This is a genomic window from Eubacterium sp. An11, assembly GCF_002161065.1.
In the GTDB taxonomy this organism is placed as follows: Bacteria; Bacillota; Clostridia; order Lachnospirales; family Lachnospiraceae; genus Anaerobutyricum; species Anaerobutyricum faecale.
In genome coordinates, this window is record NZ_NFLV01000003.1 from 115344 (window position 1) to 173014 (window position 57671).

Below are 57671 nucleotides of genomic sequence, written 5' to 3' on the forward strand. Positions count from 1 at the left end.
GACGAAAAAGACTTTGCTCCGTATTTTACTTCCTATAACAAAGTGGACAAGAGATTCCAGGAAGATGACTGATCTTTTATCGTCAAAATATCCGGAATCCTAGATCTGTTCCAGCGCGTAGAGAGCCGCTCCTACCGCCCCTACAATCTCCGGTTCCGGACAAATATAAAGTTTCCCGCCGATTTTTTCTTCCACGGCGCGGACGACACCCGGGTTTTTCGCCACTCCGCCGGTCATCATAAAGGCTGGCGTCAGACCTACCCGGCTTAAAAGACCATAGGCTTTGTTGGCAATGGCATGACAGACACCGTCCGCGATGTCTGCCTTTTCTTTATTATTGGCAATCAGAGAAATCACCTCCGATTCCGCGAACACGGAACACATGCTGGTGATTTCTATTTTTTCTGTGGACGTGAGAGCAATGGCTCCCAGATCATCAAGACTCACTTCCAGCGTGCGGGCGATCATCTCGAGAAATCGTCCCGTACCTGCCGCACATTTATCATTCATGACAAAATCCTGCACCTCTCCCTCCTGATTTAAGGAGATTGCTTTGCTGTCCTGCCCGCCGATATCCAGTATGGTGCGGATGTCCGGATTAAAATAATGGGCGCCCCGGCCGTGACAGCTGATTTCCGTCACGTTTTCGTCGGCAAAAGGAATACTCACCCGGCCATATCCTGTTGATACGATCCATGCGATCTCTTCTCTCTGAAGGGAAGCTTTTTCCAGCACATCTTTCAGTACTTTATCCGCACTCTCCCCGGATTTTGCGCCGGTGCGCACCACCGAAAACGCTCTGATCTTTTTATCACGGTCCATGATCACCGCATTGGTGGAAGTGGAACCGCTGTCAATACCCAGCACATACATATTTTCCTGTCCTCCCGTTCTTTCCTTTTTCCCGGGCTGTGACCGCAAAAGCTCTTTTCCGGCCTGCTGCGGCTGCAGAGATTCCAAAAAAGCCTCAATGCGGGTCAGCATCTGCCCGAAACTTTGTTTTGTATAGTCTGTTTCCAGTAAAAGCATCGGCCGCTGCAGCCATTCTTTCAGCCATGCATACTCATAGGCATAATTGTCACAAAACTGTACCGTATGGTAGATGATCCCGTCCGCGCTGTCACTGTAACGCCGGATCAGCTCATCCCGGTTGGACGCCTGTTCCATGCGCATACAGGGGAACTGCGCCAGCAGCCCCCGGGTATACGCCAGATACAGCTCGGATTCCTGATAAATGATCTTGCGGTCCAGGCCGGTGCAGGTGAGGTCAAAAGCCACGCCCGCTCCCCGCTCTTCCAGAATCTCCTTGATATTTTTATTGGCCCGGGCGCCCAGAATCCCGATATTGAGACGCTTCTTTTTAAAGGATAGTCTCTCCCTCTCCTGTTCCGTTTTGAGGATTTCCCGAAAACGATCCTCCCGGAACTGTCTGCCGGAATATGCCTCATAGGCCTGCATCATCGCCCGGATCCTCTTTTCATAGAGAACCGCTCCGGCTTCCTTGGTTATCCGCGGTATGTCCAGTATATAAATGAATTTCTCCGGAAATTCTTCTTTCAGCACATCATAGAGGCGGCGGATGCTGTCACAACAGGTGGTGAGGATGATTCCCTCATAATCCGCCTGCATCATCTCTTCCAGCACTCCTTTGGCAAAACTGCAGATATTGGGATGCATCTTCATATCCGCCTGATTGAAATTGGTCACATCCGGTTCCACCCGTTTCATCTCCACGCCCATGGAGACGAAAGCTTCCACCGGAGTATATTTACAGATATATCCTAACATGTCCTGTCCAGCCTCCTGTTCTGCGTACCTTCATCCAGCATCTCGAGAAACGCTTCCAGACGGGTTTTGATCTGTCCGTCATGACTGTTTCGCCTGTCAATGCCGTCTCCGTCAAGGATCAGCATGGGAATTCCCTTCTTCTGGAATGCCTCTTTCAAAATCAGACTGCCGCCGGAGGACTGTTTGCATCCCCAGTGGCAGAACTGAATCACCGCATCCGGAGACAGTTCGTCGGCGAGACGGCTGACCATCTGCGCTTTGTGATCATAGGAACCATTATAAAGATTATGGATGAGCTTCCTGGCCAGAGCGTGAAACGGCCGTCTCTCATCCAGCTCTTCCACGGAGTCCATCGCCATGTCGCTGGCAATGATCTGATACTCCGGATTTTCATTGAGATATCGCTGCAGGGTCTCCTGATAAAATGGCAGCAGATGCACCCACAGAATCTTCTTTCCCTCAAAAGGAGGATACGTTTTGATATCTTCCACCATGAACCGGACCAGATCCAGAAATTCCGGCGTGCCGATCAAAAGATGCATCCCCATCATCAGATACAGATGACTGATCAGCTCTCCCGGATAATATCTCTCGCTCTGCAGACGGAAAAAATGCATTAATTCTTTGCGGGTCTCATTCTCAATGCGAAGATTCTCTTTTAATCTTTCCTCCTCAAAGGGGATTCCGAAATGTTGTTCCAGCGCTCCGGCAAAGTCTTTCAGCTGTCCGGCCAGATAATCTACGGAATCCTCGTCATCCCCGTAAGGAACGTCCAGAAAAGAAAACGGAACTCCCTTTTTCTTCTCCAGATAGCGAAATGTGTTCAAATTGCCGTCACAGGACAAAGAGGTGGTCACCGCGTAACCAGGCACCGACACTGCGTCGCTGTCAATGGCTCCCACGAAAGTCTTATGATAAGAACACAGAGTCGGGGCGATTCCCAGATTCTGAGCATAGTCGATAAAATAATCTTCCAGATGATATCCGCTTAAATAGCAGGCCAGACATTCAATGGACAGAGTGCTCCGCCCAAAACATTGAACGATCTCGCAGGGCGAAAAAATATTTCCCCAGACATAACTGTCCGGCCGTCCCAGGGCGTCTGCCACGAAAGACATCATCATTTCCTCCAGCTTCTGGTATCCCCTGGAAAGCTTTTTATTGGGAAGAAGCTTCATCCGAAGCTTATTTGCCTTGAAGCCAAGCAGCATTTTCCCCCAGCTCTGCCCGGGATTATTTATGGTCTGTTCTTTTACGTAGTCAATGTATTTATCTGCAATCCACATGACAAATCCTTTCTTTCCAATTTATGTTTCTGGTTTTCTTTCTCTTTTATGTGTTTCTGGCTAACCGTTTATCTGCCGCGCATACTTTTTTACATAATGCAACAGCAGCGGTAAAACACAGCTTACCACATTTTGCGCCAAAAGGCACGGCTTTTCTTGACAAACTTTTTTCTTTTTCCGTATAATAAACGCATATCTGGAGGTGAACATATGGACGACAGACGCAAATTTTTGTCCGGAGAAGAAACGAAACAAACACCCGGGGGTGACTCTGTTCATGACCGTTTACAGGCACACTCCCACGGGCACACCCATACGGAGACCAGGGCGGTCATCAACCGGCTGTCCCGGGCCATCGGTCATCTGGAATCGGTAAAACGGATGGTGGAGAACGGACAGGACTGCTCGGATGTCTTAATTCAGCTTGCCGCCGTCCGCTCCGCCCTGACCAATACCGGAAAGATTATATTAAAAGACCACCTGGATCACTGCATTGTCGATGCCATTGAACACAATGATCCGGAATCACTGGAACAGTTCAAAAAAGCTATCGATCAGTTCATTAAATAAATAAGCTGTGAAAAAATGAAAAAGGTCATTTTTTCACAGCTTTTTTTGTACATTTCTATGGATGTCAGCAGATTTCTACTGATGATAATAACTGAAGAAGTCCGCCATCTTCTCCACAGACTCTTTCAGGACTTCAATCCGCGGCAGATATACCACCCGGAAATGATCCGGCTGCTGCCAGTTGAATCCGCCTCCATGGATGAGAAGAATTTTTTTATCCTTCAGAAGATCCAGTGCAAACTTTTCATCATCGGTGATATTGAACTTTTTCACATCGATCTTTGGAAAAATATAGAAGGCCGCCTTTGGTTTCACTGCACTGATGCCGGGGATATCCGTCAGTGCTTTATAAATATAATCTCTCTGCTCCCGGATTCTTCCGCCCGGAACCACATAGCTCTTCACGCTCTGGTGTCCGCCCAGGGCCGTCTGTACAATTGACTGCGCCGGTACATTAGAACAAAGGCGCATATTAGAGAGCATTTTAATACCTTCCACATAATCTTTCGCCATATTTTTATTACCGCTCAAAATCATCCACCCGATACGGAAGCCGGCGATCATATGTGATTTGGACAGACCGCTGTAGGTGACACAGAATAAATCCGGCGCCAGGGAAGCGATGGAAATATGTTCCTCTCCGTCCATGACCAGCCGGTCATAAATCTCATCGGAGAAAATGATCAGCTGATGTTCTCTTGCGATATCCACAATCTGCTGCAGCACTTCCCTTGGATAGAGAGCACCGGTAGGATTGTTTGGATTAATGATGACGATGGCCTTGGTCCGGTCTGTGATCTTCTTTTTGATATCATCCATATCCGGATACCAGTCCGATTGTTCATCACAGATATAATGAACGGCGGTTCCTCCCGCCAGTGTCGCGCAGGCTGTCCAAAGCGGATAATCCGGCGACGGGATCAATATCTCATCTCCGTCATCCAGAAGCGCCGACATGCAGATGTTGATCAGCTCACTGACGCCGTTACCTGTATAGATATCTTCCATGGATACATTGGGAATCTGTTTGAGCTGGGCGTACTGCATAATGGCCTTTCTCGCGGAAAACAGACCGTTGGCCGGCGAATAGCCCTCGCATTCCGTCAGCTGACGGCGCATATCATAGATCACCTCATCCGGCGTGCGGAACCCAAAAGGAGCCGGGTTACCGATGTTCAGTTTAAGGATCTGCGTGCCTGCTTCTTCCATTCTGGCCGCTTCATCTACCACCGGTCCTCTCACATCATATAGTACATTGTTCAATTTTGAAGATTTTTTGAACTCTCTCATGGGTCTGCCTCCTGTATGTTCTGTGTATTGTTTTTTTTCATCCGGATCCCGGCGGAAATCCTGTTGCTCCATCCGGGTCACAGTCTCTTCCGGTCTTCCGTCAAGGGCGTGATTTTCCCTTTTTACCTCCGCCCTTTCTTCTTCCTTTCTCTGTTCTGCCTTCTCTGCCCTGCGGCCGCTTCTCAGCCATTCTTCATCCACGTCAAGGATATCCGCCAGACAGTGGAGAATGTCTGCCCGCGGCACATTTTTGCCACTGACATACTGACTGATGTGGCTTTTGCCCAGCTTGACACCCCGCTCCGCGGCGGCGCGGATCATATCAATCTGCTTTTTTCCACGCTGCTCCATGGCCAGCTTTAATCGATCCGAAAAGGTCTCTCCTGTCATTGTTCTCCTCCTGCATTTTATTTTTACTGAAATACCCAAGTTCTTTGTTGAACTTGCGGACAAGAGTTCAATTTTAATCCATTGGGTTCAGTCTCAATTGCAGGCATTATAACACAGAATATATATGAGTTCAACATAAATCTTTGCTTTTTCTGAACTTTTTCTTGTTTTCCCGGCCGCTTATGATTATTTTGAACAATATATTGTTTTTTCATATCCGGCTCCCATTTATTTCACATCCAGTTCCGCTGTAATCTCATAATAATCACAGGGATGCGCCGTAAGCCCCGTCACTCCGGCTCTGGCTATCATATTCATGCGAAGATGCGCCACAAACACACAGGCGTTGTCGTCAAGAAGTGTCTGCTGCATTCTGACAGCCAGTTTTGCTCTTTTTTCTGTATCAAAAGTTCCTGACAGTTTCTGCGCCAGCGCTTCCAGACGATCACTGTGATATCCCCCGTCATTGTGGGCAGAACTGTCCAGACAGTGATAATTGAAAAAATATTCCGGATCCCCGGTGGGAGCTGTGACCATGGCGCTGACATAAATATCCCAGGCATTTTTATCTGCGCAGACACTGCTATGGTCCGGTGTATTATTAATCTCCACCCGAATTCCGATTTCTCCCAGGGTCGCCTGTGCGGATTCCGCCAGAAGAGGCAGTTCCTGGCGGCTCGGATAGGTAAGCCAGCGCAGCACCAGCGGCACTCCGTCTTTCTCCCGGACACCGTCTCCGTCCCGGTCCGTCCATCCCGCCTCTTCCAGAACCGCTTTTGCTTCTTCCGGATCATAGGTTTCCGTGTGGACCATTTTCCCTCCAAAAGAAAAGTTCTCCGGATACACGCCGGACGCCGCTTCCCCGTTGCCGTTCATCAGCGCCTTCACAAATCCTTCTTTATCAATTCCCATGGCAATGGCCTTTCGCACCGCCGGGTCAGAGGTAATGGGACTTTCAAAGTTCATGGCGCCGAAAAAGACCCGGCTTGTGGAACATCCGGTAAAAATATAGTTCTCATTTTCAAACAATGGATAACTGAGATAAGGAATTCCATAGGCGGCGTCAATCTCGCCGGACTGCAAAGCCGCTGTCAACGTATCGCCATCGGAAATATTGCGGATAATGATCGTATCGATATTCGGTTCCCCGTCCCAGTAGTTTTTGTTTTTTACAAGAACCAGACGCTGATCTGTTTCCAGGGAAACCGCTTCATAGGGCCCTGTACCGCAGACAATGCCGTCCTCATCCACCCCCTCTTCCATATCAATAATGCAGCTGTAAGGATCCGCCAGATAGGAAGGAAGAGCAGGCACCGGAATATCCGTCCGGATGGTCAGCGTCTGTTCCCCGGCCTCCATGGCTTTGATGTGCAGATCTCCCGCCGCCCGGGGATGTGCTTTCATCAACGCTTCCAGACATTCTTTCACGGCGGCGGCATCCACCTTCCGGCCGCTGGTGAACGTGATCCCCTCTTTTATCTCGATTTTCCAGGTAACATCATCTGTATGCTCCCAGTTTTCAGCCAGCCACGGTTCCATCTCCATGGAATCTGTGAATCGAAATAAAGTCTCTCCCACTCCATAACGGATACAGCCCCATCCGCCGCTGCTGTTGTGAGGATTGATATCCGCGATGCCATTTTCCGCGTTAAAGGTGGTGTCTCCGAAAATAAAAGTTTTCGTTCCGTCATGGCGACTATGAGACGGCGTCTGTCCGCCACAGGCGTTTAAAAACACCAGGGCGGACAGCAGTACAGCCAATAAAATGCATTTTCGTTTCCGATTCATATGTTCCTCACTTTCCTTTTTCTCCGGCAGTGCCTCTCATGACTGACAGCTATTTCGGTAATCCCGGAAAGCTTCCCCGAAAAGATTAAAAATCACCACTGTGATAAAAATCGCCGCTCCCGGGGCCAGTACTACCCAGGGATACAGCTGCAGCAGGCTCCTCCCGCCGCTCATCATGCTCCCCCACTCGGCTGTAGGCGGCTGTGCCCCCAGCCCCAGAAAGGAAAGCGCCGCAATTTCCATCATCATGGTTCCGATGTCCAGCATGGCCGTCACCAGAACAGGGCTTAAAATATTGGGAAGGATATGCCGAAAAAGAATTGCCAGTGTCTGACATCCCGCCAGGCGCGCGGCCGCGATATAATCCTCCTGCTTTACAGAGAGAGTCTGACTCCGGGCAATCCTGGCATATCTGGGCCAGTGCGCCACAGCCAGCGCCAGTACCACTGCAAACATTCCTCCATGAAGCACTGCCGCCACAGCCAGCGCAAATACCATACCCGGAAAAGCGAGACAGACATCAGAAATACGCATGATCACTGCATCAAAAACTCCGCCGGCGTATCCCGCCAAAAGGCCCGCCGCAGTTCCTGCCGCGGCAATAAACCCTGTCAATATCAAAGAAGAAAAAATACTCACTCTGGCGCCTATGAGAACCCTGGAGAGCATATCTCTCCCGAACCGGTCTGTTCCCAGCGGGTGCTGCCAACAGGGCGGCAGCAGCGCCTCCCCGTAGTTTTGCGCATAAGGATCATACGGACAGAACTTCTCCGCAGACACCGCAACAAAGAGCAGCAATAAAACAAGAGTTCCAAATAGTACCAGTTTTTGCCTTTTCTTTTGTATCGTTTCCGTCATGGACTCATCCTTTTCTTCTGAAATGCATTTTCTTTTTCATTGAGACGAATTCTCGGATCCAGCCGGCCGTAAGAGATATCTGCCGCCAGATTCAAAAGCATATAGATCAGAGCCATCCAGAGGACGTACGCCTGAATCATCGGATAGTCTCTCATAAAAATGGCGTCCACCGCCAGTTTCCCTACGCCGTCCCACATAAAAATCGATTCTACCACAGCCGTTCCCCCGAGCAGACTGCCGGCTGATAAAGTCAACATGGTAAGAAGCGCGGGCAGACAGGACGGCAGCACATTTTTAAAAAGAATCATCGAAAAGGACACCCCTCTTGCCTTAGCTCCAGTCACATAATCCCGGGTCATCTCCTCCAGGACTGCCGCCCGTACCTGCCTGACATACTTTGCTGACATGGCGGCAGCCAGCGTTACCGACGGCAGCACCACGCCGGATGCTCCCTCTGAAATCACCGGAAAAACCGACAGACGGATGGCAAATACATATAATAGAAGCAGCGCCACAAAAAAATTGGGCAGACTATTTCCCAAAAAGCTGCCGGCGCGTATCAGCCAGTCACTGATCCTGTTCTGGCGCACTGCCGCATAAATTCCCAGAGGAACGGAAATGAGAATAGTAAGAAACAGAGAAATTCCTGCCAGCAGAAGCGTAGCCGGAAGTTTTGACAAAAAGACAGAAAGAACATCATCCCCGGAAAGAAAACTGACACCGAAATCTCCTCTGAGGCAGCCCCGCAGCCAGTCTGCGTACTGCACCAGAAACGGCCGGTCAAGGCCCAGTGCCTCTCTCTGAGCCTCCATGGCTTCCCTGGAAAGCGCCACGCCGGTCACATCCATCTGCTGCAAAACCGCATCGCTTCCGGCCATATGTATGAGCGCAAACGACAAAAAAGTAATACCAAACAGCACAAATACAAAGTGCAGCAGCCGTCTCATTCTTTTACCGCCTTAATCCGGAATACCGGATATGGTGTGGAAAACTGATCTTCATGCAGAAACAGCCTCTTTCCGATCGTTTGATCGGCCTCCACTTTGGCACATCCCAGCTGTCTGAGACAGACCGTATCCCAGTCCGGCCGTTTCCAGCCACTGATAGGCAGCATACCATATATCTCCATGCACTCTTCCATCTGTCCCCGGGAAAGCATTTCATGGGCTTTTTCTCCTTCCAGACCGCGGCTGAAATGATATCTGGCATGTTCCGCGTCATAATTTAGCAGCAGACCGCCCGGTTTCAATATCCGGAGCCATTCCTCATAAGCCCGCGCCGGATGAGGCAGCGTCCACGTAAGATTCCGGCTCACAATCGCATCAAACGTCTCATCGGCAAAAAGAAGATTCTCTGCATCCATCTGTAAAAATGCGACCTCCATTCCGCGCTGAGCCGCCATCTGCCGTCCTTCCAGGATCATATTTTCTGTCAGATCAATGCCGGTCACCCTGTAGCCGTTTTCCGCCAGAAGCAGGGAGAAAAAACCGCATCCACATCCCACATCTAATATCTTCAAACTGTCTTTCCCTGTCAGATGGGATAACAATTCCTGCTCCCATATTTTGTGCTGACCGCTTTTTAGTTCTGCTTCCCGCTGCACGCGGAAACTGTCTGCTCTCTCATTCCAGTATTCTTTTACTTTTCCTTTTATGAGCGCCGGCTCTTCCCAACTGTTTCTCTCCGGACATACCGCCATCGTATCTTCACCTCTTATTTTTTATTTTTTCCCTGACATTCTGTTCCTGATGTAAGTACTGCTATTTTCCAAAAACATTTTTCCATTAGGCATGTCAGGTATCCTCTCCCTATCATAAAAAACCCCGGCTGTCTGCACAAGCCGGGGTGGGGGATATTTTTTATTATTTCAGGTATTCTTTAGAGAATGCTTCTTTATTATTTCAGATATTGTTTAAAAAACGCTTCCATTTTATCAAACGGAATGATATTCACCTGATTATACAGATCCGTATGCACAGCACCCGGAATGATCATCAGTTCTTTGTTGTCTCCCCGCAGTTTCTGGTACGCGTCTCTGCTGAAATAACAGGAATGTGCTTCCTCACCGTGAATCAGCAGTACCGCACTGCGGATTTCATCACTGTACTGCAGGATTGGCATGTTCAGGAAAGAAAGGGAAGATGTTACATTCCATCCGTCATTGGAATTCAAAGAACGAGGGTGATAGCCACGCTCTGTCTTATAATAAGCATGGTAATCTTTCACAAAGGATGGCACATCATCCGGCAGCGGATCCACCACTCCGCCTGCTCTCGCGTAACTGTTGTTTTTATAATCTATAGTTCTCTGAGCATTCAATGCCTCCCGCTTCTCATGACGGGCTTCCTCACTGTCCTCCGCATCAAAATATCCTTTGGCATTTACCCGGGTCATATCATACATGGTGGATGCCACCGTAGCCTTGATCCTCGTATCAATGGCCGCCGCATTCAGCGCCATGCCGCCCCATCCACAGATACCGATGATGCCGATCTTGTCCGGATCCACATTATCCTGAACAGACAGGAAGTCAACGGCAGCCTGAAAGTCTTCCGTGTTGATATCCGGGGATGCCACATAGCGGGGAGTCCCGCCGCTCTCACCGGTAAAGGACGGGTCAAAAGCTATCGTTAAAAACCCTCTCTCCGCCATGGTCTGCGCATAGAGACCGGACGCCTGTTCCTTGACAGCGCCAAACGGTCCGCATACGGCGATGGCCGGAAACTTTCCAGACGCATTTTTCGGCTCATATAAATCAGCCGCCAGGGTGATTCCATAGCGATTATGGAAAGTTATTTTACGGTGATTGACCGTATCACTTTTTGGAAATGTTTTATCCCACTCTGTTGTCAATGTTAATTTTTCTTCCATTTTATCTGCCTCCATTTCAAATGCACAATATAGATGTCCAGGCCAACCGTCATGTTGACGGCGTTTTCTTTTCGTGCTAAAATCATCTTAACACCTAAATCTGACTTTAGGTCAAGCATTTTTTTGATTTTTTAACAGGAGGTTTTTGTATGTATACCATTGGTCAGATATCCGAAATGTTTCACATTCCCATCTCCACCCTTCGATATTATGATAAGGAAGGCTTATTCCCCGGCATGGAACGTACTTCCGGCATCCGCCGCTTCGGCGAACAGCAGCTGGAGGCCCTCCAGGTCATCGACTGTCTGAAGCGTTCCGGCATGGAGATCAAAGATATCAAGCAGTTCATGGAATGGTGTGAAGAGGGCAGCAGCACCTATCCGCAGCGGAAAGCTCTTTTTGTCCGCCAGAAAGCCGCCGTGGAAAAAGAAATCGAAAAGCTGGAGAGAGTCCTCGATATGATACGCTTTAAATGCTGGTACTATGATGAGGCCATAAAAGACGGCAGCGAAGACCGTTTAACGGCCATGCTTCCCGATAAACTTCCGCCAAAGATCCAAAAAATGTACGACCATGCCCATGAATCATAAAATACGATTGATCCAATATTTTGTCACGGCATTGTCACACCGGTGGCCGCCACAGTTTAAAAGTCTCATATCTTTCCACAAAAATACTGCCGCACGGAAATCCCGCGCGGCAGTATCGCATATTGTTCAATATTTGTCATTGAAATAAAATCATTTTCAGAAAGAATCCTCTCATCTGCGGCTTATTATTTTGCTTCCTTTAACGCTACCGCAGACTTGATCAATTCCACAGTGCCATCAATGCCGAGGATACTGCTGTCGATAGTCATATCGTAACTCTTTAAATCGCCCCATTTTCTGGAAGTGTAGTAGTTATAATAGCTGGCCCGCTGCTTGTCAATCTTTACAGCCTCATCTTTTGCCTTCTCCAGCGGGATATTGTACTGCTCATTGATCCGGTGCTTCTTGAAAGACATCGGAGCATGGATGAACACATTCAGCTTATTATCATAATCCTTGAGGGCATAATCGGCACAGCGTCCCACGATAACACACGGACCCTTATCCGCTACTTTTTTGATGGCGTCAAAAGCTGCCAGAAATACTTTCTGATTGAGTGGCATATCAAAGGAAGCTGCATTATATCCCAATGCGTAAGGATCCATGACCAGAGAATAGAGGAAACTGGTGGTCGGCTTCTCATCATAATTCTCGAACATCTCCTCACAGATGCCGCTCTCTTTGGCAGCCACTTTCAAAAGCTCCTTATCATAGAAAGGAATGCCGTAATAGTCTGCCAGTTTCTGGCCGATTTCTCTTCCTCCGCTTCCATACTGTCTTCCAATTGTGATAATCGTATTCATAACATCACTCCTTTTTATGTCATCCGGTATTTCCGGAAATGCAGTTGATGATTTGAGAATAGTATACCACAATTTTGCTAATTTGGATAGATTTTTATCCGTTTTTTTGAGCATATTGAACAGCGGCGTTGACATCCTTTTCCATTTGTTTCCGCAATTCATCCAAAGAGCCAAACTGCATCTCCGGACGACGGTAATGGAGCAGTTCTACTTTGATCGTTTTTCCGTAAATGTCCCGGTCAAAATCCACGATGTTCGTCTCCACATCTTTGGCAGCGTGTTCTTCCACCGTTGGCTTCACGCCCACATTGGTGATGCCATAGTGATACTCTTCTTCCCCTTCGATAAAAATCCGGGAAATGTACACGCCATTTGGCGGCATCAGTTTGTTTACATTTGCCGTCTGATTCGCCGTAGGTATCTGTATGGTCCGTCCCAGAGCCTTTCCATGGACCACTTCACCGATGACTGCATAGGGTCTTCCAAGAAGCTTCGCCGCTTCCTCCATCTCCCCCTTTTCCAGATGGGCGCGGATTCTTGTACTGCTGACATCCTTATGTCCCATCTGAAGTTTCTCGATGACAATCAGCTCATAGCCATATTGAGGCGCCAGCTCTTTTAAGAGACTGACATCTCCGGAACGTTTCTTTCCAAACCGGAAGTCTCTGCCGACCACAATCTTTTTCGCTCCGGTTTTTTCCACCAAAACATTTTTTACAAACTCCTCCGGAGTCTGCGCGGCAAACTCTTTTGTGAACGGATGTTCAATGAGAATATCGATCTGCATTTCTTCCAGAATCAGCCGCCGCTCTTCTTTTGTGTAAATCTGCTGGTAAGATTTATCGCCGCTCAGCGCCGAGCGCGGCGGCATGTCAAAGGTAAAAACTACGCTTTTTAAACCCTCTGTCTTTTGTTTTTTTATTTCATCAAATAAAAGCTGGTGTCCCCGGTGCAGTCCCTCGAACTTTCCCAGCGCCACCGCCGTATTTTCCAACCGGAAATCCGGGTCCTTGATGTATTCCATGTCTCGTTCTCCTAATGATGTCTCCTGTCATGCGGCATGTATCTTTTCGGCCGTTCAAAAACAAATACAGCACTGTCTCAGGGCATGATCGGCTATTGCGGCATATCAAAAAACAGCTTATCCGGATGCAGTGTCTGCGAACCTGCGCGTTTTCTGTATATCCCAATAAAATATCCTTCTTTATCATATACCCGGTACAGCCCGGAATCATCTGTCCCGGCAGCCAGAGGTTCCGCTTCCGGATACGGCTGCGGCACACAGGACTCCCATGGAACCGGATTACCGTTATAAAGCTTCTTTTCTTCCTTTTCCAAAACCTGCACCGGCGGATACTCCGCAAAAACAGAATCAATGGGACGGATATGCGCAGAAAGGGTTCCCGCATCCCGCAGCTGTTCCACTTCCGCCAGAGTCACCGCATCCCGAATATCAAAAAATGCCACCTGTGTCCGGGTCAAAGCTTCCATACAGCCTCCGCAGCCTGCTTTTTCGCCGATATCCCGGCAAAGGCTCCGGATATACGTTCCCTTGGAACAGCGGACAGAAAAGATGACCCGGGGAAGGCAGATCTCCTGAATATCCAAATCAAAAATGGTGACGGAACAGGGCTTCCTTTCGATGACAATGCCCTCCCTTGCCAGCTCATAGAGCTTTTTTCCGCGGACCTTTTTGGCAGAATACATGGGAGGAACCTGTGCATAGTCTCCTAAGAATGTCTCCATGATCTTCCGCACATCTTCCTCGCTGACCGTGACCGGTCTTTCCTCCAGCACAGTCCCGGAAGTATCTTCCGTATCGGTGGTCCTTCCGAGAAGCAGGGTTGCCGTATAGGTCTTCTCCCAGTCACCGATCCTGTCACAGAGCCGGGTTGCTTTTCCCAGGCAGACCGGAAGCACACCCTCTGCGTCCGGGTCCAGGGTTCCGGTGTGACCGATCTTTTTCTGGCGGAGAATGCCCCGCAGCTTTGCCACCACATCATGGGAAGTAAATCCCTTTTCTTTTTTTATATTTAAAATGCCGTTGATCATACGCTCTTTTCCTGTTTCAGCTGCTGCTCAATAAACGGAGTGATGTTATTGACGATATCCCTTACATTTCCATCCACCGTACAGCCGGCTGCCCGTACATGACCGCCTCCGCCGAAGTTCTCGGCAATCTTTCTCACATCGACATTTCCGTTGGAACGAAGGCTGACCTTAAACTGTCCCTCCACCTTTTCATAAAGGAACAGAGCACACTCCACGCCTTCCGTCACCCGGAGCTGGTCGATGACTCCGTCCAGGTCTCCGCTTTCAATGCCGTAGAAATCCATATCTTTTTTCTTGATGGCGGAAAAAATAATCTTGCCATCCAGAAGAAGAATACTTTCCATCAGGGCCCGGCCGAGAATCTGGTTCTGGATATATGTTTTCTTATAAAATGTCTCATCAATGATGAAATCCGGGCGTACTCCTTTTTCGATGAGGACGCCTGCGATTTCCATCACTTTTCTGGTCGTGTTGCTGTGTTTGAACACACCGGTATCATGGACGATCCCCAGATAAAGGCACTGCGCTGTATCGAAAGAGATCTCCTTCTCCTCAAAAATATCGTATAAGATCTCACAGGTGGAAGAAGCCTCCGCATCGATGAACGTCAGGTCCCCAAATCCCTGATTACTGATATGGTGATCCACACAGATTTTAAACTCCGCTTTCTCAAATTCTTCCCGAAACGCTCCCAGACGCTCCGGATCAGAACAATCCAGTGAAAAATAAAGATCATAGGGTTCTTCGTCCGGTTTCTCCTGCAGAATCTTATCGGCATGTTTTAAAAAGCGGAACTTCTCACTGATCGGCTCCAGAAAAATATCCACTTTTTTTGCCGGATCCAGATCCAGAATATATGTGCAGAGTCCAAGGCAGGCTCCGACACAGTCGCCGTCCGGGTTTATATGCCCGGAGATGGCGATGCGATCCGCCTCTTTTATTTTGCGGAAAAACAGACTTACCGCCTGCCTGTTTATTTTTTTACTGGAAGTCACTGTCAGGCCTCCTCCCCATTTACATGCTCGTCAGATGCTTCTCCTTTTTCCTGAGCCGCTTTTTCCCTCTCATGAAGCTCCGCATTGATGATATCGATTTTTTTCGACATATTGACGCCGTAGGCGATGGACTGGTCCAGAATAAACCGGATATCCGGCGTATTGCGCAGATTAATGCTGTGGGCCAGCTCCCTCTTGATATAGCCGTGGGCATTTCTGAGGCCTTCCAGGGTATCTGCCTGTTCTTCCTCATCTCCCAGGACACTGATATACGCCTTACAGGTCTTTAAATCAGGAGCTACCTCCACGGCTACCACGGTCGTCATGGGGGAGATTCTCGGGTCTTTGATTTCTCTTGAAATAATACGGCTCAGTTCTCGCAATACCTCTGAATTGATCCGGGTATTTTTTACACTGTTTTTTCTCATATTTCAATATCTCCTGCAAATTCTGATACTATCTTGGCACCTCTTCCATTACGAATGCCTCGATCTGGTCGCCCTCTTTGACATCATTATATTTCTCAAAGACAAGGCCACATTCAAATCCGGCTTTCACTTCTTTCACGTCGTCTTTGAAACGTTTTAAGGAAGCCAGCGTTCCCTCGTAAATAACGATGCCGTCCCGGACAATTCGTGTCTGGGAAGTTCTTGAAATTTCTCCGTCTGTCACATAGCAGCCGGCGATGGTTCCCACGCCGGAAGCCTTGTAAATCTGGCGGACTTCCAGATGTCCGGTCACCTTCTCCTGATATACCGGATCCAGCATACCTTTCATGGCCGCTTCGATATCTTCGATAGCATTATAGATGACACGGTACAGACGCATGTCGACTTTTTCTCTCTCTGCCACAGATTTGGCCATGGCGTCCGGACGAACGTTAAATCCGATGATGATGGCGTTGGATGCGGAAGCCAGCGTTACGTCAGATTCATTGATGGCACCGACGCCGCCGTGGATGACCTTGATCATAACCTCATCATTGGAAAGCTTTGTAAGACTCTGTTTCACTGCCTCCACAGAACCCTGAACATCCGCTTTTACTACCAAATTCAGCTCTTTGACATTACCAGCCTGGATCTGATCAAAGAGGTCATCCAGAGACAGTTTGCTCTTGGTCTCCTCAAGCATCTTTTCTCTGCTGTAGGCCACGAACGCTTCCGCTGTGGTACGTGCTTCCTTCTCGTTGTCATGGGCCATCATGACTTCACCGGAAAACGGCACGTCATTCAAACCGAGGATCTCCACAGGCATGGATGGTCCCGCCGCTTTGACACGGTTACCCTTGTCGTCAAGCATGGCACGGACACGTCCGTAAGCGTGACCGATATTGATGCAGTCGCCCACATGAAGTGTACCCTTCTGAATAAGGATCGTCGCCACCGGTCCGCGGCCTTTGTCAAGCTTCGCCTCGATGACGAGACCTCTGGCCTTTCGGTTCGGATTAGCCTTAAGTTCCATCACTTCCGCTGTCAGGGAAATCATTTCCAGAAGCTCCTGAATACCTTCGCCGGTCTTTGCGGACACCGGAACAAAGACGGTGCTGCCGCCCCAGTCCTCAGCAATGAGACCGTACTCTGTCAGCTCCTGCTTTACTCTCTCCACATTGGCGCCTTCTTTATCAATCTTGTTGACCGCCACAATGACTTCAACATCTGCAGCCTTTGCATGGTTAATGGCCTCAACGGTCTGCGGCATCACGCCGTCATCGGCTGCAACCACCAGCACGGCGATATCTGTCGCCTGCGCACCACGAAGACGCATGGAAGTAAAGGCCTCATGTCCCGGAGTATCCAGGAAAGTGATCTTCTCATCATTGATGTTTACCACATAAGCACCGATATGCTGTGTGATTCCTCCGGCCTCTCCTTCCGTTACATGCGTGGAACGGATGGCATCCAGAAGAGAAGTTTTACCATGGTCAACGTGACCCATAACACAGACAACCGGCGGACGTCCCACCAGTGTGCTCTCGTCATCATCTTCTTCCTTCAGCAGCTCTTCGATCACATCTACCTTCACTTCTTCTTCAGCGATGCAGTTATACTCCAGGGCAATCTCCGCTGCCTCATCAAAGGTAAACTCTGTATTGATAGTCACCATCTGACCAGCCATGAACAGCTTTTTGATGATCACTGCCGGCGTTACTTTACATGCCTCTGCCAGTTCTTTCAGTGAAACCGGATTTGGCAGGGTAATATTGCGGATTACCTCTTCCTTCGGCTCCTCATGTTTGACCGGCTGCTGAATCACCGGCTGTTTACCTTTATTTTTATTGCGTTTCTGATTATTATTATTGTAATTATTATTGCGGTTATTATTCCGGCGATTATTCCGGCCGCCGCGGGAATCTCTGGAATCATCATTCCGGTTCTGATTTTCACGACTGTGTTCCCGGTTAATCTCATGGCGGTTTTCTTTTCCGTTTCTGCTCTCTTTTGCATTCATCGGTGTATCCGCACCCATCATGGACTTATTGCGGTTCCGTCTGTCGTTATTACGGTTATTGCGGTTATCGCCGCCTCTTCCGCCATCATTGCGGCGGTTTCCGTCATTCCGGTTCTGATTCCGGCTTCCGTCTCCATGATTTCTGTTTCCGTCACGGTTGTTCCGGCCACCATCATTGTTTCTTCCGCCGTCATTGCGATTAAAGTTCCGGCCGTCGTTATTGCGGTTATTGCCGCCTCTTCCGCCGTCATTGCGGCGGTTTCCGTCGTTCCGGTTCTGGCTGCGGCCGTCTCTGTTCTGATTCCGGTTTCCGTCGCCATGGTTTCTGTTTCCATCACGGCCGCCGTCGCGGCTGCCGCGATTGCCGTCACCGCCTTTTCCACCGTCGTTGCCGCGGCCGCCGCGGTTTGACTGCGGTTTCTCTCTGTTCTCTTCTTTTTTCTTTGGCTGCTCCGCCGGCTTCTCGGCTCTGTCCTGGGACGGAGCGGCCTGTGCCTTTTTCTCTCCGCCGGCCGGCTGGAATACTCCTTTTAATTTTGAAACATTTTCTTCTGTAACTGTGCTCATATGGCTCTGTACTTCTACTCCCTGCTGCTTTAACGCAGCAATGACTTCTTTACTGCTTTTATTATATAACTTTGCTACTTCATGTACTCTCATTTTTGGCATCCGCTACACCTCCATATTTAGATTAATTTTTTTCAGTACTGCCTTTGCAAAACCTTCATCTAAGATACAGATGGAAGCCCTGTATGCTTTCCCGATCCAATGCCCTAATTCCTCTTTTGTGCCAAAAACCACGAGGGGGACTTCGTAATATTTACACATATTGGTAAACATCTTTTTGGTATTGCCGGAGGCATCTTCCGCCACGATCACCAGCCGTCCACGGCCGGACTTTACAGCTTTCTCTGTTGAAAATTCGCCGCTCTCAATTTTGCCTGCTCTCGCGGCCATCCCCAGCATGGATAACACTCTGTCTCTCTGTGTCAAATTGCTTCAACTCCTCCTCTAAGCGATGATAAATCTCTTCCGGAATGGCAATTTTCAGGGAACGCTCCAGTCCTTTTGAACGTTTTGCCTTCTGAAGACACTCGGTGGAAAAACAAAGATAAGCCCCGCGGCCGTTTGTCTTTCCGTTCACATCGAGGAGAACTTCATTTTCCGGCGTTTTAATGACGCGTATCAATTCTTTTTTCGACTTCATTTCCCGGCAGCCTACACACTGTCTTAACGGTATCTTCTTTCCCATAGTCTGTCACCGTTCATCCATTATTCTTCAAAATTCTTCGAAGCAGATTCTTCATCATCACCGGACATTTCTGTCTCTGACTCCTCAGAAGGAACCACATCGGTCTCCGCTTCACCGGCATCTGCCGCATCAGCGTGATCGCTGTCAGACTCACCGGCGTGATCTTCTACGTCAGCATTCTCGTCGGCGTAAACCTCTCCGAGGTTATCTGCATTCCCGCCGGCGTAGTCATCTTCAAAAGAGTCATCCTCAAAGGAATCATCCATATCGAAGGAATCGTCAAAATCAAGCTCTTCCTGCAGCTCTGCCGCCTGACTCTCGCTCTTGATATCAATCTTGTATCCGGTTAATTTTGCCGCCAGACGAGCGTTCTGTCCTTCCTTGCCGATGGCCAGGGACAGCTGGTAATCCGGTACTACCACTCTCGCGCTCTTCTCTTCCGGATCCACGTCCACGGAGATGACGTTGGACGGACTTAAAGCGTTCTCGATGAGAACGGCCGGGTCGTCGCTCCAGGTGATGATATCGATCTTCTCGCCCTTTAAGTCATTGACAATGGCGTTGACACGGGCGCCGTTAATGCCGACGCAGGCGCCGACCGGATCCACGTTCGGATCGTTGGAAGCCACTGCGATCTTTGTACGGGAACCGGCTTCTCTGGCGATGCTCTTGATCTCCACGGTACCGTCGTAAACTTCCGCAACCTCTTTTTCGAATAGTCTCTTCACCAGTTCCGGATGGGTTCTGGATACAAGGATCTTCGGTCCCTTATTGGTATCTTTTACTTCTATAATATATAACTTGATCCGGTCTGTCGGATGGAAAACTTCGCCTTTTACCTGCTCCTTCTCGGTCAGGACCGCATCGGTCTTGTCATCCAGGCTGATACAGATATTCTTTCCATTATAACGCTGTACCACACCGGTCACGATATCTTTCTCCTTGTGGGAGAAATGTTCGTAGAGCACCCTGCGCTCTTCTTCTTTAATCTTCTGGACAATGACACTTCTTGCGTGCTGGGCGGCGATACGTCCGAAATTCTTCGGAGTCACTTCAATATTGACGACATCTCCCAGCTCGTAATGGATATCCCGCATCTTCGCGTCCTCAAGACTGATCTCTGTGGCGGAATCCTCCACTTCTTCCACTACTGTCTTCTCCACAAAAACGGAAATAGCTCCCGTCTCTCTGTCCATGTTCACTTTCACGATGGCATTTTTTCCGAAGTCTCTGTTACAGGCTGCCACCAGCGAATCTTCGATTGCCTGCATGATCACTTCTTTTTCGATATTTTTCTCTTTCTGTAACTGATTGAGAGCATCGATTAATTCACTCATTTTGTCGTATCCTCCTGCTATACGTATCGTCAGAAATCAATGGCCAGACGAATGGCCGCAATATCACTTCTGTTTATAACCACATCCCCGCTGTCGGCAGCAAGGGTCACTGTCTCTTCTGTGAAATCTTTTAAGATTCCCTCAAATTCTTTCTGTTTATCCACGGCTTTGTATAACTTGCACTCTACCTTTTCTCCAAGGCTGCGCTGAAAATCCTTGTCTTTTTTCAGCTGCCGTCCCAGTCCCGGGGAGCTTACTTCCAGGATGTAAGGATCCTTGATAAAGTCCTCCTCATCCAGCTTCTGCTCCAGCGCACGGCTGATGAGAACACAGTCATCAATGGTAATGCCGCCTTCTTTGTCTGCATAGACGCGCAGATACCAGTTGGCACCTTCTTTTACATATTCTACATCGACAAGCTCAAAATCATTCGCATCAATGATCGGCGCCGCCAGTTCTTCTGCCCTCGCAACAATCTCTGTTCTTTTCATGTTGATCTCACCTCTTTCCACACAAACAATAAGAGTGGGCTTACGCCCACTCCTATCATCTACCGTTATCTTCTATACTATAACACTGATATTTTAATTAAGCAAGTATTTTTTTCTATAATTTCCCTGCCTGTATCATTTCCTCCATAGACGGCACCTCACAGCTGCCGGTGCGGATTGCCTCCCGGATCACTTCCGGAGAGGCCGGTATCCTGTTGATACGGATGCCGATGGCATTGTAAATGGCATTCAAAATGGCCGGCGTCATGGGAACCGTCGCCACCTCAGAGATACCTTTGGCCCCGTACGGTCCCGTCGGTTCCGGATCTTCAATGAGAATCAGATCATAGACCGGCGTATCCTCCGCCTTCGGGAGCCCCAGTTCTCTGTAGGATCTTTTCGTCGGGCAGCCGTTTTTGCTTGGATAACTTTCCGTCAGCGCATACCCCTGTCCCATGGAGCAGGAACCGTGGATTTGGCCTTCAATGATATGCGGGTTGATGGCCCGTCCCACATCGTGGGCGGCGATCACCCGGAGAAGTTTTACTTCTCCTGTCTTCTTATCCACCTCCACAATGGCCGCCTGGGTGGTATAAGCGTAAGCCGGAAAGTTCCGGTATGGAACACCTTTTTTCTTTGCTCCCTCAAAATCACCGATGGCAAAGGTAGGCGGCGTCACATAATAATACTGTGCTTTCCGGATCTCTCCCGGTTTCCAGGGATTCTTCTCCAGTTCTTTTTTGAGATTCTCGCAGGCTTCATAAACCGCTCTGCCGCCGCACAGCGTCTGCCGCTCGCTGACCGACTGTCCCGTCGGAATGGTGATATCCGTATCTCCGATGATGATATCTATATTTTCAATATCCATATCGAGGGTTTCCGCCGCAATCTGTACCATGGCAGTGCGAAATCCCTGTCCCATATCTGTGCCGGAACAGATCATCTCCAGCCGTCCGTCTTCTTTCAGCGTCAGCCTGCAGGCGCCGTCGTCGGTAAAGATTCCCTTTCCGATGCCGACATTTTTAAAACCGCTGGCAACACCGTACCCAAGGACTTTATCACCGTCAGGATACTTTCCTTCATATTCTTCCAGAACTTCTTTTAATTTTCTCTCGCAGGCGTTGATGGTATCCACAAGCCCCACACTGTATTGGAGAAGCTCTCCGCCCACCGAATAGCTTCCAGCCCGGACAGCATTTTTCCGCCGGATCTCAAAAGGATCCATATGCAGCTTTTCCGCCATCATGTCCACCGCCGTCTCAATGGAAACCGCCGCCTGATTGATTCCATATCCCCGAAAGGCGCCGCCCAGCACATTGTTAGTCCGGATGGCGCTGCCTTCAATGCGGACGTTGTTCACCGTATACGGGCCGCCTGCCATCAGGCATCCGGTCATCAGTGTACCATAACTCTCTGTGGTGTATGGGCCGCCGTCAGAAAACATCCGGCTTTCCAGATACTCGAACGTTCCATCCTCCGTAAAACCGATCTCATAATCGGTGTGATATCCATGGCGTTTGGAGCTGGCAATCAGAGATTCCGCCCGGGTGAGCGTCACCTTGACCGGGCCGCCGCAGACATAGGCCGCCACTGCCGTCTGCGCCTCGATGACAGAATCACATTTACTGCCGAAACCGCCTCCCAGCGGAGTGGCCACCACCCGCACATCCTCTTCTTTCATGGCCAGATTGCTGGCCAGCATCCGTCGGATTTCAAAAGGAGACTGGGTGCAGGAACAGACAGTCATCTTTCCGTCCTTGTAATAGCCGATGGCGGATTCCGGTTCCATGCAGGCGTGTTCCTGCCGCTCCATCTCCTTAGAAACCCTCAGTTTGACGATGCCTTCTTTTTGCTTTGCGGCTTCCACATCGCCGGCTTCTCTTCCGGTATGGAGCAGAAAACTCTCCTTCGCATAGCCGTCGGCCATGGTATAGATACCTTCCATCTCTTCATAGTCCACCTGGACGAGGGCTGCCGCCGCCCGGGCGTGTTCTTCGGTGTCCGCCACGACCAGGGCCAGCACATCCCCCAGGAAATATACTTCCTCATCACAAAATACTTTCTGCTCCGGCGTCCAGGTACCCACCAGAGGACTGCCGGGAACGTCCGCCGCCGTCACGATCCGGACCACGCCTTTTGACGCCTCTGCCCGCTCTGTCTTCATGGAAAGAATCTTTGCCCGGGGCGCAGGCGCCCACACAAAGGCTCCGTGAAGCATCTGCTCCTCCCCGAATTCTTCCGCCTCATAATCATCGCAGAACTTCAGGCTGCCGGTCACCTTGGCCGGGCCGTCCACATCCCAGACCGGCTTTCCGAGAGCTTTTCCCTTCACCGGCGGAATCTCCTGATTCTCCCCGGCCGTGATCTCCGTGTGTTCCTTCTGCCGGACGTCCTGAAGGGTGCATTCATCTCCCCGCAGCCTGGCCGCTGCCAGTTTGACTGCCTCTATAATCTTCACATATCCCGTACAACGGCAGTAGTTATTTTTTAAGCCCTCACAGATTTCTTCCTCTGTTGGATTTAAGTTTCCGGACAGCAGCACCTTTGTGGCCATCACCATGCCCGGCGTACAGAAACCGCACTGTACCGCTCCCGCATCCAGAAATGACTTTTGAATTACGGAAAGTTCTCCGTTTTTCGCCACATTTTCTATGGTTTCCACTGTTCTTCCCTGCATATTTTGAAGCAGAGTCACACAGGAACGACACAGTTTTCCATCGATGATGACGCTGCAGGCGCCGCACTGTCCCATGCCGCAGGCCTCTTTTGTTCCTTTCAGGCACTCCACATTCCGCAAATATTTCAGCAGCGTTTCTCTGCCTGAATAGACAGCTGTCCGTTCCTCACCATTTAAGATAAAAGTTACGCTGCCCATAGCTACCTCTCCTCTCAACCATGCTCCTTCAGAATCTCCGCGCATTTTCCAAAGGAAAAATTCTATGCCTTGCTGCTTTCCTGTTTCTCAGACTCTGTTTTTTCTGCCGCTGGCTTTGCCATGGCATAAATCTTATCCATAATGATATTATAAATAATACAAAGTGTCATACCCGCGATCACAGAAATTCCACATTTCCATGTATTCTGCGTGCCTCCGGTGGCATAGATGCTGGCCACCGCCAGAAAACAGTAGGGAACCACATTGGCCCAGGTATTTTTCAGCAGATGCAGATGCACATACAACAGACCGGTGGTGCAGATGAATTCCCCCAGCATCAATGCGGGAATTTTCGGCATTCCGGCCGCCATGAACCATCCGCCCAGATTCCAGTAGAAAAATGCCCAGATGTATCCGGCGATAATGCTGCACAGATAATTCAGATATTTTTTCTTATTGCCGCCCAGCGCCACACACAACAAAAATCCCCCGTACACACACCACTGAAAACTGGTGACAGGCGGACACAGCTGATACACAAGCACCGTGAGGGCAAAGGCAATGCCGTTGACCACAGACCCCTTTGCCACATCGGCGTCAAACAATCGTTTCATTTTTTCTCCCCTTTTGCTGTCCGTTTCAAAATCTCCTGCTGTCCTTAATGTCTCTGGGCCAGCTCGTCTGTGATTTCTTTCCAGGTTACACCACGGTCTGCCATGAGCACCATCATGTGATAGAGGAAGTCACAGATCTCGTATTTCAATTCCTCCGCATCCGGATTCTTGGAAGCGATGACAATCTCCGTTGCCTCTTCCCCGACTTTCTTCAGAATCTTGTCAATGCCTTTGTCAAAAAGATAGTTGGTATAGGAACCTTCCTTCGGATGTTCCTTCCGGTCCAGGATAGTGGCAAACACATCCTCAAATACCGCCAGAGGATTTCTGTCATCGTATTCTTTCCTGACAAGTTCTTTAAAGAAACAGGTGCGGCTGCCGGTGTGGCAGGCGGCGCCGATCTGCGCTACCTTTGCCAGAATAGTGTCATTGTCACAGTCCAGCGTCAGGGATTTTACATACTGATAGTGGCCGGAGGTGTCGCCCTTGGTCCAGAGTTCCTGACGGCTTCGGCTGAAATATGTCATCTTTCCGGTGGCAATGGTCTTCTCAAAAGATTCTTTTGTCATATAGGCAAGCATCAACACTTCCCCGGTCTTGTAATCCTGGGTGATGACCGGAATCATGCCGTCGCTGTTTAATTTGAAATCCTCAAAGGAAATGGCGCTCTCAAAGGTGTTGACCGGCAGTTTCTGCGCTTTTAAATACTGTTTGACTGCCATAAAGTCTAATCTTTTTTCCGATGTGCAGGCAAAGATCATCCCCTCTGCCATGCTCATCTTCAACAGGTCGGCGGCTGCCGCCTCGTCGCCGGTTTCCGCTATGATAAAGACCGGCACATTCAGCTTCACTTTTAAGAAATCCGCCGTCTGGACATAGACATTCTCCATAAAGTCTCCGGCCAGCACGATCCCGCCAAAGCCTTCCTCCTCCACTGCCTTTCTGGCACGGAGCAGGCAGCGTTCCGGCAGACTCAACGTCCCGTTTCCCGGCTGCTCTGCCGGATCGGCGCCCGCTTCCGCAGCATTTTCTTTGGCAGAGGCGGCAGCGAGGGCATCCATCTCCAGATAGAGATAGATTCTGTCAGCTCCGAACCGCTCGGAAGCTTCTTTCACCGCATCCAGATTCTCCTGTCCCTCTGTCTTCACAAACACTCTTTTCGCTCCGGCGTAAATCATCTTTTTGATATCTTCAAACCGTTTCACCTTCGCACAGACATTAAACGGAATATCCGCACTGCGGCAAATCGTCTGCATGGTCTTAATATCCTCTTCTTTTCCTTCTTTAAAGGACTGCCCATCGTAATAATACAGCTCGTCAGCGCCGCTGTTGTCATAATACCGGGCGGTCTCCTGCACCTGTTCTTTATCGTCATCTGACGAAATCTGCGCGATCAACTTTATATAATCCATAATTTTCCTCCAAACCAGATAAAATTTACAGGGAGCCTTTTGTGGACAGCACATCAGTGATGCGGCTGTCATAGGACACCGCCTCGTCAAGGGCTTTGGCAAAGGCCTTGAACGCCGCCTCTATGATGTGATGATTGTTCACCCCGTGCATAAGTTTCAGATGCAGATTCATGGCCGCGCTGTAAGATACAGCGTAGAAAAATTCCCGCACCATCTCCGTGTCAAAGCCTCCGACCTTTTCCACCGTAAAAGGCAAGTCGCAGACCAGATACGGCCGTCCGGACAGATCCACCGCGGAAAGTACCAGCGTCTCATCCATGGGCAGGAGAAAATTACCGTAACGACGGATGCCTTTTTTATCTCCCGCCGCCCGGGCAATGGCCTGTCCCAGCACAATGCCGGTATCCTCAATGGTGTGATGACAGTCCACCTCCAGGTCGCCTTCCACCTGACATTTCAGATCAAAGAATCCATGGCGGGCAAAGCTGTTTAACATGTGGTCAAAAAAGCCGATACCGGTATGGATATCGGCCTGTCCGCTGCCATCGAGATCCAGATCCATGATAATCTTCGTCTCTTTCGTGATTCTCTCTATATGCGCCCGTCTCTCACTCATTGCCTTCTTCCCCCTCAAAACGGACTGCAATGGAATTGGCATGAGCCGTCAGGTGCTCTGCCTTCGCGAAGGCCTCGATATCTTTGTGGATCGGCGCCAGCGCCTCTTTGGAATAGTAGATGATGCTTGACTTTTTAATGAAATCATCCACACTCAGCGGAGAGAAGAACTTCGCTGTTCCGTTGGTCGGCAGCACATGGTTTGGTCCCGCAAAATAATCTCCCAGCGGCTCGGAGCTGTAAGAGCCCATGAAAATAGCGCCGGCATTCCGGATCTTTGTCATCACCTCAAATGGATTGGCGGTCACGATCTCCAGATGTTCGGAAGCGATATTATTTGTCACCTCAATAGCCTCTTCCAGCGTGTCTGCCAGCAGGATATAGCCGAAATTATCCAGGGACTTCCGAATAATCTCTGCCCTTGACAATGTCTTTAAAAATCCTTCGATCTCTTCCTCCACCTGCGAAGCCAAAGTCTTGCTGGTGGTCACCAGGATGGCGCTGGCCAGCTCGTCATGCTCTGCCTGAGACAGCAGATCCGCCGCCACAAACCTCGGGTTGGCCGTCTCGTCGGCCAGCACAAGAATCTCACTCGGCCCCGCGATGGAATCGATACTCACATGGCCATACACTGCCTTTTTGGCCAGTGCCACATAAATATTTCCCGGGCCTACGATCTTATCTACTTTAGCAATGGACGAAGTCCCGTAAGCCAGCGCGCCGATGGCCTGGGCGCCTCCCACTTTGTACACATGGGTGGCTCCTGCCTCATGGGCGGCCACCAGAGTAGCCGGCGTCACTTCTCCGTTTTTATCCGGCGGTGTCACCATGACGATCTTCTCCACGCCTGCCACCTGAGCCGGAACAATATTCATCAGCACGGAAGACGGATACGCCGCTTTTCCTCCCGGCACATAGACCCCCACGGAAGCCAGAGCCGTCACCTTCTGTCCAAGAATCGTTCCGTCCGGTTTGGAATCAAACCAGCTGTATTGTTTCTGTTTTTCATGATACTCCCGGATATTCTTTAAGGCCTTGCGGATGACCTCCACCAGATCCTGTCCCACTTTCTCGTAAGCGGCCGCAATTTCCTCTTCTGTTACCTGAACGGTCTCCGGCGTCAGCTTACATCCGTCGAACTTCTCCGTATAACCAAACAGCGCTTCATCCCCTTTTTCTTTTACTGCGTCAAGGATCTCCTGCACGCTGTCTGCATAGGAGTCATATTGATTTGGACTTCTTTTGAGCAGATCACTTAAAATATCTTTTGTTGTCTCTTTATCTATTTTTACAACTCGCATTGTTATCCTCCCATTTTTGTTGTTTTCCCGCTTTTTTCTAATGAACCACTGCAAGATCTGTATCTTATTCCCCGGCCCTGGCTGCCTTTAATGCCCGCAGATCCTGGATCAGTCTGCGAATCCGCTCCTGCTCCATCTTAAGGCTCACCTGATTGACCACCATCCGGGCTGACAGCGAACAGATCTCTTCCAGTACTTCAAGGCCGTTGGCTCTGAGAGTAGAACCGGTCTCCACGATATCCACGATCACCTCGGAAAGCCCCACGATCGGCGCCAGTTCCACGGAGCCGTTCAGTTTGATGATCTCCACAGTCTGAAACTTCTTATTATAGAAGTAATCTTTGGCGATATGCGGATATTTGGATGCCACGCGGATCAGCTCCCCGTGTTTGAGCTTCTCTCTGGCAGAGGCAGGCCCGCACACGCACATACGGCACTTTCCAAACCCCAGATCCATCACTTCATAAAGATTTCTTCCCTCTTCGAGAATCGTATCTTCTCCAACCACACCGATATCCGCTGCCCCGTATTCCACATAGGTCGGTACATCGGAAGCTTTTGCCAGGAAAAACTTAAGTTTCAGCTCCTCATTGACAAAAATCAGTTTTCTCGTATCTTTATCTTTCATGGCCTCACAGGTAATGCCCAGTTCTTCAAACATAGCCATGGTCGTTTTTGCCAGACGCCCCTTTGACAGGGCAAATGTTAAATACCGCATTCTAATACTCCCTCCTGAAATTTGTCAGACCGGTCTTGATCACTCTGCCGGCGGAAAAATCATGGATGATCAGCGCATCGCCCTCCAGCACGAATACCGAACGGGCACCCTGCCCTTTCGCAAAAGAAATATATTCTCCGGCCTTCTCACCGTCTTCCATACAGATGCACTCAATCTTATCTCCGCCGCTTCGAAGATCCATAGCCAGATGAATGGCCGCCGGCATATCTTTTCTGTTATAAAGAAGTACGGAATATTCGAATTCCCGGATGGATACCGGAATATTCTGTCTGTCCAGAGCGGAGAGCATGTCATCCACCAGGATAGTGAAACCGATGGCCGGCGCATTTTTCCCGAACTGCCTCAGAAGATTATCATACCGTCCGCCTTTTCCGATGGCATCTCCGGTTCCATAAGTATATCCCCGGAAAATGATACCGGTATAGTAATCGAAATGGTTCACCATACCCAGATCAAAACTGACGTATTTCTCGTATCCGTAATGGCAGATCACCTCATACACCTGCTCCAGACGCTCGATGGCCGCCTGACATCCCGGATTGATCGTCAGCTTCTTTGCCTGCTCCAGCATGGAGGCGTCGCCGTAAAGCTCATTATATTCCAGCAAAATGTTCCGGTAACAGTCCTTCATGGAGATATCCGACAAAAGCAGCTCCATACCCAGAGAATTCTTATTCTCTATGTACTCATGGATCTGTGCTTTCACTTCATCAGAAACATCCAGCGCTTCCATGATAGCCCTGTAAAACTCACTCTGACCGATATCGATGCGGAAATCACTTAAACCTGCCGCCAGGAAACAGTCAATCATCATGACAATGGCCTCTGCATCGGCCTCCGGCGAATCATCATTGATGTATTCGGCACCCAGTTCCGTCTTCTCCGCAAGCTTGCCCTGGTAACTTCTGTTGTTAAGAAATGTATTGCCCACATAAGAAAGCCGCAGCGGAAAATCACAGTCGCTGTAGTACTTCGCCACGCTTCGGGCGATGGACGGCGTCATATCCGGCCGCAGCACCAATGTGTTGTTATCTCTGTCAAAAAACTTAAACATCTCCCGGGAGCTCACCGTTCCCGTGTCGCTGTTAAATATATCAAAAAACTCGAAGGCCGGCGTCTCGATATCCTGATAACCGTAAAGGGCCAGCACCTGATGGAGCTTGCGTTCCAGTGCCGTCTTCTTTTTGCATTCAGAATTGTAAATATCTCTGACACCTTCCGGAGTATGCAGTAATTTTTCTTTCATAAATAAAACTCTCTCCCTGTTTTGTCATTTTCTCACGCGTACTCTGTCACTTCACCGCAACGCAGTAATAGTGTGCCGACGCAATGACGATTATACCTGTATGTCTGTTATTTGTCAATCATTTTCTTCCATATCATCCAGATGGACGGCAGCTCCGTACATATCACGGCCGACCACATGCTTCGCTTCTCTCTCTTTTTCAATAAGATTGCTGAGCATCCGTTTCACTTCCACCGAATGAGCGATATTCTCCAGATGTATCACCGGCGTGGACTGATCCTTTGTATTAAGTTCAATGGTTCCCGTACCGAAAATCCGCTGTGCAAGACTCCTCGTCAGACTGATATCCGTAATCCGGTACAGAAGGCACTCGTCTTCTCTGGAAGACAGCAGCCCGGAAGTCACATACAATCTTCCGTCACCCACCGAATACTTGGTAAAACTGATCGGGAACCACAGATGGTGCTTCCTGTCCTGCCAGATGCTGCTGCCTATCTCACGAATCTCTCCGTTTTCTATCTTGCCCATTGATTTTTGCTCCTTTCTGTCCGTGCATAACATTGTTTTATAGTACCACAGCCCAAAATCTATGTCAAAAAAATAGTGCCCGGTCGGGGCACTATTCCTTACTCCTGAAGAATCCCTGAATTTTTGATCCATCCCGCCATAATGTTCTCCGGCTGCTCTGACATGACGGTAAATATGTAACCATCCTTCTCAAAGAAGATGGAATTGCTTATTCCGTCGGAGATGGAGTAAGCCTCAACGCCGTTCAGATCAATTGTCTGCCTGTATCCTTCTTCTTCATTGCACGTGATCGTCACCGTATATACCGATGCGTCATGCTGCATGAAATGTAAATTATTTTCGTCCTTATCCTGATACCACACGGTATACATCCTGCCTTCCGGCTCCTCCGTCTCATTCACCACGTGGTATCCTTCCGGTATCTTCTCCCATTTATAAGCGTGAAACGGCGCCTTCTCCTCTGTCTGTCCGCCGGTGCCGGCCCCGGCGCCAGTCTGGCTGCTGTCTCCCTGCAGTATGCCGTTATCCGTTCCTCCGCTGTCGTTTCCCACACCAGCTGTTCCTCCGGCATCCTTTTTCCCTTCAATACTGACCCCGTTGGAACCAAATTCAATATTCAGCTTCCGGAGACCTTCCCGTACATCTTCACTGGCGAGGGCCGCCGCGGACGCCAGAGCCATCAAAAGCACCGCCGCCAGAGCATACCGGCCCCAGGACAATACATGTCCGCTCTTTTTCTTTGTCCTGTACCGACTGAGGGACTCCAAAAAAGAGTCATCCCCCTCCCCACGGCCTTTCAGGGAAGTTCCCTGCAGTACATTCTGCATCTTCTGTCGAAACTGCGGTGAAAAACTGTAATGACAGTCCTGCATGTCTCCGTCCAGTTCTCTCATCTCTCTGCGCACCGCCATACCGACCGCTTCTCTTAAAAGATCTTCATTCCATGTCTCTGTTTTCCTCATGATAAATACCCCATTTCCTCCATTTTCTTTTTCAGCTGCTTTTTTGCCCTCCGTGATACCTGCCTGACATGATCTGGTCTCAGTTTCAGCACATCGGCAATCTCCCTGCTTTTCATTTCATTGAAATACTGAAGATACAGCACTTCCTTATAAGGGTATCTCAGCTGACCGATCAGGGCAGCGAGGGCCTCTTTTTGTTCCTGTCCGATGCATTCTTCTTCCAGCCCCTTCTCTTCCACTGCCCAGATATCGTCCTCCCTGCAGTAAGAAACCATCCGATCCTGCTTCTTCATCCAGTTAAAACAATGATGTTTCAATGCCGTAAGTACATAATTCCACGTCTGACGGCTCCCCGCATCCGACAGTTTATCCAGATGTCCCATCAGAGATAAAAAAGTCTCATGCACCATATCTTCCGCGGCGGCACTATCGTCCACAATCCGAACGGCCGCCAGATACATTTTCTTCGCATACATTTCATACAGTGTCTGAAACGCCGTCTTCTCCTGCGGCGTATCCAGTAATTCCAGGTAAGCAATCATTGCTGTCATTCTCCTCTTTTTCTTGTAACTTTTTTCATATGAGTTTTTATCAAAACCATCTTTGTGGAAAACAGCGCTTCGCAGGCCTGCTTTTCTGACTGTTTTCATATATGAAACAAACCAGTGGCACGTTTTGTGACAAAAAAATAGTAAAACAGGGACAAAGTTCCTGAAACTTCGTCCCTGTTCAAAAATTTTTCTATTCTTTATGAGAAGTATTGTTTTCCTTCGCATATCTCCCCAGCCACGCATAGGAGAGCAGACCGCCAATCACATACAAGATCACGTCATCAATATCAACGCTTCGGTACAGATACCCAAGGCACAGACTCACCACGGCCTGCATTCCTTCCGCCATGACAGCAAAAATCAAAAGCCATATCACGTATGTGCGGAAACTATATAAGTGCATATACCACCCCAGTACACTCATAAAAAAGAAAAACAAAAGAACATTTCCCAAAATCTGAGAAAGCGCTGTTCCGACCATACCGTCTCTTACCGCCGAAATGATATAGCCTGCTATGGTCTTAAAAGGAATGATATTTACACTGGCAAATCCCGCCTCTTCCTGCGACAACGGCAGAGGAAAAAGCAATACAGTCAAAAAAATAATAAAGGTGACTGCTGCTGCCAGAAATTTTAAGATTTCCGCCACATCCCATTTAAAATGTCTGGTCAGCGCCATTGTCAGACATATTGTCAATATAGAAAAAAACAAAATACTAAAAACAAAATTTAACATGATTTTTTCTCCATAAAGTAAATACTTTCTTTTTATCTATGATTTATATGATTACCAGTTCCTTTTTTATGTGTTCAGTGTACCATATCTCTGTCTTATTGTACATACATGTTCCATACATATTAGAAACCTTTTTGAAGCACGTTCTGTGACAGCTGTTTGTTAGATCTGCAGATTTTTTATTCCGACATACATTTGCAGCGTTCTTCTTTGACACGCCGTCGTCCCCTGTGCTATAGTACACAGGGATTTTATGCCTTTTGGGGAAAAATCATGGAATGTCCGCACTGCGGTCTTTTTGAATCCGGCTGCATTGCAGCCAAATAGTCCGCTGCCCCTGTGCAGCTTTTACATTGCAGCCAAATAATCTGCTGCTTTTTTGCAGCTTTTGACAGGAGGAATATATATGGCTTTTGACGGAATTGTCATTTCCAATATTGTTTATGATATGAATCGTCTGCTCACCGGCGGACGTATCTATAAAATCTATCAGCCGGAGGCCGATGAATTGCTTCTGGTTGTGAAGAACCAGAAAGACACTTACCGGCTGCTGCTCTCTGCCAGCGCCAGCCTGCCGCTGGTCTATTTTGTGCCGGATAATAAATCAAATCCGCTGACCGCCCCGAATTTCTGTATGCTTCTCCGGAAACATATCAGCAACGGACGGATTACCGGCGTCAGCCAGCCGGGAATGGAGCGAATCATCGAGATTTCCATCGAGCACCTCAATGAGCTGGGCGATCTGTGTCAGAAGAAACTGGTCATTGAGATCATGGGAAAACACAGTAATATCATTTTCCTTGACGATGCGGGAATGATCATCGACAGCATCAAGCATATTTCCCACCAGATCAGCTCTGTGAGGGAGGTGCTGCCGGGGCGGAGCTATGTGGCACCACCGGTACATGATAAGGTATCTCTTGACGCTGTCACTCCGGAGTGGATGGAGGAAGTACTGCTGAAAAAGGCGTCCACTGTGCAGAAAGGCATTTACACCAGCCTTTCCGGCATCAGCCCGATGTTCGCCAACGAGCTGTGCTATCGGGCGGGCATTGACGGCAGCGCCGCCATGGCTTCTCTCTCACCGGAGGAGCAGACGGCCCTTTACGGCGAATTAATCCGCTTGCGGACACAGATTGAAGAGCATCAATATCAACCGAATATCGTCTATCAGGGCAAGACGCCGGTGGAGTTTGCCAGCCTGCCTTTGACCATGTATCCGGACATGGAAAGCCGGGATTTTGCTTCCATCTCCGAGGTGCTTCGCACTTTTTACGCCGAAAAGGAAGTGGTGACGCGTATCCGGCAGAAATCCACAGATCTGCGGAAGATCGTCTCCAACGCCATCGAACGGACCGCCAAAAAATATGACCTGCAGAGGAAGCAGCTGGCGGATACCGATAAAAAAGATAAATATAAGATTTACGGAGAACTGCTCCACACCTATGGGTATGAAGCCCAGCCGGGGCAAAAGGAACTGACCTGCGTCAATTATTATGACGGACAGGAAATCACGATCCCGCTGGACCCGCAGCTGGACGCCATGGAAAATGCAAAGAAATATTTTGACCGCTACGGCAAGCTGAAACGAACCTACGAAGCTCTGTCCACTCTCGTGGAGGAAACCCACGCGGAACTTCTTCATCTGGAATCCATCAGCAATGCTCTGGAAATCGCCCGGGATGAAAATGACCTGGCCATGATCAAAGAAGAGCTGATGGAATACAATTATGTGAAACGCCACGGCCAGAACCGGGGCAAAAAGAAAAACAAGGCAAAAAGCAAGCCGTTTCACTATATTTCTTCGGATGGATTCCACATGTATGTGGGAAAAAATAATTTCCAGAACGATGAACTGACCTTTAAGTTTGCCAATGGCAAGGACATGTGGTTCCACGCAAAAAAAATGGCTGGTTCCCATGTTATCGTCAAACTGGAGACCGCCGCGGAACTGCCGGACCGCACCTATGAGGAGGCCGCCCGCCTGGCCGCCTATTATTCCAAAGGCAAGGACGCTCCGAAGGTGGAGGTAGATTACACCGAACGCCGGAATCTCAAAAAACCGCCGCAGGCCAAGCCAGGATTTGTGATTTATCACACCAACTATTCCATGACCATCGAACCGGATATCAGCGGAATCCAGGAAATATCATAGAGAGGATTTTACAAAAAAGGCAGCAGAGGATTCCCCCGCTGCCTTTTTTTCAGGTTTTAATCAACAATAACTTTTTGAAGCGTTCCATCTTCGTCGATATATACTCTGTCATTCTCATTGATATTCCGCTCATAAAGCAGAGCATCTTCATGACGGAGGACAAGCTCTTTTTTCTCTTCATCTGCCAGAGTAACCACCGCCATGACCGGAGCTCCTTCCGGCCGTTCCTCACAACCGAAATCCAAATCCTCTTCTATCTTATTTACTATATAAAACATTTTCCCCTCCTGTCACAGCATCCGGTATCGTTCTGACTTATATTTTTGCTTCTTCTCCGCCTCTTCCACCTGGGCAAGCATAGCCGGAATATCCCCGTTCAAAGTACCTTTCAGCGCCAGATAGTTGGAAGCGTGGTTGGCCCGGAAAACCGTACCGTCGGAATCCACATGGGTAAGAAACAGCTTCATCTCCTCCATCACAGCATCCGGGGAAAGAAGGGTCAGCTGTCCGGCCTGAATTTCTTCCAGAATCGGGGCGCCCTTTTCCAGCATCAGCGTCAGAAATCCCAGATATTCCGGTTTCATGGCAGAAACCAGGCGGGCAGATTCCAACGCATGTTCTCGAAGCCGCTCCTTTCCTCCAAGGCCTGATATGAGAGTGAGAGAAAGCTGGATACCGCATTTTTTCAGTTTATCTGCCGCCTGTATCATTTCTTCCACTGTCACATCTTTCTTTACGTGGGCAAGAATCACCGGATCACCGGACTCCGCCCCCACATACACCATGGAAAGGCCCTCTTTTTTGAGTGCCTGCAGCTCTTCGTCCGTTTTACGCAGGATATCTCTGGCTGTTGCGTATGCGGTCACTCTCTCACAAAAAGGAAATTTCACCCTGATAAAGGAAAGAATATCCAATAAATCTCTGGTTTTTAACACGAGAGCATCTCCGTCAGCCAGAAAAATCCGCAGCGGAAGTTCCCCATATGCTGAAGACATCTCATCCAGATCCATAAAGATCTCTTCTTTACTTCTGATACGAAACTTTTTGTCTTTATACATGGTACAGAAGGTGCAGGTATTATGACTGCACCCGATGGTCACCTGAATGATCAGGCTGCGCGCCTCGCTGGGCGGACGGTAAACCGTTCCTTCATATCTCATTTTTGTACTCCTTATGTCTTCTTTATAATGTTTTCCTATAGTTTTTAAAAAATCCTTCCCGGCAGAATTGCTCCCGTCCGAACCGGATCGTTTCAGTCATATACAACTTTTTCTATTATATTTGACAAAGAAATTATTTTCAATATTAAAATCAGAATAAGAATATTATATAATACAAATATCAAAACTTTTTGTTAAAATTTCAACGAATATCGAGATTTTTTGTTTAAAATCCAAATAATTTCAGAAATATCTTCACCATTTTTAGTGAAAGTGTTATAATCATAACATAAATACCGTTCAAAAAGGGGGAAAAGTGAATGGACAATCAATTGGCTCTGTTAACATTATTTGGCTCTGTGATCGCTCTTATCTTTGCAGCGACGAGAGCAAAAAAGGTTCTGCGCTTCCCGCAGGGAAGTGACCGGATGAAAAAGATCTCCGCATCGATCCATCAGGGCGCCATGGCTTATCTGCGGCGCCAGTATAAGATTTTGATCGCTTTCTTTGCGGGAATGTTTGTCATCCTTTTTATTATGGCAGCATTCGGATTTCTGACCTGGTTCGTGCCGTTTGCCTTCCTGACCGGAGGATTTTTCTCCGGATTGTCCGGCTTCGTGGGCATGCAGATTGCCACCCGTGCCAACGCCAGGACGGCAGCTGCCTGCCAGGAGGGCTTGAACAAGGGATTAAATGTGGCTTTTTCCGCCGGTTCCGTTATGGGCTTTACGGTGGTTGGCCTCGGACTTCTGGATATCTCCATCTGGTATCTGCTGCTCCGTCTCGTGTTCAAACTTCCAATTGAAGATATCACCAGCACCATGCTTACTTTCGGTATGGGTGCCTCTTCCATGGCGTTATTCGCCCGTGTGGGCGGCGGTATCTACACGAAAGCCGCTGACGTGGGCGCTGACCTGGTCGGAAAGGTCGAAGTCGGCATCCCGGAAGATGACCCTAGAAACCCGGCCGTTATCGCAGATAACGTGGGCGATAATGTCGGCGACGTGGCCGGCATGGGCGCCGACTTATATGAATCTTATGTCGGCTCCGTATTATCTGCCTGCGCACTGGGCGTTATCGCCTTTAACCGGATCGAGGCTGTAGACCGCGTCAATGCCGTAGTCATCCCTATGATCCTCGCCGCTGTCGGCGTGCTGGCTTCGATCATCGGCTCTCTTCTCGTCAAAACAGGAGAAAGCACCGAACAGAGTACGCTTCTTAAGGCCCTCCGCCGTGGCACCAACACCAGCGCGATCCTCATCGCCATCGTCTCTTTCCCGGTGGTATGGTTTGTACTGGGTAAAGATTTTATCGGTTTCTACTTCGCCATTCTGGCGGGTCTTCTGGCCGGTGTGCTCATTGGATTCTTCACGGAATATTTTACTTCCGATACGTATAAACCGACCCAGAATCTGGCCGGCCAGTCGGAGACAGGTTCCGCCACCATCATCATCGGAGGTCTGAGTCTCGGCATGTTGTCCACCGCAGTTCCGATCATCATCATCGCGGTCTGCGTAATGGCTGCCTATGCATTTTCCGGCGGATTCATCGACTCCACGCGCGGTCTTTACGGTATTGCTCTTGCCGCTGTCGGCATGCTGTCCACCCTGGGCATCACTCTTGCCACAGACGCCTACGGACCGATCGCAGATAACGCCGGCGGTATCGCTGAGATGGCCGGACTGGACGCTGACGTGAGAAGACGTACCGACGCTCTTGATTCCCTTGGCAACACCACAGCCGCCACCGGTAAAGGATTTGCCATCGGTTCTGCCGCCCTGACAGCCCTGGCTTTGATCGCCTCCTATGTGGAGAAAGTACAGGAAGTCGGCGGAGCGGATATCGCCCTTGATATGAGCGTCATGAACCCGACTGTTCTGGTGGGCATCTTTATCGGCGCCTGCCTGCCGTTTGTCTTTGCCGCTCTTACCATGCAGTCAGTGGGACGGGCTGCCCAGAGTATCGTTGTGGAAGTCCGCCGCCAGTTCAGAGAGATCACCGGTCTTATGGAAGGCAAAGCGGAAGCAGACTACACAAAATGTGTCGATATCTGTACCAAAGCCAGCCTTCGGGAAATGATTGCCCCGACGCTTCTTGCCATTATCACCCCGGTTGTCACCGGACTGATTCTTGGCTACAACGGCGTCATCGGTCTTCTGACCGGCGCCACTGCCACCGGTTTCCTGATGGCCGTCTTCATGGCCAACGCCGGAGGCGCCTGGGATAATGCCAAAAAATACATAGAAGGCGGCGCCCATGGCGGCAAAGGCAGCGATTGCCACAAAGCAGCAGTTGTGGGAGATACCGTGGGAGATCCGTTTAAGGATACTTCCGGACCTTCCATCAACATCCTGATCAAGCTGCTCTCCATGGTATCCATCGTGTTTGCGGCACTGGTCGTCAACTATCATATTTTCTGACAGATCATGTGAATGTTCACATTTCTATTATGAAATAACAGCCCGGCGGCGAGGGGAATCCCCTCACCGCCGGGCTGTATATCTTTTATCAATGATTTTTCGGACAATGACATCTACATGCTCTCGTACAGCTTCTCATACTCTGTACAGGAAGTATTCCAGGAATAATTCTCTCTCATGCCTCTCTCTGCAATGCCATTCCACTCTTCCGGACAGTTCTGATAGACATCAAGGGCCTGTTTCAGAGTCTCTCGCAGAGCTTCCACAGAATATTCCTCAAAACCAAATCCGGTCCCTGTGTGATAATTCTCATTATAGACACGAACCGTATCTTTCAGTCCTCCGGTCAGACGGACAATCGGTACCGTGCCATAACGAAGCGCCATCAGCTGTGACAGACCGCAGGGTTCAAACTTCGACGGCATCAGCGTAGCGTCACAGCCGGCATACATATATTTTGCCATTTCATCGGAATAATTGATGTCAAAAAATACCTGATCCGGATATCTTGTTTTTACGCTGGCGAAAATCGCCTCATATCTCTTTTCTCCTCCGCCCAGAATATAAAGCTGCACATTTTCTCTCAGGAAATTATTGATCATGGGAATCAGCAGATCCAGTCCTTTCTGTTCGGTCAGACGGGAGATAATACAGACTGTGAAAATATTTTTCCCCGTCGGAAGTCCCGCTTTATTCTGCATATAAATCTTATTTTTCTTTTTGGCCTTCCGAAATGTGCTGATGTTATAATGATACTTGATATATTCATCCTGCGCCGGGCTGTAAATCTGATAGTCAATACCGTTGACAATACCGCTCAGATCATTTTTCCGGTAACGAAGCAGCGAATCCAGTCCCTCTCCGTACTCCGGTTCCTGAATCTCTCTGGCATAAGTGCCGCTTACCGTCGTCACCTTATCCGCAAAGGCGATGCCGCCCTTTAACATATTTCCCAGACCGTAAAACTCCAGTTTATCGAAGGCAAACAGTTCATCCGGCAGTCCGGTGATATCTTTCATGGCGCCCACATCCGTTATTCCCTGGAAACGCATGTTGTGGAGCGTCATCACCGTCTTAATGTTCCTGTAATAAGGATTTCCCCCGTAAAGGGTCTTCAGATACACAGGAATCAGCCCCGTCTGCCAGTCATGGCAGTGGATGATATCCGGCTCAAATTCCAGATAAGAAAGCATCTCCACCACTGCCACAGAAAAGAAGCAGAACTTTTCAATATCCATCCACATTTCCGTGTAAGGGCTGTCCCCGGAAAAATAATAGTCGCAGGCCAGAAAATAACAGGTAATTCCCTGGTATTCCAGCGTATTGATGGTAACCGGATGTCTCCGACGCCCCATATGCACCGGAAATGGCAGAGAAACATCCATCTGCTTTTTCCACTTCTCATCAATACATTCATAGGCGGGAAGTACGATGCGGACATCATGTCCCCTTTGCTTTAATTGTTTCGGCAGTGAACCGACGACAGCCCCCAGTCCCCCGGTTTTGACAAACGGAGAACACTCGGCAGATGCATAAAGTATCTTCTTCATAATTTCCTCCCGTCTTCCATACAGATTCTGTATCATTATCGCTATGTATTATATATAATAAAAACTTGCTGCTTCTATTCTATAACAAAATGCCTAAATGTTCTAATAAAATTTTACATCCAAGCAAAATTAATACAACACCTCCGGCAATCTCCGCATAAGATTTATACTTTGTGCCGAAAATATTGCCGATCTTCACACCGATCACAGACAATAGAAAGGTGGTAACGCCGATAAAAGAAATGGCCGGCACGATCTTCACATGCAGAAAAGCGAAAGTAATGCCCACGGCCAGCGCGTCAATACTGGTGGCAACAGCCAGCGGCAGCATCGCCTTCACGGAAAAGGACGCATCCATTTCTTCCGACTCCTCTCTTGCTTCCCGGATCATATTTACACCGATGAGTGCCAGAAGCACGAAGGCGATCCAGTGATCGACGCTGGTGATCATATGACGGAAATTCACGCCCAGAAGATAGCCGAGAAGAGGCATCAGCGCCTGAAATCCTCCAAAATATAATCCTGTAATGAGAAGATGGCTTTTTTTCACCCGGGGCACGGACAGCCCCTTACAGACAGACACCGCAAAGGCATCCATAGAAAGTCCCACTGCAATGACAAACAATTCAATAATACTCATCTTTTTTCTCCTTTTTCTGTGGTTTTTCATTCGCAGAAAAGGCGGGACAGCGGCAGGGCATCTGCACAAAAAAATAAGACCCACCTGTATCTGCAGATAAGTCTCGCCATTTAAGATGAGACCAGGATAATTCCAGTATGTTGACCTCACCACACAATATGTGCCGACTACTCCCTTATGTTTTGTCATTTTACCATAGAAAGGAAAGGGGTTCAATGCTTTTATGAGAAATGTTTTCGATTATCCGTTGCCTTTTCATTTTCTCATTGTATAATATCGGGTAGAAAGATGAAAGGAGGCGGCACCCATGACTCACGCGGAAAATTCTTTCCAGACCAAAACAAAACTGGCGGAATCTCTAAAGAAGCTTATGACACAGAAACCCTTTTCCAAGATTACCATCAGCGAGATCATCCGGGAAAGCGGTGTCAACCGCAAGACTTTTTACTATCATTTCGGAGATATGACCGGACTGCTGCGCTGGATGTTTGAGCAAAGCGCTGTCAACGTAGTCAAACAGTATAAACTCCCCCAGGAGTACAAAAAGGCTCTTTCCTTTGTCATGGATTACATTGAGAAGAATTCTTTTATTCTGAACAGCATCTATGACTCAGTCGGACTGGAAGAGATGAAGCTCTTTTTATATCCGGATATCCAAAAAATCATCCGAACCTGCATAGACAGTAAAGAAAAAGAACTGCACCTTCATGTGAAAGAAGAATTTAAATCTTTTATCTGCAATCTCTACACGGAAGGCTTCACCGGCACTCTGCTTCGTCAGATCAAAAGTCCGGAAAAACTGAGCCGGGAGGAAGCGATCTCTTATTACTCTCTGATCTTAAATGTCTCTCTTCCCACCATTTTAAAAAGCGCTCCCGGGCAGAAACATACACAGCCGGAAACATGATGCGATTTCCCGGCTGTGTGTGTTTGCAGTCCTCTTTCACAATCCGCTCTTGCCGGCTTTTGTCATGACTATGCATGCATCCGGTACTCAAGACGGAGCTTGTCTGCAATGAGGGCGATAAACTCCGAGTTGGTCGGTTTTCCTTTCCCGGCGCTGACCGTATAGCCGAAGAGATCTTCCAGCACATCAATCCGCCCCCTGTTCCATGCCACCTCAATGGCGTGCCGGATGGCCCGCTCCACGCTGCTTGACGTGGTTTTATATTTTTTTGCGATGGTAGGATACAAAAGCTTTGTGATATAGTTCAGCAGATTGATATCGTTGACCGTCATCATGATAGCCTCACGAATGTACTGATACCCCTTGATGTGGGCGGGAATGCCGATTTCCCGGATGATATTGGTGATATCCGCTTCCAGGCTGTTTTCCACATATCCGGTGGTGGAAAGCACCGGCGTCTCTCTTTTTCCCGCTTCTTCTTCCACTTTTTTCTGACGGAGACTTTCTTCCCGGGCAGCGGCAATCTGCAGGATCCTCCTGGCCAGATTCTCCGTGCTAAACGGTTTCAGTATGTAATAGGCAACCCCCAGTTTGCAGGCACACTCGATCATGGACTGATTGCCTATGGATGAGATGATGATAAATGACGGCGCGTGAGCGACACCTGGATCGCTGTTGATTCTCTCTATGACAGAGAATCCGTCCATCACCGGCAGCACCACGTCAAGAAGTACCAGATCCGGCTGTTTATGGATAATGCTCTCGCAGGCGTCCTGTCCGTTATCCACGCTGTCCACAAGATTCATATCTTTTCTCTTGTCAAAAAATTCAGCAAGTTCTTTTCTTGAGGTTTCTGAATGATCTGCGACTAAAATATTGATTGTTTTCATATGCTATGTCCTCCGTAATTTTTATACTGTCACTCTGTTGTTCAGCCCGGGATTTTATAACGTTATCTTTTCATCTATGGCTTTTCTCTGCGATCACCGGGTATGTCTTTTCGCCATATTTCAGGATACATTTCCCTGCAGTTTATCAAAATCAATGGCATTTTTGTATTCCAGACGGATCTTATCGGAAATCAGCGCGATAAATTCCGAATTGGTCGGCTTTCCCTTTCCGGACTGGATGGTATAGCCGAACAGCTCATGAATGGTGTCCATTTTTCCACGGTTCCACGCCACCTCAATGGCATGGCGGATGGCCCGTTCCACCCTGGAAGGAGTTGTCTTATGCATCTTCGCAATTGTTGGATACAGCTGTTTTGTGATGGAATTCAGAATATCCATATCCGTCACCGCCATCTTAATGGAGTCCCTGAGATACTGATATCCTTTGATATGGGCCGGGACACCGATTTCATGGATGATATTGGTGACGATCACCTCCAGCTGATATTCCATATCGGTATCTGTCTGTTCTTTTTCCATGGAAATGAACGTTCCACCGTCTTCTCTGGTTCTTTTTCCGCTTTTTACCTGCCGTATTTTTTTCATAAGTGAATTCTGATCAAAGGGTTTCAGAATCACATACCAGGCGCCCAGTTCCAGCGCTTCCCTCGTAATCATCTCCTGCTCCATGGCAGTCAGCACGATAAATGCCGGTTTCTTTTCCATTTCCTTATCTTTCTGTATCTCTTCCAGTACTCCGAGGCCGTCCATCCTTGGCATAATGATATCCAGAAGCACCACGTCCGGATGGGTCCGGCGGATCATTGACACCGCATCCACGCCGTCGGCGGCGCTTCCGACAATCGTCATGTCCTGCTCCTTTGATACAAGATCCTTCAGATTATGACGGATTCTCTCGTTATCATCCGCAATTGCTACATTAATGTTTGACATATAACATCCTCCTGTAAATTGCAATGCTTTGTACCATCATTATACTTTTCCAGACAGCTGAATACAATTTTATTTTATCGCAATTGTTTATGATATTTATTATAATATGAGCCCCTGCGCTCTAATATGCCTTTTTTCCCAACATTTTTCTTCTTTTCTGCTCGGGAAAAATCGTTTTCACTCCCATTTTTTTATAACAATTCAGCCTTATATCCGTCATGAACAGAAAGAACGTCGAAAGTTCATCCCCCATATACAACATTTATTGACTTTTTGAGTTTTATGTGTTAAAGTTTTTATAGTTTTTACCGTTAAAGTGACGAAGTGAATATTCTTTTTATCTTCACTTTTGTATGATTTAACGGAAATAAAAAAAAGAAAGGGAGAAATTATGAAACTCATTGTCCTGATTATCTACTTTGCTATCTTGATTGGCATCGGATTTTACTGCCGAAAACACGCAACTGATGTCAATGGATTTGTCCTGGGAGGTCGTTCCGTAGGCCCGTGGCTGACGGCTTTCGCTTACGGCACCTCCTATTTTTCTGCTGTGGTGTTCGTCGGTTACGCCGGACAGTTCGGCTGGCGTTTCGGCATCGCCGCCACCTGGGCCGGTATTGGAAATGCCATCCTCGGCTCTCTTCTGGCCTGGATGATCCTGGGCCGGCGGACGAGGGTCATGTCACAGCATCTGGATTCTGCCACCATGCCGCAGTTTTTCGGACAGCGGTTTGACAGTCCGTCCTTAAAAATTGCAGCGTCCGCCATTATTTTCGTATTTCTGATTCCCTATACGGCATCCCTGTACAATGGACTGTCCCGCCTTTTCGGAATGGCCTTCCATATTGATTATTCTGTCTGCATCATCATCATGGCTGTGCTTACCGCCATCTACGTGATTGCCGGCGGATATATGGCCACCGCCATCAATGATTTCATCCAGGGAATTATCATGCTGGTGGGGATCGTTGCCATCGTGGCGGCTGTGATCAGCAGCAAAGGCGGTTTTACCGCTGCCCTTGACGGACTGGCGCGGGTCACGGACGAGAGCGTCTCCACCACGCCGGGCATCTTTGCTTCCTTCTTCGGCCCTGAGCCGCTGAACCTGATGTTCGTGGTGATCCTCACATCCCTTGGTACCTGGGGGCTTCCGCAGATGGTCCAGAAGTTCTACGCCATCCGGGATGAAGATTCGATCAAAAAGGGAACCTTTATCTCCACTATTTTTGCTCTGATCGTGGCCGGCGGATGCTATTTTCTCGGCGGATTCGGCCGTCTGTTCTCTGATCAGATTGACATTGCGACTGGCGGATACGATTCCATCATTCCGACTATGCTGGAAAATTTAAGTCCGGCCCTGATCGCTCTGACGGTGATCCTTGTGTTATCCGCTTCCATGTCCACCCTCTCCTCCCTGGTCATCGCGTCCAGTTCCACACTGACCATTGACTTTATCCGGGACATTTTCTTTAAGAAAATGAGAGACGAGCGGCAGGTGCTGATCATCCGGGTGCTCATCGTGGTCTTCATTGCCATCTCTGCCATCCTGGCTCTCGTTCAGTATAAGAGCAATGTCACCTTTATCGCACAGCTCATGGGGATTTCCTGGGGAGCTCTCGCCGGTGCTTTTCTGGCGCCATTCCTGTACTCCCTGTACTGGAAGCGCACCACCAAAGCAGCCTGCTGGGTATCTTTCCTTTGCGGCTGTATCCTGATGGTCGTGGATATGGTTGTCCCGTCTGTCCTGCCGGCCTTCATGCAGTCGCCGATCAACTGCGGTTCCATCGCCATGCTGGCCGGACTCATCCTCGTTCCGGTAGTCAGCCTTCTGACGCCGAAACCAGAGGAAAAGCTGATGGAAGAAATCTTCTCCTGCTATGAGAAAACAAATGTGGTAGAGCAGAAAACTGCTCTTGGAAAATAGGCAGATACAGCAATAAAATACTGAACAATAAGACACTTAACAGATAAGGGGCGAAACCGATATTGGTTTCGCCCCTGTCATTTTTTATGATATTTCTTATCCCCGGTTCTGCTGCGCTACCAGATGCTCCGCACCGTATTTTTTGCGAAGAGCCGGTTTTTCAATCTTGCCGGTGGCGTTTCTCGGCACATCGGCAAAGATAATCTTCTTCGGACGTTTGTACCGCGGCAGTTTCTTGCAATAATCATCAATCTCTTCCTGGGTGCATTCCATACCATCTTTTACGGAAATAATGGCGCCGGTTATCTCTCCCAGCCGTTTGTCCGGCAGACCGATGACTGCCACATCTTTCACCTTATCATAGGCGCTTAAGAAGTTCTCAATCTGTACCGGATAAATGTTCTCTCCACCGCTGACGATAACGTCTTTCTTTCTGTCTACCAGAAAATAAAATCCGTCTTCATCCTGCATAGCCATATCTCCGGTAAACAGCCAGCCGTCCCTAAGCGTCTGGGCTGTGGCCTCCGGATCGTTGTAATAGCAGGTCATCAGTCCAGGACCCTTCACACAGAGCTCGCCGACCTCTCCCTGTCTGACCGGATTGCCATCCTCGTCCACGATCCTGCATTCCCATCGGTACCCCGGAACACCGATGGCACCCACCTTGTCAATATTCTCCACGCCCAGGTGCACACATCCCGGACCGGTGGATTCGGAAAGACCGTAGTTGGTATCATACTGATGATTCGGGAAATATTCTTTCCAGTGCTTGATCAGAGATGGCGGCACCGGCTGCGCACCGATGTGCATCAGTCTCCACTGGTCAAGCTCATAGTCAGAGAGCTTGATCTCTCCCCGGTCCAGGCTGTCCAGAATATCCTGAGCCCACGGAACCAGCAGCCAGACGATGGTGCAGTGTTCCTTGGACACCGCATCCAGAATAATCTCCGGTGTCGTTCCTTTTAAGAGGACCGCCTTGCTTCCCGCGTAGAGGCTTCCCATCCAGTGGAACTTCGCCCCGGTGTGATACAGCGGCGGAATACATAAGAAAACGTCATCCCGGCTGGTGCCATGATGCTTCTGTTCCATCTGCGCTGCCTGCATCAGACTCTCATGATTATGTAAAATCGCCTTTGGGAATCCGGTGGTTCCGGAAGAAAAGTAGATGGCAGCGTCGTCATCATCCTCCAGACGGATAAGCGGCGGCTGGCTGGAACAGTCTGCCACCAGCTCCATATAGCTCTCAGCGAAGGTCGGACAACCGTCTCCCACATAAATGAGAAGGCGTCCCTTGCTCAGTTCCTCCTCGATGGATTCGATTCGTCCGATAAATTCCGGTCCGAAAAATAAAATGTGAACTTCCGCCAGGTCGGCGCAGTACTGTATCTCTTCTGCGGAAAAACGGAAGTTAAACGGCACCGCAATGGCTCCCGTCTTTAAAATGCCAAAATAAATCGGCAACCATTCCAGACAGTTGAACATGAGGATCGCCACACGGTCTCCCTTCTGAATGCCGCGGCTTAAAAGCATGTTAGCTACCCGGTTCGCCTTCTCGTCAAAAATACTCCATGTAATCTCTCTCCGGTACGGCATCGGAGAAGTCTGCTGTACCAGATCATATTCTTTCCAGGTGGTCTTTCTCGTGTCTTTCATTGTCGGATTCAGCTCTACCAGCGCCACCTCATCTCCGTAAAGCTTGTGATTCCGTTCCAGTAAATCCGTAACAGGCATGTTCTTTCCCTCTTTATCGCTTTAAATTTCAATACTTTTTCAATTTTATTTGTTAAAGTATTTCACTTATGTTAAAATAACATATCGGGCATGAAAAGTCAACCGCAGCACCCTCTCGTTGACAGATTCTGCTTTTTCCACTATCATAAAATAAACATAACAGTTCTGGCAGGCGCATGGCTGAACTGTTACAAACAAACTATAGAAAAGAGGTACAGTTTTATGTTAAACGAAAGAATGGTCGAACTGGGAACACAGCGTTCCGTTATTCGTGAACTTTTTGAATTTGGTAAAATGCGCGCCGCTGAAATCGGTGCTGAAAATGTTTTTGATTTCTCCATCGGTAATCCGAGTGTTCCGGCACCGGACGCTGTCAATGAAACAGCCATGAAGCTCATCAAAGAAATGGATCCTGTTGTTCTTCACGGCTATACCAGCGCCCAGGGTGACGCCGGCGTCCGTCAGATGATTGCAGATTCCATCAACCGACGGTTCGGAACTGCCTTTGGCGCCGACAACCTTTACATGACCGTAGGCGCCGCTGCAGCCCTCTGCTGCTGCCTGAACGGTATATGCAATCCGAAGGATGAAGTGATCGTTTTCGCTCCGTATTTCCCGGAATATAAGGTATTCATTGAGGGAGCCGGTGCATCCATGACACTGATCCCGGCTGATACCGAGGCCTTCCAGATTGATTTTGACGCTTTCGGGGCAGCTTTAAATCCAAACACCAAAGCAGTCATCATCAACTCCCCGAATAACCCGAGCGGCGCTGTTTATTCTGAAGAGACCATCCAAAAACTTTCCGCCATGCTCACCGCCAAATCCGAAGAATACGGTCATCCGATTTATCTGATCACCGATGAACCTTACAGAGAGATCGTATTCGGAGGCACTGTGGTTCCATATGTGCCAAAATATTATAAAAATACGCTGGTATGCTATTCCTGGTCCAAATCCCTCTCCCTCCCTGGCGAACGTATGGGATATATTGTCGTTCCGGATGAGATGGACGACCATGAGCTGGTTTACGCTGCCATCGCCGGAGCCGGACGTTCTCTCGGCTACGTCAACGCTCCTGGTCTGTTCCAGAGAGTCTGCGCCATGTGCGCGGATCTGACCGCCGATACTTCTGTTTATGAAACCAATAAAAATATTCTCATGACGGGCCTCCGTGATCTGGGCTTCCATGTGGTTGAGCCGGGCGGAACTTTCTATATGTTCCCCCGCACCTTAGAAGAGGACGACGTGGCCTTCTGTGAGCGTGCCAAAGAATACAATCTGCTGATCGTTCCGGGCGTTGGTTTCGGCTGTCCTGGACACGCCCGCGTCTCCTACTGTGTACAGACAGAGATGGTCAAACGTTCTCTGGACGCCTTCGAAAAACTGGCTAAAACCTATCGCTAGGAGATGACCACATGATAATCGACTTTCACACACACACTTTTCCGGAAAAGATTTCTTCCAGAGTCGTAAAAAAGCTGGGAATCACCGCCCACATTAAGGCGTACACGGACGGTTCCATAGAGAATCTCGCCGCTTCCATGAAGAAAGCCGGTGTCAGTTATTCCGTCAATCTCCCGGTGATGACCAGTCCGGAACAGGTAGAGAAAATCAACAGTTCCATGATCGAAGACCGGGAAGCACTTCTTGCCAGAGGCATCATCGCCTTTGGCGGGCTGCACCCGGACTATACCGATTACAAAAAAGAAATCCGGCGTCTCCGGGAGCATCACATCGCAGGCATCAAACTGCATCCGGCTTATCAGAACATCAATCTGGATGACATCCGCATGCTTCGCATCATCGACTGTGCTTCTGAGGAAGGCCTTATCGTTCTCACCCACGCCGGTATTGATATCGGTATCTATGACCGCAACTACTGCAGTGTGGCACATATTTTAAAGGTTATCGACGAAGTTCATCCGGAAAAGTTCGTTCTGGCCCATATGGGCAACTGGGACTGCTGGCAGGACGTGGAACGGGATCTGGCCGGTGCGCCGGTCTGGCTGGACACGGCTTTCTCCATCGGCCCCATTGCCAAAAATCCGGCCACCGATGAGCCTCCATATGAAGAGATGAATCTCCGCGACGAAGACTTCATCCGGCTCTGCCGCAGGCACGGCACCGACCGTATTCTTTTCGCCACCGATTCTCCATGGCAGGATCAGGCCGACTATATCGGACGCATCAAAGCCATGGATTTTAGTGATGCAGAAAAAGAGCAGATCTTCGGAGGAAATGCAGTGGCGCTTCTTGGACAGGAAGCGTTCCGGTAAACAAAAAACTGCTGCAAAACATATCGTCAGTGCAAAATACAAGAGATTCCATTTCTCTTCGTATTTTGTCTGATGGACAAGTTTTGCAGCAGTTCTTTTATTATTGATCCTTACTCCGTTCCGAAAATCCGGTCGCCGGCATCTCCCAGACCCGGACAGATGTAGGCGGCTTCATTTAATTCCCGGTCCAGATGTCCCACATAGATTTCCACGTCGGGATGAGCCTCCTGAAGCGCCTTCAGCCCTTCCGGCGCAGCAATGATGAAAAGACATTTGATATTCTTTCCGCCTCTCTGCTTAATGAAATCTACGGCCGCCACGGCGGAACCGCCGGTGGCCAGCATCGGATCCACCATGACTACCAGCCGCTCTCCAATGGATTCCGGCAGCTTGCAATAGTACTCGTGGGGCTTATGGGTCTCCGGATCCCGGTAAAGGCCGATGTGACCAATCTTTGCCGTCGGCACCAACGTAGTGATTCCGTTGACCATGCCAAGGCCGGCCCGCAGTACTGGTACCACTGCCAGCTTTCTTCCGGAAATCACCGGACTTTTGCATTTCTCAATGGGCGTCTCAATCTCGACATCTTCCAGCGGAAGATCGCGGAGCGCCTCATACCCCATCAAAATAGCAATCTCCTCCACTATCTTGCGAAATTCACTGGTTCCGGTATGTTTATCCCGCAGGCGGGTAATCTTGTGCTGAATTAACGGATGATTCATTATATATACATTTTTCATATATTTTTCCCTTTTGTCTGTGCCGGCGGAACTCTGCCGGCATCTTTTGATATCATAACTGATTGACAGGTTCCTCGCGGAAGACCTTCCGGCCCGGCATGCATCAGAAAATCCTACAGCATAGAAGCCCGAAGTTCTTCACCGCTCTTGCTGCTCAGGTACGCAGGCGCAATGTCAAAGACTGTCTTGCAGCCGCTCTGTCCTTCTTTGTGCAGGCGGTATGCCGCTCTGGCGTAAGCGATCAGCACGCTGGACGTAAATTCCGGATTGGAATCCAGCTTCAGGCTGTACTCGATGAGGTGGCTGTGTTCACCCTCCCACCCGGTCTTTCCGCTGCGAAGTACAAAGCCGCCATGCGGGATACCACTGTGATTCTTATCAAGCTCTTCCTGGCTGATGAAATGTACAGTCGTATCATAATCTGAGAAATAGTTTGGCATATTTTTGATCTCTGCCTCCACCTTTGCGGCATCTGCTCCTTCTTCCAGAACCACAAAACATTCACGGGTGTGTTTCTCTCTGGTGGTCAGCTCCGGGTTCTCTCCGTTTCTTACTGCGTCAAGAGCAGCCTCCACCGGGATCGTGTACTGCTTGGCATCTTTCACACCTTCCACTCTGCGGATCGCGTCAGAATGTCCCTGGCTGACACCTTTCCCCCAGAAAGTATAGTCTTTTCCGTCCGGAAGAATGGCATTGGCATAGAGACGATTTAAAGAGAACATACCCGGGTCCCAGCCCACAGAAATAATACCTGTCTTCCCGCTCTGTTTTGCGGCGGCATCTACGTTGGCAAAATGCTCCGGAATCCGTGCGTGGGTATCAAAACTGTCCACCACATTGAACATGGACGCATATTTCGGAGTCTGCTCCGGCAAATCTGTGGCACTTCCACCGCAAAGGATCATAACGTCGATTTTATCTTTCCAATCTTCTGCTTCAGAAACACTGCACACTGCCGCACCGTCTGTGAGAATGGAGACCGTTTTCGGATCACGTCTCGTGAAGACCGCTGCCAGCTCCATGTCCGGATTCTGGCGGAGGGCACATTCAATGCCTCTTCCCAGGTTACCATATCCCATGATTCCAATTCGAATACTCATTTTTTCTTTCCTTTCTTTCCCACAATATCTTGCTGTATTTTCAATCGTTTTCCATTATAACATAAGAAAAATAACCTGTGTTTTTCAATTTTATTAATTATACCGTTAAAATAATTAACAAAAGAAACAAAGAAACCACTGTCCATGTTTTCACCCAACAAAAAAGAGGATCTCCTGCATGGCATCGTTCACGAATCTTTCTCGCACTTTGACAGCACATGCAGTGTCCTCCTCTCCCATAACCGGTCCGCCAAAGACCAGTTACGTACATTTTTTATTTGTACAGATCACGTTTATCAATGACGCGGACTGCCTTTCCTTCACTTCTTGTGATGCTCTTTGGCTCAACTACCTTCACATCCACCTTGATTCCGAGCATAGATTTCAGTCCTTTGACTACCTTCTTCTCTCTGTCCTCGATGGATACAGTATTGTCGGCGGCCATCTCCGGTGTCAGTTCCACCTGTACCTCACAGGTATCGTTATTACCGATACGGTCAACAACAATCTGATAGTTTGCCTGATAACCCTGATTGAGAAGAACGGACTCAATCTGGGACGGCCATACATTGACACCTTTGATAACCATCATATCATCGCTTCTTCCCATCGGTTTATGCATACGGATATGGGTACGTCCGCAGGAACATGGTTTTCTGGTCAGATAGCAAAGATCACGGGTACGGTATCGGATCAGCGGGAATGCCTTCTTTGTAATACAGGTAAATACCAATTCACCGATCTCTCCCTCCGGCAGGACTTCCCCTGTCTCCGGATTGATGATCTCAGGAATAAAGTGATCTTCCTGGATGTGCATTCCTGCCTGTTCCTCACATTCAAAAGATACACCAGGACCGGAAATCTCTGTGAGACCGTAGATATCATACGCTTTGATTCCAAGCATATCTTCGATATTATGACGCATTTCCTCTGTCCATGGCTCTGCGCCAAAGATACCTGCTTTCAGCTTGATCTTATCGCGAAGTCCTCTCTCGTTGATGGCCTCCGCGAGGTTTGCCGCGTAAGATGGCGTACAGCAGATAATGGTAGATCCCAGGTCTGTCATAAACTGCAGCTGTCTCTCCGTATTACCGGAGGACATCGGCAGCGTCAGACAACCCACCTTATGGGAACCGCCGTTAAGTCCCGGACCACCGGTAAACAGACCATAACCATAGCAGACATGGCAGACATCCTCATTTGTTCCGCCGGCTGCCACAATGGCTCTCGCACAGCACTCATCCCAGATATCAATATCTTCCTGGGTATAGAACGCAACCACGCGACGTCCTGTGGTACCGCTGGTGGACTGAATACGAACACAGTCTTTTAACGGCACACCCAAAAGTCCGTACGGATACTGATCACGAAGGTCATCCTTGGTGATAAACGGCAGCTTGTGCAGATCTTCAATACCATGGATGTCTTCCGGCTTCACCCCGGCTTCATCCATACGGTTACGGTAGAACTCCACATTATCATAGACAAATTTCACCTGTTTTACCAGTCTTTCGCTCTGGAGCGCCTGAATCTGCTCCACAGGCATAGTCTCAATTTCCGGCTGATAATATCTCTTCATTTTTTAACTTCTCCTAATCTGTTTCATTTATTTGCTGTCTCCGGAACTCTTCACTTATAGAATCCCGGAAACTTTTCACTCTCCCCGACCTAATTCAAATGCTTTCAAATTCACATCCACAAACTTTTCCGGAACACATGCGGCAATGGCTTTCTCCCATTTTTCCACAGGAATATCAAAGTATCTGGACAGGCGTCCCATCAGCACGATGTTGACTGCTTTGGAGGAACCTGCTTCATTGGCTAAAGTCAGGCAGTCCATAGCATCCACTTTAATGCCGAGATCTTCCATCTTCTCCACCAGATTCTCCGGATATTCTGCCGCTCCGGTGATAACCGGCATCGGATCCACTTCCTGAGTATTGGTCACGATTCTTCCGTCTTCTTTCAGATAAGGAATGTAACGGGCAGCTTCCAGTTTCTCAAAAGACACGATGAAATCTGCTTCTCCCTTATCAATGATCGGAGAATACACCTTATCTCCGAATCTTACATATGTAACAACGCTTCCGCCCCTCTGGCTCATACCATGAACTTCAGAGACCTTCACGTCATATCCTTCTGTTAATAATAAATGTCCAAGCAGCTTGCTGGCAAGCAGGGAACCCTGTCCGCCTACGCCGACAATCATAATATTCTTTGTCATTTCACACCCTCCTATGACTGTAATGCATCAAATTTACATAACTGCTGACAGACACCACATCCCACACATAAGGTCTCGTCAATGACAGCCTTTTTGTTCTTAATGCTGATGGCCGGACAGCCCAGACGCATACAGGATTTACAGCCGACACAATTCTTCTCTTCCACTTTAAGCGGCGGATTGTGTTTCACATATTTTAAGAGTGCGCAAGGACGACGGCTGATGATCACAGATGGCTCATCCGCAGCCAGTTCTTCCTTGATGACTTTATCACAGGCAGCCAGATCATACGGATCTACCACAACCACACGATTAAATCCCATGGAACGGCATAAACTTTCCAGATCGATCTTTCCTGCCGGATCTCCCTTGATATTGTAACCGGTAGTCGGATTCTGCTGATGTCCTGTCATACCGGTGATGGAGTTATCCAGAATGATCACGGTGGAATTACTCTGGTTATAAGCGATATTGGCAAGTCCTGTCATACCGGAATGCATGAAGGTGGAATCACCGATGACAGCCACGGTCTTCCCTTCGCTTTCTTTGCCCAGGGCCTTATTAAATCCGTGAATGGAGCTTACGGAAGCGCCCATACAGAGTGTCATCTCCATGGCGGAAAGCGGAGCGACAGCGCCCAGGGTATAACATCCGATATCGCCGAGAACGGTACATTTATTCTTGGCAAGACTGTAGAACATACCTCTGTGCGGACATCCGGCACACATCACCGGAGGTCTTCCCGGCAGAGCCTCTTCCAGATCTTTATGGGCAGGAACCGGCACGCCCAGCTTCTCAGCGATCAGATTCTGGGAGAACTCACCTTCCATCGGAAGCACATCCTTACCAGTTACGGTAAGACCCAGCTGCTTACAATGGTTCTCGATGATCGGGTCCAGCTCTTCGATGATCACAAGCTTCTCCACCTTAGATGCAAAGTCCAAAATCAGCTTCTCCGGAAGCGGATTGACCATACCCAGTTTTAAAATGCAGGCGTTATCTCCAAATACTTCCTTGGCATACTGGTAGCTGGTAGAAGAAGTGATCACGCCAATCTTTGTATCTCCCATCTCCACACGGTTAAACTCACAGTTTTCCGCATAGGCAATGAGCTTTCTGGTACGCTCCTCAACAAACGGATGACGGCGGATGGCATTGCCCGGCATCATAACGTACTTGGCAATGTTCTTCACATAAGGCTTCGGCTCCGGCATTACTCTCTCGCCCGGCTCCACCACACTCTGGGAATGTGCCACACGGGTACACATCTTAATGATGACCGGTGTGTCAAACTCCTCGGAAAGCTCAAAAGCTTTCTTGGCAAATTCGTACGCCTCACCGGAATCAGACGGCTCCAGCATCGGCACTTTCGATGCAATGGCGTGATGACGGGAATCCTGCTCATTCTGAGAAGAATGCATACCCGCATCATCGGCCACACAGATGACCATACCTGCGTTTACGCCTGTATAAGAACAGGTATACAGCGGGTCTGCCGCCACATTTAATCCCACGTGCTTCATGCCGCAGAAACTTCTCTTGCCTGCTAAAGATGCACCGAAAGCCACTTCCATGGCTACCTTTTCATTGGGTGCCCACTCACAGTATATCTCGTCATACTTTGCCGCTTCCTCTGTCACCTCGGTACTCGGCGTACCCGGATAACTGGAAACAACGCTGCATCCGGCTTCATACAATCCTCTGGCAAAAGCCTTATTACCCAGCATTAATTCTTTCATACTTATATCCTTTCTGTTACATAAATTTGCAGCGATAAAATCGCTGCATGTGTGTAAAGGGAATCTCTGGAATTATTCTATTCTTCTTCATCCTCATCGTCGGGTAGCCTGTCCAGAACCGCTCCCAGACATCCCGTACCGTAATTCATCATACGATTCACCCGGCTGATCGTCGCTGAGCTGGCGTTGGTCTTCTGCATGATCTCCGTGTAGACCTTCTCCTGCTTAAGCATTCTCGCCACCTCAAACCGCTGCTCCATGGAGCGAAGCTCTGTCACTGCACAGATATCCTCGAAAAAGTTACAGCATTCTTCCAGGTCCTTTAACTCTAAAATCGCCTTATACATGCCAATCTTCCGCTCTTTCGGAGCTCTTTTCCCCATAGAAATCCCTTCCTTTTGCGTAATATATGTCTATTGTAACATTTTTTTGTGATTTCGTAAATCATAAATTAAAAGTTTAAAGGGGTGAAGAGGTCAGAAGCCCGGAGAATAGAGGCAAACGTTATTCACCGTTTACAGCCCGGAGAATAGAAATGTATTGGAAATGGAGTAAGCGGGGTGCAAATGGAAAGAGTGAGCCCGGAAGCTCACTCTGTAGTGGATATAATATACGCACTATATGATGCCGTTCATTATGATATGGCCTGATTCAGTTTTTCACTGTGTTCGGCCACGACCCTTTTTAACAGTTCCACATCCAACGCCACGATCTCCATCTTGTCAGCAGAATTTTGATAACGCTCGTAGGTGGCGACATAACAGGATTCTATGTTCTGCATGCGAGGCAACATATTATTCTCAAACGTTGCTTCCATTCGTTTTAATCGGTTCTCGATTGGTTTTAATTTTGAATCCATCATATTTGATATGGCTATTAATAGCTCATCATCTGACATTCGCATTTCCTACCCCCTCTCTTTGCATTTTCTTACCTTCTATTACACGAATTCTTTGTTCTTGCGTATTTCTGTTAAAGATTTTCGCTTGTTCTGTAAATAAAATTCATCTATTGCGCACGCTATATATGGTATCAATTTATATTGTTTATTATAACAAATATTGCAGAATCGTCAATGGTAAAAATTTTTCAATTCATTTTAGCAAAAAATCGAGTATAGATGTAATAATACAATCTCACACTTTTGCTCCTATCTTACACGCCAAATACAGTGATCACCAAAATGAATACTTAAACTTTTTACATTGTTATCGCCCAATATTTTATATGTTATTTTCTCAGTATAAAATGGCATTTTCTCTTTTATTTCCTCTATTCTTCGTTTTATTTCATCACAATCGGGACTTTTTCCATCTCCGTTCAAATTAATTTTATATCCTATGTAGTTTGAATTTGAATTATCTTCTATTATTTCAAAAGGTAATAATGCAATAAAATAATTATAGTAAGCAGGAAGAAACAAACTATCCAAATCATCAGGATTATTTAAGTTTATTATCTTTTCATCTTTCATCCATTCTTTAATTAAGAAAAAATTTATACTATTTGTATCTGAATGATACATTAAAAAAGCACTTTCATATCGACTTTGAGAAATAAGCAAAGCTGATAAAGCCGTACATATATCTACAGAACTAAAAATTGACAATTTTAAAACTTTCTGTATGGGATTTTTAGCAGAATCGTTTCCTAAAGACACTGCCTTCCACCATAATTCGAAAGCTTTATCTAAATCTCTTTTTATTCCACCTTTCCCAGCATAATATTGTATACCAGCATTCAACATCGCAGTATCATTACCTAATTCTACAGCTTCTAAATAGTATTTCTGTGCCTTTTTATAATTTTGCTCAACTCCTATTCCCTTGTCATAATAGTATCCGAGATCGCAAATGGCATTTGAATAACCCTGCTCAACAGCTTTTTTCATATAATAAATTCCTTCTTTAGGATTAATCTTAACGTGGTTCATTCCTTTCATACATGCATTCGCGTAAAAGTATTGTGATTCTGCCACTCCCGCATCGGCAGCTCTTTTGAGCCAATACATTGCTTGATTTATATCGTGTGAAATATTTTCACCGTATTCATATAACCAAGCAGTATTCTGCATCGCTGCAAGCTTTCCCATATTAGCTGATTTTTCCATATAAATCAGAGCTTTCTGATGATTTCTCATTACACCCTGTCCATGAAGATAGCAGTATCCTATATTATAATATCCATCAGGATCACCTACTTTTCCAGCTTTATCAAAATAATAAAATGCTTTTTCACCGGAAGAAGATGACGAAGAACCAAAAATAGAGTGAGCAATATCTACTCACTCTACATTTTTCATAATCTGATACTTAAAATATTTATTAATCTGATACTTAAGATATTTATCTCGGACTATTGTTCATCGCACCATTGCTGATATTCATCCAGTCTTTTTATAAAACCATCGAATTCCGGGACAGTAAAATCCAGTTCTTTATATCTGACCGGATATATTATACCTTTACTGATAAGTTGTGCTCGTATTGTTGAGATAGAAGAAACTTTTTTGTCCATATTTTTCGCTACATCAGATATAGTACAAGGCAGTTCTCCACATTTTATCATGGCAAAAATAAAAATCTTGTCCTTTTCTGAGCAGCGTTCATACCTCACCCTAAAAAAGCCCGTATCCAAAGTATCAAAAAATTCATTGATGTTATCGTCAACGTCTTTTTTATTGATCGGACTATGATCCACATTTTGAAATACAATTTGACACAGCTGCTGAATAAAAAATGGATATCCTTTCGTAATATCCGTTATTGTATCGACAGCCTCATGTGTATAATCTATATTCATTTGCTGTGCGGGAATCTTGATGGCACGCTCTGACTGTTCCCGATTTAATGATCCAACAATTTTATACA

The 57671-nt window shown here is 48.2% G+C and carries 56 protein-coding genes (2 of these 56 cut by a window edge); 9 read left to right on the forward strand and 47 right to left on the reverse strand.

The window, feature by feature from the left end; genetic code table 11:
* Positions 1–72 carry the 3' portion of a flavodoxin family protein gene (locus B5E53_RS03865; RefSeq protein ID WP_087312729.1) on the forward strand. Its footprint begins 636 nt before the window's first position, so 72 of the gene's 708 nt are visible here — the last part of the coding sequence; its start codon lies off the left edge, out of view; its stop codon occupies positions 70–72.
* 27 nt (positions 73–99) lie between these two features.
* On the opposite strand, the gene B5E53_RS03870 is transcribed toward B5E53_RS03865, so the two are convergent.
* Both B5E53_RS03870 and B5E53_RS03875 read right to left on the reverse strand, forming a co-directional pair.
* Positions 100–1788 (reverse strand): acyl-CoA dehydratase activase, encoded by a 1689-nt coding sequence (locus tag B5E53_RS03870; protein ID WP_087312730.1) that lies wholly within the window; start codon positions 1786–1788, stop codon positions 100–102.
* Positions 1782–3074, reverse strand: coding sequence for a 2-hydroxyacyl-CoA dehydratase family protein (locus B5E53_RS03875; RefSeq protein ID WP_087312731.1), 1293 nt, complete (start codon positions 3072–3074; stop codon positions 1782–1784). The genes B5E53_RS03870 and B5E53_RS03875 overlap by 7 nt, the downstream gene beginning before the upstream one ends.
* 210 nt (positions 3075–3284) lie before the next feature.
* On the opposite strand from B5E53_RS03875, the gene B5E53_RS03880 reads away from it, so the two are divergent.
* Entirely contained in the window at positions 3285–3644 is a 360-nt protein-coding gene (locus B5E53_RS03880; RefSeq protein ID WP_087312732.1) for a metal-sensing transcriptional repressor, read from the forward strand.
* Between the two features lie 75 nt (positions 3645–3719).
* On the opposite strand, the gene B5E53_RS03885 is transcribed toward B5E53_RS03880, so the two are convergent.
* The 7 genes from B5E53_RS03885 to B5E53_RS03915 all read right to left on the reverse strand — a co-directional run bounded on the left by B5E53_RS03885 (position 3720) and on the right by B5E53_RS03915 (position 10841).
* On the reverse strand, positions 3720–4934 hold the full coding sequence (locus B5E53_RS03885; protein ID WP_191531350.1) for an aminotransferase class I/II-fold pyridoxal phosphate-dependent enzyme: 1215 nt from the start codon (positions 4932–4934) through the stop codon (positions 3720–3722).
* Between the two features lie 413 nt (positions 4935–5347).
* Positions 5348–5539, reverse strand: a complete 192-nt coding sequence (locus B5E53_RS03890) for a hypothetical protein (protein ID WP_087312734.1) — start codon at positions 5537–5539, stop codon at positions 5348–5350.
* 13 nt (positions 5540–5552) lie between these two features.
* Positions 5553–7112: an ABC transporter substrate-binding protein gene (locus B5E53_RS03895; RefSeq protein WP_087312735.1), complete on the reverse strand. Its 1560-nt coding sequence runs from the start codon at positions 7110–7112 to the stop codon at positions 5553–5555.
* A 36-nt stretch (positions 7113–7148) separates the two neighbouring features.
* Positions 7149–7970 (reverse strand): nickel transporter permease, encoded by an 822-nt coding sequence (gene nikC, locus B5E53_RS03900; protein ID WP_087312736.1) that lies wholly within the window; start codon positions 7968–7970, stop codon positions 7149–7151.
* Positions 7967–8917, reverse strand: coding sequence for an ABC transporter permease (locus tag B5E53_RS03905; RefSeq protein ID WP_087312737.1), 951 nt, complete (start codon positions 8915–8917; stop codon positions 7967–7969). The genes nikC and B5E53_RS03905 overlap by 4 nt, the downstream gene beginning before the upstream one ends.
* Positions 8914–9669 (reverse strand): class I SAM-dependent methyltransferase, encoded by a 756-nt coding sequence (locus tag B5E53_RS03910; RefSeq protein WP_087312738.1) that lies wholly within the window; start codon positions 9667–9669, stop codon positions 8914–8916. The genes B5E53_RS03905 and B5E53_RS03910 overlap by 4 nt, the downstream gene beginning before the upstream one ends.
* 197 nt (positions 9670–9866) lie before the next feature.
* Positions 9867–10841 carry an alpha/beta hydrolase gene (locus tag B5E53_RS03915; protein WP_087312739.1) on the reverse strand — a complete coding sequence of 325 codons (975 nt, stop codon included), beginning with the start codon at positions 10839–10841 and terminating at the stop codon, positions 9867–9869.
* Positions 10842–10990: 149 nt separating this feature from the next.
* Between B5E53_RS03915 and B5E53_RS03920 the strand changes: the two genes are divergently transcribed.
* The gene (locus tag B5E53_RS03920; RefSeq protein WP_087312740.1) at positions 10991–11431 is read left to right on the forward strand and encodes a MerR family transcriptional regulator; all 441 of its coding nucleotides are present in this window, start codon (positions 10991–10993) and stop codon (positions 11429–11431) included.
* Positions 11432–11616: 185 nt separating this feature from the next.
* Here B5E53_RS03920 and B5E53_RS03925 read toward each other — a convergent pair whose 3' ends face one another.
* The 21 genes from B5E53_RS03925 to B5E53_RS04025 all read right to left on the reverse strand — a co-directional run bounded on the left by B5E53_RS03925 (position 11617) and on the right by B5E53_RS04025 (position 32388).
* Positions 11617–12234: a cytidylate kinase-like family protein gene (locus B5E53_RS03925; RefSeq protein WP_087312741.1), complete on the reverse strand. Its 618-nt coding sequence runs from the start codon at positions 12232–12234 to the stop codon at positions 11617–11619.
* A 94-nt stretch (positions 12235–12328) separates the two neighbouring features.
* Positions 12329–13258, reverse strand: coding sequence for a bifunctional riboflavin kinase/FAD synthetase (locus B5E53_RS03930; RefSeq protein WP_087312742.1), 930 nt, complete (start codon positions 13256–13258; stop codon positions 12329–12331).
* A gap of 92 nt (positions 13259–13350) precedes the next feature.
* Positions 13351–14286 (reverse strand): tRNA pseudouridine(55) synthase TruB, encoded by a 936-nt coding sequence (truB, locus tag B5E53_RS03935; RefSeq protein ID WP_087312743.1) that lies wholly within the window; start codon positions 14284–14286, stop codon positions 13351–13353.
* A complete protein-coding gene (locus B5E53_RS03940) occupies positions 14283–15281 on the reverse strand; it encodes a bifunctional oligoribonuclease/PAP phosphatase NrnA (RefSeq protein ID WP_242963505.1) in 999 nt (332 codons plus the stop codon). The genes truB and B5E53_RS03940 overlap by 4 nt, the downstream gene beginning before the upstream one ends.
* A gap of 2 nt (positions 15282–15283) precedes the next feature.
* Complete coding sequence (rbfA, locus tag B5E53_RS03945; RefSeq protein ID WP_087312744.1) at positions 15284–15709, reverse strand: 30S ribosome-binding factor RbfA; 426 nt, start codon at positions 15707–15709, stop codon at positions 15284–15286.
* A gap of 28 nt (positions 15710–15737) precedes the next feature.
* Positions 15738–18398, reverse strand: a complete 2661-nt coding sequence (infB, locus tag B5E53_RS03950; protein ID WP_087312745.1) for a translation initiation factor IF-2 — start codon at positions 18396–18398, stop codon at positions 15738–15740.
* A 3-nt stretch (positions 18399–18401) separates the two neighbouring features.
* Entirely contained in the window at positions 18402–18686 is a 285-nt protein-coding gene (locus B5E53_RS03955; RefSeq protein WP_343215583.1) for a ribosomal L7Ae/L30e/S12e/Gadd45 family protein, read from the reverse strand.
* The gene (locus B5E53_RS03960) at positions 18661–18981 is read right to left on the reverse strand and encodes a YlxR family protein (RefSeq protein WP_087312747.1); all 321 of its coding nucleotides are present in this window, start codon (positions 18979–18981) and stop codon (positions 18661–18663) included. The genes B5E53_RS03955 and B5E53_RS03960 overlap by 26 nt, the downstream gene beginning before the upstream one ends.
* Positions 18982–19001: 20 nt before the next feature.
* A complete protein-coding gene (gene nusA / locus B5E53_RS03965) occupies positions 19002–20318 on the reverse strand; it encodes a transcription termination factor NusA (protein ID WP_087312748.1) in 1317 nt (438 codons plus the stop codon).
* Positions 20319–20347: 29 nt separating this feature from the next.
* The gene (gene rimP / locus B5E53_RS03970) at positions 20348–20809 is read right to left on the reverse strand and encodes a ribosome maturation factor RimP (RefSeq protein ID WP_087312749.1); all 462 of its coding nucleotides are present in this window, start codon (positions 20807–20809) and stop codon (positions 20348–20350) included.
* 115 nt (positions 20810–20924) lie between these two features.
* Positions 20925–23684 (reverse strand): molybdopterin cofactor-binding domain-containing protein, encoded by a 2760-nt coding sequence (locus B5E53_RS03975; protein ID WP_162611776.1) that lies wholly within the window; start codon positions 23682–23684, stop codon positions 20925–20927.
* 62 nt (positions 23685–23746) lie between these two features.
* Positions 23747–24298, reverse strand: coding sequence for a DUF1097 family protein (locus B5E53_RS03980; protein WP_087312751.1), 552 nt, complete (start codon positions 24296–24298; stop codon positions 23747–23749).
* Positions 24299–24342: 44 nt separating this feature from the next.
* Positions 24343–25710 (reverse strand): bifunctional phosphoribosyl-AMP cyclohydrolase/phosphoribosyl-ATP diphosphatase HisIE, encoded by a 1368-nt coding sequence (hisIE, locus tag B5E53_RS03985; protein WP_087312752.1) that lies wholly within the window; start codon positions 25708–25710, stop codon positions 24343–24345.
* A 25-nt stretch (positions 25711–25735) separates the two neighbouring features.
* Positions 25736–26326, reverse strand: a complete 591-nt coding sequence (gene hisB / locus B5E53_RS03990; RefSeq protein ID WP_087312753.1) for an imidazoleglycerol-phosphate dehydratase HisB — start codon at positions 26324–26326, stop codon at positions 25736–25738.
* Positions 26319–27626, reverse strand: a complete 1308-nt coding sequence (gene hisD / locus B5E53_RS03995) for a histidinol dehydrogenase (RefSeq protein WP_087312754.1) — start codon at positions 27624–27626, stop codon at positions 26319–26321. Before hisD ends, hisB begins: the two co-directional genes overlap by 8 nt.
* A gap of 64 nt (positions 27627–27690) precedes the next feature.
* Positions 27691–28344, reverse strand: coding sequence for an ATP phosphoribosyltransferase (gene hisG, locus B5E53_RS04000; RefSeq protein WP_087312755.1), 654 nt, complete (start codon positions 28342–28344; stop codon positions 27691–27693).
* A 1-nt stretch (position 28345) separates the two neighbouring features.
* Positions 28346–29611, reverse strand: coding sequence for an ATP phosphoribosyltransferase regulatory subunit (hisZ, locus tag B5E53_RS04005; protein WP_087312756.1), 1266 nt, complete (start codon positions 29609–29611; stop codon positions 28346–28348).
* A gap of 114 nt (positions 29612–29725) precedes the next feature.
* The gene (locus B5E53_RS04010; RefSeq protein WP_087312757.1) at positions 29726–30139 is read right to left on the reverse strand and encodes a PH domain-containing protein; all 414 of its coding nucleotides are present in this window, start codon (positions 30137–30139) and stop codon (positions 29726–29728) included.
* A 98-nt stretch (positions 30140–30237) separates the two neighbouring features.
* Complete coding sequence (locus tag B5E53_RS04015) at positions 30238–31101, reverse strand: DUF4367 domain-containing protein (RefSeq protein ID WP_087312758.1); 864 nt, start codon at positions 31099–31101, stop codon at positions 30238–30240.
* Positions 31098–31652, reverse strand: a complete 555-nt coding sequence (locus tag B5E53_RS04020; RefSeq protein ID WP_162611777.1) for a sigma-70 family RNA polymerase sigma factor — start codon at positions 31650–31652, stop codon at positions 31098–31100. The genes B5E53_RS04015 and B5E53_RS04020 overlap by 4 nt, the downstream gene beginning before the upstream one ends.
* A gap of 190 nt (positions 31653–31842) precedes the next feature.
* Positions 31843–32388 carry a VanZ family protein gene (locus B5E53_RS04025; protein ID WP_087312760.1) on the reverse strand — a complete coding sequence of 182 codons (546 nt, stop codon included), beginning with the start codon at positions 32386–32388 and terminating at the stop codon, positions 31843–31845.
* 406 nt (positions 32389–32794) lie between these two features.
* Here B5E53_RS04025 and B5E53_RS04030 point away from each other — a divergent pair, with 406 nt between their 5' ends.
* The gene (locus B5E53_RS04030; RefSeq protein ID WP_087312761.1) at positions 32795–34543 is read left to right on the forward strand and encodes an NFACT RNA binding domain-containing protein; all 1749 of its coding nucleotides are present in this window, start codon (positions 32795–32797) and stop codon (positions 34541–34543) included.
* Between the two features lie 56 nt (positions 34544–34599).
* Here B5E53_RS04030 and B5E53_RS04035 read toward each other — a convergent pair whose 3' ends face one another.
* Both B5E53_RS04035 and B5E53_RS04040 read right to left on the reverse strand, forming a co-directional pair.
* Positions 34600–34821 carry a hypothetical protein gene (locus tag B5E53_RS04035; RefSeq protein WP_087312762.1) on the reverse strand — a complete coding sequence of 74 codons (222 nt, stop codon included), beginning with the start codon at positions 34819–34821 and terminating at the stop codon, positions 34600–34602.
* Between the two features lie 12 nt (positions 34822–34833).
* Entirely contained in the window at positions 34834–35703 is an 870-nt protein-coding gene (locus B5E53_RS04040; protein ID WP_087312763.1) for a radical SAM protein, read from the reverse strand.
* A 320-nt stretch (positions 35704–36023) separates the two neighbouring features.
* Here B5E53_RS04040 and B5E53_RS04045 point away from each other — a divergent pair, with 320 nt between their 5' ends.
* Complete coding sequence (locus tag B5E53_RS04045) at positions 36024–38123, forward strand: sodium-translocating pyrophosphatase (protein WP_087312764.1); 2100 nt, start codon at positions 36024–36026, stop codon at positions 38121–38123.
* 113 nt (positions 38124–38236) lie between these two features.
* Here B5E53_RS04045 and B5E53_RS04050 read toward each other — a convergent pair whose 3' ends face one another.
* Both B5E53_RS04050 and B5E53_RS04055 read right to left on the reverse strand, forming a co-directional pair.
* The gene (locus tag B5E53_RS04050; RefSeq protein WP_087312765.1) at positions 38237–39673 is read right to left on the reverse strand and encodes a glycogen synthase; all 1437 of its coding nucleotides are present in this window, start codon (positions 39671–39673) and stop codon (positions 38237–38239) included.
* Between the two features lie 79 nt (positions 39674–39752).
* The gene (locus B5E53_RS04055; protein WP_087312766.1) at positions 39753–40313 is read right to left on the reverse strand and encodes a manganese efflux pump MntP family protein; all 561 of its coding nucleotides are present in this window, start codon (positions 40311–40313) and stop codon (positions 39753–39755) included.
* Between the two features lie 307 nt (positions 40314–40620).
* Between B5E53_RS04055 and B5E53_RS04060 the strand changes: the two genes are divergently transcribed.
* On the forward strand, positions 40621–41220 hold the full coding sequence (locus B5E53_RS04060) for a TetR/AcrR family transcriptional regulator C-terminal domain-containing protein (RefSeq protein ID WP_087312767.1): 600 nt from the start codon (positions 40621–40623) through the stop codon (positions 41218–41220).
* 68 nt (positions 41221–41288) lie between these two features.
* Here the strand turns inward: B5E53_RS04060 and spo0A (B5E53_RS04065) are convergent, their stop codons facing one another.
* Together spo0A (B5E53_RS04065) and spo0A (B5E53_RS04070) are read right to left on the reverse strand one after the other, a co-directional pair.
* A complete protein-coding gene (spo0A, locus tag B5E53_RS04065) occupies positions 41289–42110 on the reverse strand; it encodes a sporulation transcription factor Spo0A (RefSeq protein ID WP_087312768.1) in 822 nt (273 codons plus the stop codon).
* Between the two features lie 120 nt (positions 42111–42230).
* Positions 42231–43064, reverse strand: coding sequence for a sporulation transcription factor Spo0A (spo0A, locus tag B5E53_RS04070; protein WP_087312769.1), 834 nt, complete (start codon positions 43062–43064; stop codon positions 42231–42233).
* 391 nt (positions 43065–43455) lie between these two features.
* On the opposite strand from spo0A (B5E53_RS04070), the gene B5E53_RS04075 reads away from it, so the two are divergent.
* Positions 43456–44988 (forward strand): sodium:solute symporter, encoded by a 1533-nt coding sequence (locus B5E53_RS04075; protein ID WP_087312770.1) that lies wholly within the window; start codon positions 43456–43458, stop codon positions 44986–44988.
* A gap of 96 nt (positions 44989–45084) precedes the next feature.
* Here the strand turns inward: B5E53_RS04075 and B5E53_RS04080 are convergent, their stop codons facing one another.
* A complete protein-coding gene (locus B5E53_RS04080) occupies positions 45085–46719 on the reverse strand; it encodes a class I adenylate-forming enzyme family protein (RefSeq protein ID WP_087312771.1) in 1635 nt (544 codons plus the stop codon).
* Between the two features lie 222 nt (positions 46720–46941).
* On the opposite strand from B5E53_RS04080, the gene B5E53_RS04085 reads away from it, so the two are divergent.
* Together B5E53_RS04085 and B5E53_RS04090 are read left to right on the forward strand one after the other, a co-directional pair.
* Positions 46942–48126 (forward strand): pyridoxal phosphate-dependent aminotransferase, encoded by a 1185-nt coding sequence (locus tag B5E53_RS04085; RefSeq protein WP_087312772.1) that lies wholly within the window; start codon positions 46942–46944, stop codon positions 48124–48126.
* An 11-nt stretch (positions 48127–48137) separates the two neighbouring features.
* The gene (locus B5E53_RS04090; protein WP_087312773.1) at positions 48138–48998 is read left to right on the forward strand and encodes an amidohydrolase family protein; all 861 of its coding nucleotides are present in this window, start codon (positions 48138–48140) and stop codon (positions 48996–48998) included.
* 110 nt (positions 48999–49108) lie between these two features.
* On the opposite strand, the gene upp is transcribed toward B5E53_RS04090, so the two are convergent.
* From upp to B5E53_RS04135, 10 genes are all read right to left on the reverse strand, one after another.
* Positions 49109–49738 carry a uracil phosphoribosyltransferase gene (gene upp / locus B5E53_RS04095; RefSeq protein ID WP_087312774.1) on the reverse strand — a complete coding sequence of 210 codons (630 nt, stop codon included), beginning with the start codon at positions 49736–49738 and terminating at the stop codon, positions 49109–49111.
* 113 nt (positions 49739–49851) lie between these two features.
* Entirely contained in the window at positions 49852–50838 is a 987-nt protein-coding gene (locus B5E53_RS04100; RefSeq protein WP_087312775.1) for a diaminopimelate dehydrogenase, read from the reverse strand.
* Positions 50835–50999 (reverse strand): hypothetical protein, encoded by a 165-nt coding sequence (locus B5E53_RS19080; RefSeq protein ID WP_162611778.1) that lies wholly within the window; start codon positions 50997–50999, stop codon positions 50835–50837. Before B5E53_RS19080 ends, B5E53_RS04100 begins: the two co-directional genes overlap by 4 nt.
* A gap of 113 nt (positions 51000–51112) precedes the next feature.
* Positions 51113–52417, reverse strand: coding sequence for a phenylacetate--CoA ligase (locus B5E53_RS04105; RefSeq protein ID WP_087312776.1), 1305 nt, complete (start codon positions 52415–52417; stop codon positions 51113–51115).
* Between the two features lie 75 nt (positions 52418–52492).
* A complete protein-coding gene (locus B5E53_RS04110; RefSeq protein ID WP_087312777.1) occupies positions 52493–53062 on the reverse strand; it encodes an indolepyruvate oxidoreductase subunit beta in 570 nt (189 codons plus the stop codon).
* Positions 53063–53073: 11 nt separating this feature from the next.
* Entirely contained in the window at positions 53074–54801 is a 1728-nt protein-coding gene (gene iorA / locus B5E53_RS04115; RefSeq protein WP_087312778.1) for an indolepyruvate ferredoxin oxidoreductase subunit alpha, read from the reverse strand.
* 77 nt (positions 54802–54878) lie between these two features.
* Positions 54879–55184, reverse strand: coding sequence for a YerC/YecD family TrpR-related protein (locus B5E53_RS04120; protein WP_087312779.1), 306 nt, complete (start codon positions 55182–55184; stop codon positions 54879–54881).
* 251 nt (positions 55185–55435) lie between these two features.
* Entirely contained in the window at positions 55436–55663 is a 228-nt protein-coding gene (locus B5E53_RS04125; protein ID WP_162611779.1) for a hypothetical protein, read from the reverse strand.
* A gap of 288 nt (positions 55664–55951) precedes the next feature.
* Positions 55952–57079 (reverse strand): tetratricopeptide repeat protein, encoded by a 1128-nt coding sequence (locus B5E53_RS04130; RefSeq protein ID WP_343215592.1) that lies wholly within the window; start codon positions 57077–57079, stop codon positions 55952–55954.
* A 77-nt stretch (positions 57080–57156) separates the two neighbouring features.
* Positions 57157–57671, reverse strand: partial view of an ATP-binding protein gene (locus B5E53_RS04135; RefSeq protein ID WP_087312782.1) — the 3' portion only. Its footprint extends 676 nt past the window's final position; 515 of the gene's 1191 nt are visible here — the last part of the coding sequence; its start codon lies off the right edge, out of view; the stop codon is at positions 57157–57159.

What these genes read in the sequence shown, in the direction of transcription:
- B5E53_RS03870 (WP_087312730.1), bottom strand. Translation starts at nt 1,788, where the DNA reads ATGTTAGGATATATCTGTAAATATACTCCGGTGGAAGCTTTCGTCTCC.
- B5E53_RS03875 (WP_087312731.1), bottom strand. Translation starts at nt 3,074, where the DNA reads ATGTGGATTGCAGATAAATACATTGACTACGTAAAAGAACAGACCATA.
- B5E53_RS03880 (WP_087312732.1), top strand. Translation starts at nt 3,285, where the DNA reads ATGGACGACAGACGCAAATTTTTGTCCGGAGAAGAAACGAAACAAACA.
- B5E53_RS03885 (WP_191531350.1), bottom strand. Translation starts at nt 4,934, where the DNA reads ATGAGAGAGTTCAAAAAATCTTCAAAATTGAACAATGTACTATATGAT.
- B5E53_RS03890 (WP_087312734.1), bottom strand. Translation starts at nt 5,539, where the DNA reads ATGAAAAAACAATATATTGTTCAAAATAATCATAAGCGGCCGGGAAAA.
- B5E53_RS03895 (WP_087312735.1), bottom strand. Translation starts at nt 7,112, where the DNA reads ATGAATCGGAAACGAAAATGCATTTTATTGGCTGTACTGCTGTCCGCC.
- nikC (WP_087312736.1), bottom strand. Translation starts at nt 7,970, where the DNA reads ATGACGGAAACGATACAAAAGAAAAGGCAAAAACTGGTACTATTTGGA.
- B5E53_RS03905 (WP_087312737.1), bottom strand. Translation starts at nt 8,917, where the DNA reads ATGAGACGGCTGCTGCACTTTGTATTTGTGCTGTTTGGTATTACTTTT.
- B5E53_RS03910 (WP_087312738.1), bottom strand. Translation starts at nt 9,669, where the DNA reads ATGGCGGTATGTCCGGAGAGAAACAGTTGGGAAGAGCCGGCGCTCATA.
- B5E53_RS03915 (WP_087312739.1), bottom strand. Translation starts at nt 10,841, where the DNA reads ATGGAAGAAAAATTAACATTGACAACAGAGTGGGATAAAACATTTCCA.
- B5E53_RS03920 (WP_087312740.1), top strand. Translation starts at nt 10,991, where the DNA reads ATGTATACCATTGGTCAGATATCCGAAATGTTTCACATTCCCATCTCC.
- B5E53_RS03925 (WP_087312741.1), bottom strand. Translation starts at nt 12,234, where the DNA reads ATGAATACGATTATCACAATTGGAAGACAGTATGGAAGCGGAGGAAGA.
- B5E53_RS03930 (WP_087312742.1), bottom strand. Translation starts at nt 13,258, where the DNA reads ATGGAATACATCAAGGACCCGGATTTCCGGTTGGAAAATACGGCGGTG.
- truB (WP_087312743.1), bottom strand. Translation starts at nt 14,286, where the DNA reads ATGATCAACGGCATTTTAAATATAAAAAAAGAAAAGGGATTTACTTCC.
- rbfA (WP_087312744.1), bottom strand. Translation starts at nt 15,709, where the DNA reads ATGAGAAAAAACAGTGTAAAAAATACCCGGATCAATTCAGAGGTATTG.
- infB (WP_087312745.1), bottom strand. Translation starts at nt 18,398, where the DNA reads ATGCCAAAAATGAGAGTACATGAAGTAGCAAAGTTATATAATAAAAGC.
- B5E53_RS03955 (WP_343215583.1), bottom strand. Translation starts at nt 18,686, where the DNA reads ATGGCCGCGAGAGCAGGCAAAATTGAGAGCGGCGAATTTTCAACAGAG.
- B5E53_RS03960 (WP_087312747.1), bottom strand. Translation starts at nt 18,981, where the DNA reads ATGGGAAAGAAGATACCGTTAAGACAGTGTGTAGGCTGCCGGGAAATG.
- nusA (WP_087312748.1), bottom strand. Translation starts at nt 20,318, where the DNA reads ATGAGTGAATTAATCGATGCTCTCAATCAGTTACAGAAAGAGAAAAAT.
- rimP (WP_087312749.1), bottom strand. Translation starts at nt 20,809, where the DNA reads ATGAAAAGAACAGAGATTGTTGCGAGGGCAGAAGAACTGGCGGCGCCG.
- B5E53_RS03975 (WP_162611776.1), bottom strand. Translation starts at nt 23,684, where the DNA reads ATGGGCAGCGTAACTTTTATCTTAAATGGTGAGGAACGGACAGCTGTC.
- B5E53_RS03980 (WP_087312751.1), bottom strand. Translation starts at nt 24,298, where the DNA reads ATGAAACGATTGTTTGACGCCGATGTGGCAAAGGGGTCTGTGGTCAAC.
- hisIE (WP_087312752.1), bottom strand. Translation starts at nt 25,710, where the DNA reads ATGGATTATATAAAGTTGATCGCGCAGATTTCGTCAGATGACGATAAA.
- hisB (WP_087312753.1), bottom strand. Translation starts at nt 26,326, where the DNA reads ATGAGTGAGAGACGGGCGCATATAGAGAGAATCACGAAAGAGACGAAG.
- hisD (WP_087312754.1), bottom strand. Translation starts at nt 27,626, where the DNA reads ATGCGAGTTGTAAAAATAGATAAAGAGACAACAAAAGATATTTTAAGT.
- hisG (WP_087312755.1), bottom strand. Translation starts at nt 28,344, where the DNA reads ATGCGGTATTTAACATTTGCCCTGTCAAAGGGGCGTCTGGCAAAAACG.
- hisZ (WP_087312756.1), bottom strand. Translation starts at nt 29,611, where the DNA reads ATGAAAGAAAAATTACTGCATACTCCGGAAGGTGTCAGAGATATTTAC.
- B5E53_RS04010 (WP_087312757.1), bottom strand. Translation starts at nt 30,139, where the DNA reads ATGGGCAAGATAGAAAACGGAGAGATTCGTGAGATAGGCAGCAGCATC.
- B5E53_RS04015 (WP_087312758.1), bottom strand. Translation starts at nt 31,101, where the DNA reads ATGAGGAAAACAGAGACATGGAATGAAGATCTTTTAAGAGAAGCGGTC.
- B5E53_RS04020 (WP_162611777.1), bottom strand. Translation starts at nt 31,652, where the DNA reads ATGACAGCAATGATTGCTTACCTGGAATTACTGGATACGCCGCAGGAG.
- B5E53_RS04025 (WP_087312760.1), bottom strand. Translation starts at nt 32,388, where the DNA reads ATGTTAAATTTTGTTTTTAGTATTTTGTTTTTTTCTATATTGACAATA.
- B5E53_RS04030 (WP_087312761.1), top strand. Translation starts at nt 32,795, where the DNA reads ATGGCTTTTGACGGAATTGTCATTTCCAATATTGTTTATGATATGAAT.
- B5E53_RS04035 (WP_087312762.1), bottom strand. Translation starts at nt 34,821, where the DNA reads ATGTTTTATATAGTAAATAAGATAGAAGAGGATTTGGATTTCGGTTGT.
- B5E53_RS04040 (WP_087312763.1), bottom strand. Translation starts at nt 35,703, where the DNA reads ATGAGATATGAAGGAACGGTTTACCGTCCGCCCAGCGAGGCGCGCAGC.
- B5E53_RS04045 (WP_087312764.1), top strand. Translation starts at nt 36,024, where the DNA reads ATGGACAATCAATTGGCTCTGTTAACATTATTTGGCTCTGTGATCGCT.
- B5E53_RS04050 (WP_087312765.1), bottom strand. Translation starts at nt 39,673, where the DNA reads ATGAAGAAGATACTTTATGCATCTGCCGAGTGTTCTCCGTTTGTCAAA.
- B5E53_RS04055 (WP_087312766.1), bottom strand. Translation starts at nt 40,313, where the DNA reads ATGAGTATTATTGAATTGTTTGTCATTGCAGTGGGACTTTCTATGGAT.
- B5E53_RS04060 (WP_087312767.1), top strand. Translation starts at nt 40,621, where the DNA reads ATGACTCACGCGGAAAATTCTTTCCAGACCAAAACAAAACTGGCGGAA.
- spo0A (WP_087312768.1), bottom strand. Translation starts at nt 42,110, where the DNA reads ATGAAAACAATCAATATTTTAGTCGCAGATCATTCAGAAACCTCAAGA.
- spo0A (WP_087312769.1), bottom strand. Translation starts at nt 43,064, where the DNA reads ATGTCAAACATTAATGTAGCAATTGCGGATGATAACGAGAGAATCCGT.
- B5E53_RS04075 (WP_087312770.1), top strand. Translation starts at nt 43,456, where the DNA reads ATGAAACTCATTGTCCTGATTATCTACTTTGCTATCTTGATTGGCATC.
- B5E53_RS04080 (WP_087312771.1), bottom strand. Translation starts at nt 46,719, where the DNA reads ATGCCTGTTACGGATTTACTGGAACGGAATCACAAGCTTTACGGAGAT.
- B5E53_RS04085 (WP_087312772.1), top strand. Translation starts at nt 46,942, where the DNA reads ATGTTAAACGAAAGAATGGTCGAACTGGGAACACAGCGTTCCGTTATT.
- B5E53_RS04090 (WP_087312773.1), top strand. Translation starts at nt 48,138, where the DNA reads ATGATAATCGACTTTCACACACACACTTTTCCGGAAAAGATTTCTTCC.
- upp (WP_087312774.1), bottom strand. Translation starts at nt 49,738, where the DNA reads ATGAAAAATGTATATATAATGAATCATCCGTTAATTCAGCACAAGATT.
- B5E53_RS04100 (WP_087312775.1), bottom strand. Translation starts at nt 50,838, where the DNA reads ATGAGTATTCGAATTGGAATCATGGGATATGGTAACCTGGGAAGAGGC.
- B5E53_RS04105 (WP_087312776.1), bottom strand. Translation starts at nt 52,417, where the DNA reads ATGAAGAGATATTATCAGCCGGAAATTGAGACTATGCCTGTGGAGCAG.
- B5E53_RS04110 (WP_087312777.1), bottom strand. Translation starts at nt 53,062, where the DNA reads ATGACAAAGAATATTATGATTGTCGGCGTAGGCGGACAGGGTTCCCTG.
- iorA (WP_087312778.1), bottom strand. Translation starts at nt 54,801, where the DNA reads ATGAAAGAATTAATGCTGGGTAATAAGGCTTTTGCCAGAGGATTGTAT.
- B5E53_RS04120 (WP_087312779.1), bottom strand. Translation starts at nt 55,184, where the DNA reads ATGGGGAAAAGAGCTCCGAAAGAGCGGAAGATTGGCATGTATAAGGCG.
- B5E53_RS04125 (WP_162611779.1), bottom strand. Translation starts at nt 55,663, where the DNA reads ATGATGGATTCAAAATTAAAACCAATCGAGAACCGATTAAAACGAATG.